At 72.3% G+C, this 56,450-nt stretch carries 50 protein-coding genes, 1 pseudogene and 1 riboswitch (1 of these 52 only partly in view); of the genes and pseudogenes, 12 read left to right on the top strand and 39 right to left on the bottom strand.

The window, feature by feature from the left end:
• The 11 genes from ACZ6D7_RS08815 to ACZ6D7_RS08765 form a co-directional block, all read right to left on the bottom strand.
• Positions 1 to 451 carry the 5' portion of a GNAT family N-acetyltransferase gene (locus ACZ6D7_RS08815; protein WP_469485660.1) on the bottom strand. It extends 80 nt beyond the left edge of the window, so 451 of the gene's 531 nt are visible here — the first part of the coding sequence; it begins with the start codon at positions 449 to 451; its stop codon lies beyond the left edge, outside the window.
• A complete protein-coding gene (locus tag ACZ6D7_RS08810) occupies positions 448 to 1,044 on the bottom strand; it encodes a helix-turn-helix domain-containing protein (protein ID WP_469485657.1) in 597 nt (198 codons plus the stop codon). The genes ACZ6D7_RS08815 and ACZ6D7_RS08810 overlap by 4 nt, the downstream gene beginning before the upstream one ends.
• A gap of 46 nt (positions 1,045 to 1,090) precedes the next feature.
• Positions 1,091 to 1,993 carry a LysR family transcriptional regulator gene (locus tag ACZ6D7_RS08805; protein WP_469485654.1) on the bottom strand — a complete coding sequence of 301 codons (903 nt, stop codon included), beginning with the start codon at positions 1,991 to 1,993 and terminating at the stop codon, positions 1,091 to 1,093.
• An 85-nt stretch (positions 1,994 to 2,078) separates the two neighbouring features.
• Positions 2,079 to 3,272 carry a glycine C-acetyltransferase gene (locus tag ACZ6D7_RS08800; RefSeq protein ID WP_469485652.1) on the bottom strand — a complete coding sequence of 398 codons (1,194 nt, stop codon included), beginning with the start codon at positions 3,270 to 3,272 and terminating at the stop codon, positions 2,079 to 2,081.
• Positions 3,273 to 3,328: 56 nt separating this feature from the next.
• A complete protein-coding gene (gene tdh / locus ACZ6D7_RS08795; RefSeq protein ID WP_469485649.1) occupies positions 3,329 to 4,357 on the bottom strand; it encodes an L-threonine 3-dehydrogenase in 1,029 nt (342 codons plus the stop codon).
• Between the two features lie 202 nt (positions 4,358 to 4,559).
• Positions 4,560 to 5,117 (bottom strand): GAF domain-containing protein, encoded by a 558-nt coding sequence (locus ACZ6D7_RS08790; RefSeq protein WP_469485646.1) that lies wholly within the window; start codon positions 5,115 to 5,117, stop codon positions 4,560 to 4,562.
• Positions 5,118 to 5,178: 61 nt separating this feature from the next.
• Positions 5,179 to 5,817 carry a GTP-binding protein gene (locus ACZ6D7_RS08785; RefSeq protein WP_469485643.1) on the bottom strand — a complete coding sequence of 213 codons (639 nt, stop codon included), beginning with the start codon at positions 5,815 to 5,817 and terminating at the stop codon, positions 5,179 to 5,181.
• Positions 5,795 to 6,166 carry a DUF742 domain-containing protein gene (locus tag ACZ6D7_RS08780; RefSeq protein WP_469485640.1) on the bottom strand — a complete coding sequence of 124 codons (372 nt, stop codon included), beginning with the start codon at positions 6,164 to 6,166 and terminating at the stop codon, positions 5,795 to 5,797. The genes ACZ6D7_RS08785 and ACZ6D7_RS08780 overlap by 23 nt, the downstream gene beginning before the upstream one ends.
• Positions 6,167 to 6,168: 2 nt before the next feature.
• Positions 6,169 to 6,603: a roadblock/LC7 domain-containing protein gene (locus ACZ6D7_RS08775; protein ID WP_189717307.1), complete on the bottom strand. Its 435-nt coding sequence runs from the start codon at positions 6,601 to 6,603 to the stop codon at positions 6,169 to 6,171.
• 71 nt (positions 6,604 to 6,674) lie between these two features.
• Complete coding sequence (locus ACZ6D7_RS08770) at positions 6,675 to 9,260, bottom strand: sensor histidine kinase (protein ID WP_469485637.1); 2,586 nt, start codon at positions 9,258 to 9,260, stop codon at positions 6,675 to 6,677.
• Positions 9,261 to 9,614: 354 nt separating this feature from the next.
• Positions 9,615 to 10,847 carry an MBL fold metallo-hydrolase gene (locus ACZ6D7_RS08765; RefSeq protein WP_469485634.1) on the bottom strand — a complete coding sequence of 411 codons (1,233 nt, stop codon included), beginning with the start codon at positions 10,845 to 10,847 and terminating at the stop codon, positions 9,615 to 9,617.
• A gap of 165 nt (positions 10,848 to 11,012) precedes the next feature.
• Between ACZ6D7_RS08765 and ACZ6D7_RS08760 the strand changes: the two genes are divergently transcribed.
• Complete coding sequence (locus tag ACZ6D7_RS08760) at positions 11,013 to 12,212, top strand: Glu/Leu/Phe/Val dehydrogenase dimerization domain-containing protein (RefSeq protein ID WP_469485632.1); 1,200 nt, start codon at positions 11,013 to 11,015, stop codon at positions 12,210 to 12,212.
• A 61-nt stretch (positions 12,213 to 12,273) separates the two neighbouring features.
• On the top strand, positions 12,274 to 12,894 hold the full coding sequence (locus ACZ6D7_RS08755) for a TetR/AcrR family transcriptional regulator (protein WP_469485628.1): 621 nt from the start codon (positions 12,274 to 12,276) through the stop codon (positions 12,892 to 12,894).
• 111 nt (positions 12,895 to 13,005) lie between these two features.
• Here the strand turns inward: ACZ6D7_RS08755 and ACZ6D7_RS08750 are convergent, their stop codons facing one another.
• The 5 genes from ACZ6D7_RS08750 to ACZ6D7_RS08730 form a co-directional block, all read right to left on the bottom strand.
• Positions 13,006 to 13,755, bottom strand: coding sequence for an SIMPL domain-containing protein (locus ACZ6D7_RS08750; RefSeq protein ID WP_469485625.1), 750 nt, complete (start codon positions 13,753 to 13,755; stop codon positions 13,006 to 13,008).
• A 174-nt stretch (positions 13,756 to 13,929) separates the two neighbouring features.
• Positions 13,930 to 14,715 carry an SGNH/GDSL hydrolase family protein gene (locus tag ACZ6D7_RS08745; RefSeq protein WP_469486047.1) on the bottom strand — a complete coding sequence of 262 codons (786 nt, stop codon included), beginning with the start codon at positions 14,713 to 14,715 and terminating at the stop codon, positions 13,930 to 13,932.
• A gap of 126 nt (positions 14,716 to 14,841) precedes the next feature.
• Positions 14,842 to 15,549: a DUF6250 domain-containing protein gene (locus tag ACZ6D7_RS08740; protein WP_469485623.1), complete on the bottom strand. Its 708-nt coding sequence runs from the start codon at positions 15,547 to 15,549 to the stop codon at positions 14,842 to 14,844.
• A gap of 246 nt (positions 15,550 to 15,795) precedes the next feature.
• Positions 15,796 to 16,851: a M23 family metallopeptidase gene (locus tag ACZ6D7_RS08735; RefSeq protein WP_469485620.1), complete on the bottom strand. Its 1,056-nt coding sequence runs from the start codon at positions 16,849 to 16,851 to the stop codon at positions 15,796 to 15,798.
• A 4-nt stretch (positions 16,852 to 16,855) separates the two neighbouring features.
• Positions 16,856 to 17,014: riboswitch (cyclic di-AMP (ydaO/yuaA leader) on the bottom strand.
• A gap of 303 nt (positions 17,015 to 17,317) precedes the next feature.
• Positions 17,318 to 19,390, bottom strand: coding sequence for an alpha-galactosidase (locus tag ACZ6D7_RS08730; RefSeq protein ID WP_469486042.1), 2,073 nt, complete (start codon positions 19,388 to 19,390; stop codon positions 17,318 to 17,320).
• A 236-nt stretch (positions 19,391 to 19,626) separates the two neighbouring features.
• On the opposite strand from ACZ6D7_RS08730, the gene ACZ6D7_RS08725 reads away from it, so the two are divergent.
• Entirely contained in the window at positions 19,627 to 20,424 is a 798-nt protein-coding gene (locus ACZ6D7_RS08725; protein ID WP_469485617.1) for a tyrosine-protein phosphatase, read from the top strand.
• 80 nt (positions 20,425 to 20,504) lie between these two features.
• On the opposite strand, the gene ACZ6D7_RS08720 is transcribed toward ACZ6D7_RS08725, so the two are convergent.
• The 20 genes and pseudogenes from ACZ6D7_RS08720 to ACZ6D7_RS08625 form a co-directional block, all read right to left on the bottom strand.
• Positions 20,505 to 20,627 carry a DUF6126 family protein gene (locus ACZ6D7_RS08720; RefSeq protein ID WP_469485614.1) on the bottom strand — a complete coding sequence of 41 codons (123 nt, stop codon included), beginning with the start codon at positions 20,625 to 20,627 and terminating at the stop codon, positions 20,505 to 20,507.
• Positions 20,624 to 21,178, bottom strand: a pseudogene (locus tag ACZ6D7_RS08715) (helix-turn-helix domain-containing protein); the annotation flags it as partial. The gene ACZ6D7_RS08720 and the pseudogene ACZ6D7_RS08715, both read right to left, overlap by 4 nt.
• Positions 21,179 to 21,471: 293 nt before the next feature.
• Complete coding sequence (locus tag ACZ6D7_RS08710; protein ID WP_469485612.1) at positions 21,472 to 22,857, bottom strand: aspartate aminotransferase family protein; 1,386 nt, start codon at positions 22,855 to 22,857, stop codon at positions 21,472 to 21,474.
• A complete protein-coding gene (dxs, locus tag ACZ6D7_RS08705) occupies positions 22,854 to 24,755 on the bottom strand; it encodes a 1-deoxy-D-xylulose-5-phosphate synthase (RefSeq protein ID WP_469485609.1) in 1,902 nt (633 codons plus the stop codon). Before dxs ends, ACZ6D7_RS08710 begins: the two co-directional genes overlap by 4 nt.
• A 27-nt stretch (positions 24,756 to 24,782) precedes the next feature.
• A complete protein-coding gene (gene ispG / locus ACZ6D7_RS08700) occupies positions 24,783 to 25,940 on the bottom strand; it encodes a flavodoxin-dependent (E)-4-hydroxy-3-methylbut-2-enyl-diphosphate synthase (RefSeq protein ID WP_469485606.1) in 1,158 nt (385 codons plus the stop codon).
• A gap of 4 nt (positions 25,941 to 25,944) precedes the next feature.
• On the bottom strand, positions 25,945 to 26,967 hold the full coding sequence (gene hpnH / locus ACZ6D7_RS08695; protein WP_469485603.1) for an adenosyl-hopene transferase HpnH: 1,023 nt from the start codon (positions 26,965 to 26,967) through the stop codon (positions 25,945 to 25,947).
• 5 nt (positions 26,968 to 26,972) lie between these two features.
• Positions 26,973 to 27,614: a phosphorylase family protein gene (locus ACZ6D7_RS08690; protein ID WP_469485601.1), complete on the bottom strand. Its 642-nt coding sequence runs from the start codon at positions 27,612 to 27,614 to the stop codon at positions 26,973 to 26,975.
• Positions 27,614 to 29,662 (bottom strand): squalene--hopene cyclase, encoded by a 2,049-nt coding sequence (shc, locus tag ACZ6D7_RS08685; RefSeq protein ID WP_469485598.1) that lies wholly within the window; start codon positions 29,660 to 29,662, stop codon positions 27,614 to 27,616. The genes ACZ6D7_RS08690 and shc overlap by 1 nt, the downstream gene beginning before the upstream one ends.
• 119 nt (positions 29,663 to 29,781) lie before the next feature.
• Positions 29,782 to 30,846 (bottom strand): polyprenyl synthetase family protein, encoded by a 1,065-nt coding sequence (locus ACZ6D7_RS08680; protein WP_469486040.1) that lies wholly within the window; start codon positions 30,844 to 30,846, stop codon positions 29,782 to 29,784.
• A 74-nt stretch (positions 30,847 to 30,920) separates the two neighbouring features.
• Positions 30,921 to 32,351, bottom strand: a complete 1,431-nt coding sequence (hpnE, locus tag ACZ6D7_RS08675; RefSeq protein WP_469485596.1) for a hydroxysqualene dehydroxylase HpnE — start codon at positions 32,349 to 32,351, stop codon at positions 30,921 to 30,923.
• On the bottom strand, positions 32,348 to 32,509 hold the full coding sequence (locus tag ACZ6D7_RS08670; protein ID WP_469485593.1) for a DUF6380 family protein: 162 nt from the start codon (positions 32,507 to 32,509) through the stop codon (positions 32,348 to 32,350). The genes hpnE and ACZ6D7_RS08670 overlap by 4 nt, the downstream gene beginning before the upstream one ends.
• Complete coding sequence (hpnD, locus tag ACZ6D7_RS08665) at positions 32,509 to 33,459, bottom strand: presqualene diphosphate synthase HpnD (RefSeq protein WP_469485590.1); 951 nt, start codon at positions 33,457 to 33,459, stop codon at positions 32,509 to 32,511. The genes ACZ6D7_RS08670 and hpnD overlap by 1 nt, the downstream gene beginning before the upstream one ends.
• A complete protein-coding gene (gene hpnC / locus ACZ6D7_RS08660) occupies positions 33,456 to 34,358 on the bottom strand; it encodes a squalene synthase HpnC (protein WP_469485587.1) in 903 nt (300 codons plus the stop codon). Before hpnC ends, hpnD begins: the two co-directional genes overlap by 4 nt.
• A gap of 349 nt (positions 34,359 to 34,707) precedes the next feature.
• Positions 34,708 to 35,487, bottom strand: a complete 780-nt coding sequence (locus tag ACZ6D7_RS08655; protein WP_469485584.1) for an ABC transporter ATP-binding protein — start codon at positions 35,485 to 35,487, stop codon at positions 34,708 to 34,710.
• Positions 35,480 to 36,409, bottom strand: coding sequence for an ABC transporter permease (locus ACZ6D7_RS08650; protein ID WP_469485579.1), 930 nt, complete (start codon positions 36,407 to 36,409; stop codon positions 35,480 to 35,482). The genes ACZ6D7_RS08655 and ACZ6D7_RS08650 overlap by 8 nt, the downstream gene beginning before the upstream one ends.
• A gap of 100 nt (positions 36,410 to 36,509) precedes the next feature.
• On the bottom strand, positions 36,510 to 37,382 hold the full coding sequence (locus ACZ6D7_RS08645) for a glycosyltransferase family 2 protein (protein WP_469486036.1): 873 nt from the start codon (positions 37,380 to 37,382) through the stop codon (positions 36,510 to 36,512).
• Positions 37,383 to 37,390: 8 nt separating this feature from the next.
• A complete protein-coding gene (locus ACZ6D7_RS08640; protein ID WP_469485576.1) occupies positions 37,391 to 38,170 on the bottom strand; it encodes a CDP-alcohol phosphatidyltransferase family protein in 780 nt (259 codons plus the stop codon).
• Positions 38,148 to 39,209, bottom strand: a complete 1,062-nt coding sequence (locus tag ACZ6D7_RS08635; RefSeq protein WP_469485574.1) for an iron-containing alcohol dehydrogenase family protein — start codon at positions 39,207 to 39,209, stop codon at positions 38,148 to 38,150. The genes ACZ6D7_RS08640 and ACZ6D7_RS08635 overlap by 23 nt, the downstream gene beginning before the upstream one ends.
• Positions 39,197 to 39,949 (bottom strand): phosphocholine cytidylyltransferase family protein, encoded by a 753-nt coding sequence (locus ACZ6D7_RS08630; protein WP_469485571.1) that lies wholly within the window; start codon positions 39,947 to 39,949, stop codon positions 39,197 to 39,199. The genes ACZ6D7_RS08635 and ACZ6D7_RS08630 overlap by 13 nt, the downstream gene beginning before the upstream one ends.
• Positions 39,946 to 41,775 carry a DUF5941 domain-containing protein gene (locus tag ACZ6D7_RS08625; RefSeq protein WP_469485568.1) on the bottom strand — a complete coding sequence of 610 codons (1,830 nt, stop codon included), beginning with the start codon at positions 41,773 to 41,775 and terminating at the stop codon, positions 39,946 to 39,948. The genes ACZ6D7_RS08630 and ACZ6D7_RS08625 overlap by 4 nt, the downstream gene beginning before the upstream one ends.
• A 334-nt stretch (positions 41,776 to 42,109) precedes the next feature.
• Here ACZ6D7_RS08625 and galE point away from each other — a divergent pair, with 334 nt between their 5' ends.
• The 3 genes from galE to idi all read left to right on the top strand — a co-directional run bounded on the left by galE (position 42,110) and on the right by idi (position 44,974).
• Positions 42,110 to 43,099: a UDP-glucose 4-epimerase GalE gene (gene galE / locus ACZ6D7_RS08620; RefSeq protein WP_469485566.1), complete on the top strand. Its 990-nt coding sequence runs from the start codon at positions 42,110 to 42,112 to the stop codon at positions 43,097 to 43,099.
• Between the two features lie 128 nt (positions 43,100 to 43,227).
• Positions 43,228 to 44,169: a cation diffusion facilitator family transporter gene (locus tag ACZ6D7_RS08615; RefSeq protein WP_469485563.1), complete on the top strand. Its 942-nt coding sequence runs from the start codon at positions 43,228 to 43,230 to the stop codon at positions 44,167 to 44,169.
• 211 nt (positions 44,170 to 44,380) lie between these two features.
• Entirely contained in the window at positions 44,381 to 44,974 is a 594-nt protein-coding gene (gene idi / locus ACZ6D7_RS08610) for an isopentenyl-diphosphate Delta-isomerase (RefSeq protein ID WP_469485560.1), read from the top strand.
• A gap of 27 nt (positions 44,975 to 45,001) precedes the next feature.
• On the opposite strand, the gene ACZ6D7_RS08605 is transcribed toward idi, so the two are convergent.
• The gene (locus tag ACZ6D7_RS08605) at positions 45,002 to 45,514 is read right to left on the bottom strand and encodes an ATP-binding protein (protein WP_469486033.1); all 513 of its coding nucleotides are present in this window, start codon (positions 45,512 to 45,514) and stop codon (positions 45,002 to 45,004) included.
• Positions 45,515 to 45,782: 268 nt separating this feature from the next.
• On the opposite strand from ACZ6D7_RS08605, the gene ACZ6D7_RS08600 reads away from it, so the two are divergent.
• From ACZ6D7_RS08600 to ACZ6D7_RS08585, 4 genes are all read left to right on the top strand, one after another.
• Positions 45,783 to 46,532 carry an enoyl-CoA hydratase/isomerase family protein gene (locus tag ACZ6D7_RS08600; RefSeq protein ID WP_469485557.1) on the top strand — a complete coding sequence of 250 codons (750 nt, stop codon included), beginning with the start codon at positions 45,783 to 45,785 and terminating at the stop codon, positions 46,530 to 46,532.
• Positions 46,533 to 46,697: 165 nt separating this feature from the next.
• Positions 46,698 to 46,829 carry an LPFR motif small protein gene (locus ACZ6D7_RS08595; RefSeq protein ID WP_469485554.1) on the top strand — a complete coding sequence of 44 codons (132 nt, stop codon included), beginning with the start codon at positions 46,698 to 46,700 and terminating at the stop codon, positions 46,827 to 46,829.
• 82 nt (positions 46,830 to 46,911) lie between these two features.
• Positions 46,912 to 49,320, top strand: coding sequence for a Tex family protein (locus tag ACZ6D7_RS08590; RefSeq protein ID WP_469485551.1), 2,409 nt, complete (start codon positions 46,912 to 46,914; stop codon positions 49,318 to 49,320).
• Between the two features lie 147 nt (positions 49,321 to 49,467).
• Complete coding sequence (locus ACZ6D7_RS08585) at positions 49,468 to 50,049, top strand: DinB family protein (RefSeq protein ID WP_469485547.1); 582 nt, start codon at positions 49,468 to 49,470, stop codon at positions 50,047 to 50,049.
• On the opposite strand, the gene ACZ6D7_RS08580 is transcribed toward ACZ6D7_RS08585, so the two are convergent.
• Entirely contained in the window at positions 50,046 to 51,686 is a 1,641-nt protein-coding gene (locus tag ACZ6D7_RS08580) for an ABC-F family ATP-binding cassette domain-containing protein (protein ID WP_469485544.1), read from the bottom strand. The two genes, ACZ6D7_RS08585 and ACZ6D7_RS08580, sit on opposite strands and share 4 nt — an antisense overlap.
• Positions 51,687 to 51,763: 77 nt before the next feature.
• On the opposite strand from ACZ6D7_RS08580, the gene ACZ6D7_RS08575 reads away from it, so the two are divergent.
• Positions 51,764 to 52,720, top strand: a complete 957-nt coding sequence (locus ACZ6D7_RS08575; RefSeq protein ID WP_469485542.1) for an FAD-dependent oxidoreductase — start codon at positions 51,764 to 51,766, stop codon at positions 52,718 to 52,720.
• A gap of 28 nt (positions 52,721 to 52,748) precedes the next feature.
• On the opposite strand, the gene ACZ6D7_RS08570 is transcribed toward ACZ6D7_RS08575, so the two are convergent.
• On the bottom strand, positions 52,749 to 54,695 hold the full coding sequence (locus ACZ6D7_RS08570) for a Xaa-Pro dipeptidyl-peptidase (RefSeq protein ID WP_469485539.1): 1,947 nt from the start codon (positions 54,693 to 54,695) through the stop codon (positions 52,749 to 52,751).
• Positions 54,696 to 54,895: 200 nt separating this feature from the next.
• Between ACZ6D7_RS08570 and ACZ6D7_RS08565 the strand changes: the two genes are divergently transcribed.
• Positions 54,896 to 56,389, top strand: coding sequence for a M1 family metallopeptidase (locus ACZ6D7_RS08565; protein ID WP_469485537.1), 1,494 nt, complete (start codon positions 54,896 to 54,898; stop codon positions 56,387 to 56,389).
• The last annotated feature ends 61 nt before the right edge of the window (positions 56,390 to 56,450 follow it).

Here is a 56,450-nt window from a genome sequence, read left to right as displayed (position 1 = left end):
CGGGGATCACCCCGGCCCGGGTCCAGCCGGCGGCGCGGTAGAGGCGCTCGGCGGGGCTGTCGGTCTCGGTGTCCAGGTGGAGCAGGGTGATGCCGGCGGCGACGGCGGCCCGCTCGGCGGTGTCCAGGAGGCGGCGGCCGAGGCCGTTGCCGCGCAGGTCGCGGTGGACCATCAGCTTCACCAGTTCGGCGCGGTGGCGGCTGTTCGGCTTGTCGGGGAAGACGAGACTGACGGTCCCGACGACCCGGCCGCCGTCGTGGGCCGCCCAGACGGCGAGGTGTCCGGCGGCCACCCCGTCGGCCCGCTCCCGCCACCAGGCGACGGCGTCGGCCCGGGCGAGGGGCGCGAGGAAGCCGATCGAGGCGCCGCCGTCCACCGTGTCGACCAGCAGATCGGCCAGCTCCCCCGCACGGTCGAGCACCTGGGCGGCGTCGAGGCGGACGGCCGTCAAGGCAGCACCACCGCCAGCACGTACCGCGCCTCCGTGTCGCCCACGCACCGGAACCGGGTCGGCCCCCACACCCGCAGCCGCAGGCAGTCGCCGGCGTCGAGACGGTGGCCGACGTCCTCGGCGGTCACGTCGAGGGCACCCGCCAGGACCCAGATGTGCTGTTCGAGGCCGGGGACGGGCGGCCGGTCGTAGGCGATGTCGGCGCCCACGGCGAGCCGTCCCTCGACCAGTTCGCCGCGGAGTGCGGGGTGCGGCGGGGACACCGAGCGCCGGACGAACCCGGAGGCCCTGTCCTCCCAGACGGGCTGCTCGGCGGCGCGCAGCAGCGGCGCGGGCTCGCCCTCGACCTCGCTGAGCAGCCGGGACATGGTGCGCCCGTAGACCTGGCACAGGCGGTTGAGCAGTGCGGCGGTGGGGCTGATCTCCGCCCGCTCGGCCCGGGAGAGGGTGGAGCGGCTGATACCGCTGCGCTCGGCCAGCTCTCCGAGGGACCAGCCGTGTTCGGCGCGCAGCGCGGCGAGACGGGCGGCGAGACGGGCATCGACGGGGTCGGGAGCGGGAGCGGGCCCGGCGGACGTCACTTCCTGTTTCATATCCGGGACGCTATCCCGGATATGAAACAGCGGGGTTACGTGTGCCTCACGTCCGGGCCGCCTCGCCGAGAGCGTCAAGGACCGGCCGGATCAGCGGGTGCTCCTCCGCGCCCCGGCGTACGGCCGCGAAGACCCGGCGGGTGGGAGCCGCCCCGTCTATCGGGCGGACGACGACGCCGGTGAGGTCCATGCCGCGCAGCGCCGAGCGCGGGACGAGCGCCACGCCCGCGTCGGCGGAGGCGAGGGCGACAACCGCGCGGAAGTCGTCCGAGGAGTGTTCGAGCCGGGGCAGGAATCCGGCGTTCTCGCAGGCCAGGACCACCACGTCATGGCAGGGGTTGCCGGGGTAGGGGCCGATCCAGGCGTCCTTGGCCAGCTCCGCGAGCGGCACCTCGGGGGCGTCGGCGAGGCGGTGGCTGACCGGGACGACGGCGTCGAACGGCTCGGCGTACAGCGGGACGTGGGCGAGCCGGGGGTCGTCGGCGGCCGGAGCGCCGCGGTACTCGACGGCCACGGCGACGTCGACCTGCCGGTCGAGGACCATCGGCAGGCTGGCGTCGCCCTCGGCGTCCTGGACGCGGATCCTTATCCCCGGCGCGGTGCGGGCCAGCCGGGCCACCGCGGGCGCGACGACCAGCGCGATACCGGTCGCGAAGGCGGCGACGGTGACCGTGCCGGCCTCCCCGGAGCCGTACGCGGCCAGTTCCGCCTCCGCCCGCTCCAGCTGGGCGAGGACGACATGGGTGTGGGCGAGCAGGATCTCGCCGGCCGGGGTGAGCCGTACGCCCTTGGCGCTGCGTTCGACCAGGCGGTGGCCGGTCTCCTGCTCCAGGGCGGAGAGCTGCTGGGAGACGGCGGAGGGGGTGAGGTACAGCGCGGCGGCCGCCGCCGTCACGGTGCGGTGGTCGGCCACCGCACGGAGGATGTGGAGCCGCCGCGCTTCGATCATGGGATCGATTATCGCAATATGTCGGGGCCGTTCAGCCCACTCGGTCCTCGCGGTTCTCGTGGTTCTCGCGATTCCCGCAGACCGCTCAGCCCTCCAGCTCCGCGCGGGCCGCCACGAAGGCGTCCACCGCGCGGTTGACGTCCTCGGTGGAGTGGGCGGCGGACAGCTGGACGCGGATCCGGGCCTGGCCCTGCGGGACGACCGGGTAGGAGAAGCCGATCACGTACACCCCGCGCTCCAGCAGCAGCTCGGCCAGGCGGCCCGCCTTCGACGCGTCGCCGATCATCACAGGCGCGATGGCGTGGTCGCCGGGGAGGATCTCGAAGCCCTCCTCGGTCATCCGGCGCCGGAAGAGCGCGGTGTTCTCGGCGAGCTGGACCCGCAGGTCGTCCGCCGACTCCAGCAGGTCGAGGACCTTCAGCGAGGCGGCCGCGATCACCGGGGCCAGCGTGTTGGAGAAGAGGTACGGGCGGGAGCGCTGGCGCAGCAGGGCGACGATCTCGGCGCGGGCGGCGACATAACCGCCGGAGGCGCCGCCGAGCGCCTTGCCCAGGGTGCCGGTGATGATGTCGACGCGGTCCATCACACCGTGCAGCTCGGGGGTGCCGCGGCCGCCGGGGCCGACGAAGCCGACGGCGTGCGAGTCGTCGACCATGACCATCGCGTCGTAGCGGTCGGCGAGGTCGCAGATCTCGGCCAGCGGCGCCACATAGCCGTCCATGGAGAAGACGCCGTCGGTGACGATCAGTCGGCGCCGCGCGTCGGACGCGTCCTTCAGCTGGCGCTCCAGGTCCTCCAGGTCACGGTTGGCGTACCGGAAGCGGCGGGCCTTGGACAGCCGGATGCCGTCGATGATCGAGGCGTGGTTGAGGGCGTCGGAGATCACCGCGTCCTCGGGGCCGAGCAGGGTCTCGAAGACACCGCCGTTGGCGTCGAAGCAGGAGGAGTAGAGGATCGTGTCCTCCTGGCCGAGGAACGCGGACAGCCGCGCCTCCAGCTCCTTGTGCACCTCCTGCGTGCCGCAGATGAAGCGCACGGACGCCATGCCGTAGCCCCAGCGGTCCAGGGCCTGGTGGGCGGCCGCGATCACCTCGGGGTGGTCGGCGAGGCCCAGGTAGTTGTTGGCGCAGAAGTTGAGGACCTCACCGGGACGGCCGCCCGCGGTGACGGCGACGGTCGCGGACTGCGGGGTGCCGATGACGCGCTCGGGCTTGTGCAGTCCGGCGGCGCGGATCTCGTCGAGGGTGGCGCGCAGGTCGTCGCGCACGGAGTCGAACATGGGAGAAGCTCCTAAAGTGCCTTCGCCGAAAGGGAGTTACGCGAGGTGAAGCGGTGTCACGCGGTCCAGTCGAGGATGACCTTGCCGCCGCGGCCGCTCGCCGCGTCGGCGAACGCCGCCTCGAAGTCGCGGTAGCCGTACCGGCCGGTGATCACGGGGGCGAGGTCCAGGCCGCCCTCCAGGAGGACCGACATCGCGTACCAGGTCTCGAACATCTCGCGGCCGTAGATGCCCTTGATGGTGATCATCGAGGTGACGATCCGGGCCCAGTCGACCGGGAACTCCTCGGCGGGCAGGCCGAGCATGGCGATCCGGCCGCCGTGCGTCATGTTGGCGATCATGTCCCGCATGGCCTCGGGCCGGCCGGACATCTCCAGGCCGATGTCGAAGCCCTCGCGCAGGCCCAGCTCCCGCTGCCCGTCGGCGATGGACGAGGCGGCGACGTTCAGCGCGAGGCTCGCACCGATCTTGCGGGCCAGCTCCAGCCGCTCCTCGCTCACGTCGGTGATCATCACGTGGCGGGCGCCCGCGTGCCGGGCGACGGCGGCGGCCATGAGGCCGATCGGCCCGGCGCCGGTGATCAGGACGTCCTCGCCGACCAGCGGGAAGGACAGGGCGGTGTGCACGGCGTTGCCGAACGGGTCGAAGATCGCCGCGATGTCGAGGTCGACCGGCACCCGGTGCACCCACACGTTGGACGCGGGCAGCGCGACGTACTCGGCGAACGCCCCGTCCCGCCCGACCCCGAGCCCGACCGTGGCCCGGCAGAGGTGGCGGCGCCCGGCGAGACAGTTGCGGCACTTGCCGCAGACGAGATGCCCCTCGCCGCTCACCCGGTCGCCGACCTGCACGTCGGCGACGTCCCGCCCGGTCCCGACGACCTCACCGACGAACTCGTGCCCGACCACCAGTGGCGTGCGGATCGCCTGCTGCGCCCAGCCGTCCCAGGCCCGGATGTGCAGGTCGGTGCCGCAGATGCCGGTCCGCAGGACCTTGATCAGTACGTCCCCGGGCCCGACGGCGGGCTCCGGAACGTCCGTGAGCCACAGCCCGGGCTCCGCCTTCTCCTTGACCAGCGCCTTCAAGCTGCGGCTCCTGTGGTGAGGTCCCGGGCGCGGGCAGGCCGAAGCGCCCCGCGTCCGGGGAGGGGTGTGGATTCGGACAGCAATCTGCCGCATTCCGCCCACCCGGTCCATCGAGCTTTTCTTAAGCGCCGCGTCAGCTTTCCTTAAGCACCCGCCCCTACGCCTCGAGCATCCGCTCCCCACCACCTCGCACACCTGTCCCCTACGGCAGCGTCCGCCCCTCCAGCAGGACGACGAGGTCGGCGGCCGTCGCCTTGATGGTCTCCAGCCCGGCCTTCCCCCAGGGCCGAGGCGCGAGGTCGGCGACGCACACCGTGCCGAGCGCCATGCCGGTCGAGTCGATCAGCGGGGCACCGAGGTAGGAGCGGATGCCGTACTCGTCGACCAGCGGATTGCAGGCGAACCGCGGGTAGTCGCCGACGTCCTCCAGGGCCAGCGCCCTGCGCCGGACGACGACGTGCGGGCAGTAGCCGTACTCCCGGGTCAGCCGGCGGCCCACCGCGGGCTTGCCGCCGCGGGCGGCACGGCCCCCTGGCGGGGTGTGCAGTCCGGCGAAGAACTGCCGCTCCTCCTCCAGGAAGTTGACCATGGCGTACGGCGTGCCGGCCAGCTCGGCGAGCCGGTCCGCGAAGGCGTCCAGGGCGGGCTCCGGCTGTTCCCCGAGGCCGAGTCGGCGCAGCCTGAGGGTGCGGGCGGGAGCCTCCCGGTCGTCCGGGGTGAGCAGCAGACGACCGCCCGTGCGCGGCGGGTCGTAGCTCATGGCCGGTCTCCGTCGCTGTGGACGTGTGGCATGTGCGGCTCCGGTGGGTCGGGGACAGGGGTCACATGTGGGCGCCGCGGCTCGGCTGGGGCGCCGCGGGCGCGTGGGCGATGAGGTGGCGGACGAGGGTGAGCAGGGTCTGGACGCCCGAGGCGGAGATCCGGGCGTCGCAGCGCACGACGGGGATGTCCGGGTCCAGGTCGAGGGCGGCCCGCACCTCGTCCGGGGCGTAGCGGTGGGCGCCGTCGAACTCGTTGATGGCCACGATGAAGCCGAGGCCGCGTTCCTCGAAGAAGTCGACGGCCGCGAAGCATTCCTCCAGACGGCGGGTGTCGGCGAGGATGACCGCGCCGAGGGCGCCCTCGGACAGTTCGTCCCACATGAACCAGAACCGCTCCTGTCCCGGCGTGCCGAACAGGTACAGGACGTGCCGCGGGTCCAGGCTGATCCGGCCGAAGTCCATGGCGACGGTCGTCTCGACCTTGTTCTCGATGCCGTCGAGGTTGTCGGTCGCGGCGCCGACCGTGGTGAGCAGCTCCTCGGTACTGAGCGGCGCGATCTCGCTCACGGCGCCGACGAACGTCGTCTTGCCGACTCCGAAACCTCCCGCGACCAGGATCTTCAGCGCGGTGGGGAAGGGGTCGGGGCCGGCGTCGTACGCGTCGTGGCCGTCGCTCTCAGAGCTGTCGTCGTAGTCCATCGAGCACTGCCTCCAGTAGGGCCCGGTCGGTGGGGTTGTGGTGGAACTCGGGGGGCTTGGTGGTCAGCGCCCCGCAGTCCACGAGGTCCGACAGCAGCACCTTGGTGACCACCGCCGGCAGCTTCAGATGGGCGGCGACCTCGGCGACCGGGACGGGAGCGCGGCACAGGTCGAGGGCCTGCGCGTGCTCGGGGCCGAGGTAGCCGAAGGGGGTCACTCCGGTGGCCATCACCTGGGACATCAGGTCCAGGGCGACGCTCGGCTCGGTCCGGCCGTTGCTGACCGTGAACGGGCGCACCAGTCGTCCGGCCGCGTCGTCGAGCCAGGGCCCGTCACCGGCTGCCGCCACGCTCAAGGTCCCGTCACCGAGGGTTCGACGGCGTGCTGCCGGGGCGCGGTCATCAGATACGGCCGCACGCTCTTGACGAGCATGGACATCTCGTAGCCGAGCACGGCGGCGTCGGCCTCGCGGCCGGCCAGCACGGCGAGACACGTCCCGGAGCCGGCGGTGGTGACGAACAGCAGCGTCGAGTCCAGCTCGACGACGACCTGCCGGACGTCCCCGCCGTCCCCGAAGCGGACGCCGGCGCTGCGGCCGAGGGAGTAGAGGCCGGAGGCCAGGGCGGCCATGTGGTCGGCGCTGTCGGGGTCGAGGCCGTGGACCGACTTCACGAGTCCGTCGCACGAGAGCAGCACGGCGCTCGTGGTGTGCGGTACGCGCTGCACGAGACCGCTCATCAGCCAGTCGAGATCGGATACCTGGCCGGTCGGCGCATCGCTCGCCATGGTGGATCGACTCCTTGGGGTACGAAGGTCCGCGGAAGCGCTGGGGGTGGGGGTGGGGGTGATCGCGCTGGTCATCCGGAGGATGCGCTCCCGTCGTGCCGGGGGGTGGGGTGGTCGGTGCCGGCACCGTTTCCCGGTGCGGCCAGCCCGTCGCGCACGCCGTGGGCCCGGGGGGACACGGGCGCGTGCGGGGGCGTCGCCTCGGATATGGGGGACGTGGGGGTGGTCGGTACGTCCCTGGAGTACGGCGGGGTGAGGGGGGACGGGGCCGAGGCGGCGTCCCGGACGGGCCACCGGGAAGCGGGGAGGTCGTCCGGCACCGGGTGTCCGGTCGGGCCCGTGGGCCTCGCGGTGGAGGGCGGTGCGGGCGCGGTCGGCGGGTTCGAGGCCGTCCGCAGGGCCGCTTCCAGGGCCCCGGACACCGGGTACGAACTTCGCTCCAGGGTCTCCCAGGCCGGGAACGGCGCCGACTCCATGACCTCCGCCTCCAGGCTCTGCTGGGCCTCGGCGAGACCGATGCCCCGCTGGAAGGCGGCCATCAGCCCCGGGTCGTGGCCGACGGGCTGCTCGGTGTCCTGGCGCGGCGCCGGTCCGCCGCGCAGCTGGGGCGCGATGTGCTCCTGGGCGCGGCGGCGGGGCAGCTGCGGCTTGCCCATGGTGCCGCGCACGGCGCTGCTGCGCGGGACGGGCACGATGCCCGCGTTGCCCTCGACGAGGGCCCGCTCACCGGGCCGGATACCGGGCACGGCCTCGGCGGGATTGGCCCGCTCCTCGTGCGCGCCCCGCACGGGCAGCGGGGCCGCGCCGCGGTCGTTCGACGACGCCTGGTCGTGCCGCGGCGGCCGGGACGCGGTGCCGGACGGCTCCGGGGAACCGTTGCCCCGCGGCCGCTCGGATCCGGACCGGGCGTCCCGGCCCGGGGCTCCGGCGCCGTCTCCCGGGGTGACGCCGCCTCGGCCGAGGTCGGCGGCGTCGGCCCGCGGCGCGGGCCCGCTCCCGCCGTGGACGGCCGGTCCGCCGGTACGCGGAGCGCCGTTCCGGCCGGACGGGGTCGCCGCGGTCCCGGCGGTACCCGGTACGGGTGGCACGGGCCGCCCCCTGCGGGGCAGCCGGGCGGTGGTGGAGTCGGACGCCACCGGCTGAGCGCCGGAAGGCTCGGAACGGTGGGGCGGCTGGTGCCCGGAAGGAGCGGGGTGCCGCTCGGTCGGGCGTGGCGCCCCCGGAGCGATGCCCGGCCGTGCCCCGGGGCCGCCGGTCCCGTTCGCGCTCTCCCCGCGCGGGGGCGCGACGGCGTGCCGCGCACCGCTGCCGCCGTCGCCATTGCCATTGCCATTGCCATTGCCGGACGACGCCGGATCCACTCCCGGTACACCGTGGGCCGGAGTCTCGGCCGACGCCGCGGGCGGCGGACCGCTGCCGGCGTTCCGCTGCCCCTGCGGGACGAGCCCCGGCGCGGAGCCCAGGAGAACCTGCGGTACGACGAGCACGGCCTGGACCCCGCCGTAGATGTTGTTCTGCAACCGGACCCGGATGCCGTGGCGGCGGGCCAGCTGGGAGACGACGAACAGGCCGATGCGGCCGTCGGCCAGCAGGCGGCCGACGTTGACCTGGTCGGGGTCGGCGAGCAGGGCGTTCATCCGGCTCTGCTCGTCGACGGGCATACCGAGCCCGCGGTCCTCGACCTCGACGGCGAGCCCCGAGGTGACGAGGTTGGCGCGCAGCAGCACCTGGGTGTGCGGGGCGGAGAACACCGTGGCGTTCTCGACGAGTTCGGCGAGCAGGTGGATGACGTCGGCGACGGCGTGTCCGCGCAGTTCGCCGTCGATCGGCGGGACCAGCCGGACCCGCGAGTACTGCTCGACCTCGGCGATGGCGGAGCGCAGCACCTCGGTCATGGAGACGGGGTTGCTCCACTGGCGCCGGGACACCGCCCCGCCGAGCACGGCGAGGTTCTCGGCGTGGCGGCGGATGCGGGTGGCGAGGTGGTCGACGTGGAACAGGCCCTTGAGCAGGGCCGGGTCCTCGATCTCGTTCTCCAGCTCGTCGAGGATGGAGATCTCGCGGTGCACGAGCGACTGAAGCCGTCGCGCGAGGTTGACGAAGACCTCGAGTTTCTGTTCGCTGCCTGCCTGGCTGGACAGCTGGGAGGCCTGCACGACGGCGCCGACGGCCCCGTCGTGCGCGCGGGCGAGGTCGGCGGCGAGCAGCTCGAACTCGTCGGCGTCGCCGGGCGGCCCGCCGCGCGTCTTGCGCTGGGGCGGGGCCTCGCCGCGGCGCAGCGCCTCGATGAGCGCGCGCAGGTCGGCCTCGCCGCGCGCGCTGTGCCGGCGCAGGGCCGCGATGCGGTCGCTGACGGAGCGGGCTGCGCGGTCGGCGGCCACGGCGGCGACCACGATGCCCACGCCGGTCACCGCGACCGCGCAGGTCAGGACCGCCCACAGGGTGGCGCTCGGTCGGGCGCCGGTGGAGCGCACGGCGAACAGCACGGCCGCGGAGGCGCTCAGGGCGACCGCGGTGGGCGGGAGCACGGCGAGCCGCAGCAGCTGGGGCCGTATGTGTGTCTCGGCCGTCGCGGGTGCGGTGCGGACTGCCGGCCGTCCGTGCCGCCCGCCCTCACGGCGGTCTGCGCGTGCGGCCGGTGCGCGGAGGTGAGACATCGGTGTCCTCGTACTGGGTCCGTCGGGCCTGGTGGCTCGCGCAGGATGCGCGGCCCGGGCATGCGCCATCGCGGTGTCGGTCGCGGGGGCCGAAGAATTCGGCCCCACGTCGCCCGACGGACACTCACAGTAGTCGCCAAGGCATCATGTGCGGTGGGCAGTTGACAAAGTCCCCCGCAGAGGGTCCCGCTCTGGTATGAGCCTTCGCACGGCAGAGCGATAGTGCGGCGATCTCCCGCATCAAGCTCGAAAAGAATCCGATCAGACCTGGTCAGAGATGCTCTCATGCAGACGGCGAGGGCCGGGGAGTCCTCGACTCCCCGGCCCTCGCCGTCATGTACCGCCGGACCCCGGTCAGCCCGCCGGAACCACCTCCGAGGCATCGCCGTCCTCGGGCGCGCCCTTCTCGATATCACGCTCTGTATCTGCTTTGGCCTTCGCTGCCGCCTCGGTCGGCGGCGGCCAGCCACCCGCCGGGGCATGGGCCACACCCCGCCACCACGGCTGCGCCGGGACGGCGTCCCCGCCGGGCTCGAAGGGCTCGCCCGGTCGCGGCAGGGCGACGGGCGCCCCCACGGCCCGCGCGTGGGCCAGCGTGCCCTCGCCCGGCTCCGCCCACGCGTGCGTGGCGAGGTTGAAGGTGGCCCAGTGGATCGGCAGCAGGACCCCGGCCGGCTCGCCGCCCTGAAGGTCGAGATGGGCGCGCACGCCCTCCTCGGGTGTCATGTGGATGTCGGGCCAGAAGTCCGAGTACGCGCCGATCTGGATCATCGTGGCGTCGAACGGGCCGTGGTCGGCGCCGATGTCCGTGAAGCCGTCGAAGTAGCCGGTGTCGCCACTGTGGTAGATCCGGTGCCGCTCGCCCTCGACGACCCAGGAGGCCCAGAGGGTGTGCTGGGTGTTGCGCAGGCCGCGGCCGCAGAAGTGGCGGGCCGGGGTCGCGGTGAGGGTGAGTCCGCCGACCTTGGTCACCTCGTGCCAGTCCAGCTCCCGCAGCCGGTCGGCGGACACACCCCAGTGCTCCAGGTGGGCGCCCACGCCGAGCGGCACGGCGAACAGGGTGTCGGTGCCCGCCAGCGCCTTGATCGTGGGCATGTCCAGGTGGTCGTAGTGGTCGTGGGAGATGACGACGACGTCGACCGGGCCGAGCGCGGCGAGCGGCAGCGGGACCGGGTGCAGCCGCTTGGGGCCCGCGAAGGCGAACGGAGAGCAGCGGTCGCCCCAGACCGGGTCGAAGAGCACGCGCTGCCCGTCGATCTCCGCGAGCACGCTGGAGTGCCCCATCCAGGTCAGCCTCAGCCCCGTGGCGGGCGGCCGGGCCAGGTCGGCGAGGGTGGTGGCGTGCACCGGCACCGTGCCCGCGGGGGAACGGCGCGGCCGTTCGTCCCGGTCGAAGAAGACCTTGGCGAATTCGAGCGCCGAACCCGAGGGGCGGGTGCGGGCGAGGCCGCCGGGGTTCTGGAAGACGCCGTCCTTGAAGTGGGGCGATCTGCGGATGCGCGCCATGCGCTCACCGCTCGGGTCCGCGCCGAAGGCCTCGGGCTGCAACGCGCGGAGCCCGGAGCTCATGGAACGGAAACCGGACACGGTACCTCCAGGTGGAGTCGCTGAGGCATTCCATTATGGTCGCCCCCTCCGACAACACGACGGTGCCCCGGTCACGGCCGCCGTCCGCTCCGCGTTGACAGGCCCCCGCCCGGCTCCCGATACTGACTCGCTGTTCAGTAAAATGTCCCCGGTCGAGGAGTCCCCATGGCCACCCCGGTCCGCCAGACCGCCGCCCCGTTCGTCTCCCTCACCTGGACCGACGACGTCACCGGCCGCCAGGGCTTCCTGGTCGTCGACCGGCTGGTGCGCGGGGTGTGCAGCGGCGGTCTGCGGATGCGCGAGGGCTGCACCCTCGACGAGGTCACCGGGCTCGCCCACGGCATGAGCCTCAAGGAGGCGCTGCACTACGACCCGCGGGCCCGCTACGTCCCCCTGGGCGGGGCCAAGGGCGGCATCGACTGCGACCCCCGGGACCCGGAGGCGTACGGGCTGCTGGTGCGCTACCTGCGCGCGGTGCGGCCGTACGTGGAGAGCTGCTGGACCACCGGCGAGGACCTGGGGCTGACCCAGGACCTGGTGGACCGGGCGGCCGCCGAGGCGGGGCTCGTGTCCTCCGTGCAGGCCGTCTACCCGCTGCTCGACGACGAGACGGCGGCCCGCGCGCGGCTGGCGGACGCCTTCGCCGTCGAGGTGGACGGCATCGGGCTGGACGAGCTGGTCGGCGGCTGCGGGGTCGCCGAGTCGGTGCTGACCGCCCTGGACCGGGCCGGGGTGCCGTACGCCGGGACGCGGGTCGCGCTCCAGGGCCTGGGGACCATGGGCGGGGCCACCGCACGCTTCCTCGCGCGCGCGGGCCTGACGGTGGTGGCGGTCGCCGATGTCAAGGGCACGATCGTCAACCCGGCCGGCCTCGACGTGGAGGCGCTGCTCGCCGCGCGGGACGGCCACGGCGCCGTGGACCGCGCCGTGCTGCGCCCCGGGGACCGTGAGCTGCCGGGCGACGCCTGGCTGTCGGTGGCGGCGGAGGTGCTGGTGCCCGCGGCCGTGTCGTACACCATCGGCGTCGAGGAGCAGGGGCGGATCGGGGCCCGGTGGATCGCCGAGGCGGCCAACATGCCCGTCCTGCCGGAGGCCGAGGCGCTGCTGCACGCGCGCGGGGTGAGCGTGCTGCCGGACGTCGTCGTGAACTCCGGGACGAACGCCTGGTGGTGGTGGACGCTGTTCGGCGACATCGGCGCGGACGCCGACGAGGCCTTCGCGTACACGCGCCGCGCGATGCGGGCCCTGGTGGAGCTGGTGCTGACGCGCGCGGAGGCGGACGGCAGCACGCCCCGGGCCGCCGCGCACGCCGTCGCCGAGCAGCGGCTGGCGGTGGTCGCGGAGCGGTTCGGCCGCCACCGGTAGGGCATCGGCGCAGGTCGTGGCCCCTGTGTAGGGTGACGGCGTGGCGAGGGTGCGGTTGAGCGTGGCCGAGCGGCGTGAGGAGCTGCTGCGGGCCGCCATCGAGCAGATCGAGGCGCGGGGCGTGGCGGCGGTCAGGATCGCCGACGTGGCCGCGTCCCTCGGGGTGAGCAACGCGCTGGTGCTGTACCACTTCTCGACCAAGGAGAAGCTGGTCGCCGCCGCCTTCGCGCACGCCGCCGAGGACGACCTGGCCCGGCTGCGCGGCCTGCTCGGCCGCCGGACGACCGCGCTGCGCCGACTGCGGTCGGCGGTCCGCTGGTACGCGCCCACGGGGCAGGCCAAGGGGTGGCGGCTGTGGATCGAGGGCTGGGCGGTGGCACTGCGCGAGCCCGCGCTGCGGGAGGTCGCCCGGGACCTCGACCGGGAGTGGAAGGCCGCGCTCGCCGAGGTGATCGCGGAGGGCGTCGCCGCGGGCGAGTTCCGCTGCCCGGACCCGGCGGGTACGGCCCTGCGGCTGACCGCTCTTCTCGACGGCCTCGCCGTGCAGCTGACGTCCTACGGGGGCGCGGTGTCCCGGGCCCGCGCCCAGGCGTGGGTCGACGAGGCCGTGGCCCGGGAACTCGGGCTGGCCCCCGGGACGTTGAGCGCCAAGGAGCGCCGGGAGCCGCCGGCGGGCTCCTAGGCCGACCGGCGGTCCCCCTCGACGACCGGTTCCGGCCCGCGGCCGACGCGCGTCCCCGCGCCGCCCGGTCCGTCGCTCAAATCACTTCTCGAACCACTTCGTGAATGGCCGTCAGACCACTTCGTAGACGGCCGTCACCGTCACCGTCGCGCGGATCTCGCCGGGTGCGACCGGCACCGTGCCGGAGCCGGCGGCAGCGTCCGAGGCCTGGGCCATGGGGCGCGGGTAGCCGACGGAGTCCTCGCTGAGCGAGACCAGCCGGCCCAGCTCGTGGCCGCTGAGCCGGGCGAACTGCTCGGCCTTGGCACGGGCGTCGTCGTGCGCGGCCTCCCGGGCGCGGGCCTGGAGCGGCACCGGGTCGGAGACCTCGAAGGCAACGGAGTTGATCCGGCCCGCGGCACCGGTGGCGTCGGTGATCGCCTGGAGCACCGCCCCGGTCCGTTCCACCTCACGGACCTTCACGGAGAAGAACTGCGCGGCCTGGTACCCCTTCAGCCGGGAGCTGCCGCTCGCGTTGTCGTAGACGGGGTGGAGGGAGATGTTGTCCGTGCGGACGTCCCGTTCGGCGACGCCCTTGGCGCGGACGGCGGCCAGCAGCGCGCGGGCCGCCTTGCTCTGCTTGTCGAGCGCCGCCTGCGAGGAGGGGCCCGATGCCTCCACGGCCGCGGCGACGACCGCGAGATCGGGCTGGGCGGTGGCGCTGCCCTCACCGGTCACGGTGAGGGTGGCGGGGGTGGGGGCGACCCGCGCGGCGGCGGGGTGGCCGGGCAGCGCGGCCGCGGTGGGCGCGGCGACGGCCGGCAGTCCGAGGGCGAGGAGGGAGACGAGGGCCGCGGCGACGGGCGTACGGGTGAGGCGCATGCGGAACCGGTCCTTCGGAGGGGCGGACGGGAGGGTGTGCGGTCATCCCAGCACCCGGATCCGCGCGCGCCCGCGCGCCACTCCCGTCCGATCACCTCACTGGTGGAGCGGCCGACTCACCGTCACCGGTGAGGCGGCCGACCGCGCGACACCTGCGGCCGGCCGCCCGTTCGCTCACGCCACCGAGGCGATCCGCATCCGGATCTCCTCCGGGGCCAGCCTGCCCTTGGCGGTCACATGGTCGCCCGAGGACTCCCCGCGCAGCCGGCGTCCGATCCACGGCACCAGATACTCGCGTGCCCAGTGGACGTCGTCCCGCCGGACCTCGAGGGTGCCGCGCGGCGGGAGCTGCGGCCAGGCCTGCTCCGGGTCGGCGGGCACTTCGAGCCCCAGGACCTGCCCGGCCCGGAGCGCCACGCGCGTGTGCCCCTCCGGGGAGAGGTGGAGACGGTCGCCGTCCCAGGCCCGGCGGTCCTGCACGGACCGCAGGGACCACAGGTCGAGCACCGGACAGCCGTAGCGGTCGGCGACGGCACGGACGTGCCCGTTGTACGTGGCGATCTTGCCGCGCAGATGCTTGAGCACGGGAACGCCACGGGTGTCGAAGCCGGTGGTCACCATGACCGTGCCGGACACGGCGGTCAGCGCGGCGATCGCGCTTTCGAAGCGTTCGGCGACCTCGTCCGGGTCGGTGCCGGGGCGGATGATGTCGTTGCCGCCCGCACAGAAGGAGACGAGGTCGGGCGCCAGTTCGACCGCCTGCGGAAGCTGGTCCTCCATGATCTGGTCGAGCAGCTTGCCGCGCACGGCCAGGTTCGCGTATCGGAAGTCGCCCTCGGGCCGGCGGTCCGCGAGAAGTACCGCGAACCGGTCGGCCCAGCCGACGAACGCCCCGTCGGGGCCAGGGTCGCCGACGCCCTCGGTGAAGCTGTCCCCCACCGCCACGTACGACCCGATCACTGATCTGTTGTCATTCTTCGAATCGTCTGCCACGGCAGATCATGATTCCCCTTCCAATGTGACCTACGCGACCGTAGGAAGGGGTTGACGGGCGGTGAGATAAGCCACTCTTAAAGAATTTGCCAATCAGGGAATAAGCGACCACACCCGGAAGCTGCTGAACCGGAAGTGGCTCCAGGTGGTGCGGAACGCGAAGTGCCCGCCGGTGTACGGCTCCTGGTCGGTGTGGTCGAAGACGAGCCGCCCGTTGTTCCACCACCGCACCGTGGAGCCGTCGGAGACGATCCGGACCCGGTTCGGCTCATTGGCGATCAGCAGCGGCTCCGTGTAGTCGTGGATCAGCGGACGCACCCCCGCCAGGCCGACGTAACGGCGCATCCGGGTCGTGGTGTTGGTGTTGGCGCCGTAGCCGACGTAGTACGCCTTCAGGTGGTCGTACTCGGCGAGCGCGCCGCCGCGCGGGGTGACGAAGAGGTCGTCCGGGGAGCGGACGTCCACGGCGTTCCAGAAGTTGTTGAGGTCGGAGACCCGGTCGTTGACCCCGCCCGCGGAGACGGGGGTGGCGGTGTACTCGATGGCGTACGGCCCCTCGAGTCGCCTCCGGAACCAGATCGTCGCCCCGGCGGGCACGTCGACCTCCAGCATCCCGCGCGAGGCGGTGACGGTCCCGCCCCGCTCCAGCTCCACGGCCCACTGCCCGAGCCCGCGGCGGAAGTCGTCGCGGGCGATCGGCCGGCGGTGGCGGGGCATCGCGCTCGCGGCACCGGCGGGGGCGAGGGCGGCCAGGGCGCCGCCGGCGGCGAGGGCTCCGAATGCTCTGCGCGTGGTCGTCACGTCGGTCTGCTCCTTCGGGGAGAGTGATCGAGGTCGGGGGCGCAGGGAGAAGTCAGGCAGAAGGCTGACAGAGGCTGATCGAAGCCGGTAGAAAGCGCTTGCCCTCCGACGGGGGTCACTCTGCCCCCATCCCGCCCAGTCTGTCGATGGGGCGAAAAGGGATGCCGTGCGGACACACCGAAGGCCGGACCCGGGGATCGGGGTCCGGCCTTCGGTGGCGTGTCAGGCAGGGGTGGAGCGGGAGGGTCAGCCGACCGAGACGCCGTGCGAGCGGAGGTAGGCGACCGGGTCCACGTCCGAGCCGTAGTTCGGCGTGGTGCGGATCTCGAAGTGCAGGTGCGGGCCGGTCACGTTGCCGGTGGCACCGGAGAGGCCGACCTGCTGGCCCGCCGACACGGTCTGGCCGGCCGAGACGGAGAGCGAGGACAGGTGGGCGTACTGCGCGTAGTAGCCGTCGTTGAGCTTGATGACGACCTGGTTGCCGTACGCGCCGCCCCAGCCCGCGGAGACGACGGTGCCCGCCGCCACGGCCTTGAGGGAGGTGCCGGTCGGGACGACGAAGTCGACGCCGGTGTGGTAACCGCTGGACCACATGCTGCCCGACATGCGGTACGGCGTACCGACGGTGGCACCGGCTACGGGCAGGCTGAAACCGGCGGAGGCGCCGGCCGAGGTGCCGGTGGAGTTGCCGGCGGCCTGGGTGGTCGCCTTCGAGTCCGAGGACCCGGCGGACGAGGAGGACTTCGACGACCGCGAAGACTCCGACGACTGCGAGGACTTGGACGACGACGTCGACGACTTGGACGACTTCGAGGACGAGGAGGAGGAACCGGCCGAACCGGTCGAACCGGACGACGAGGAGCCGGTCGTGGCCTTCTTGCCGATCGACAGCTTCAGGCCCGGGTGGATCAGCGACGGGTTCTCGCCGACGGCCTCACGGTTGTCCTGGTACAGCCGCTGCCAGCCGCCGCTGACGTTCTGCTCGTCGGCGATCCTCGAGAGGTAGTCGCCGGACCGGACGGTGTACGTCGCGGCGCCCTTGGCGGCCGACTTCTGCGCGACCGGAACCGATTCCGCGGCCTTTTCCGAAACCGACGCGGAAACCGAGGCGGAAACCGATGCCGGGACGGAAGTCGACACCGTGGTCGCGGTGGACGCCGAAACAGACTGAGTGGTGGCCGCATGGGCGCCGGTGGCCCCCATGAGGGGGAGGGCGAGCGCGGCTCCGCCGGTTCCTGCGACGGCGATGGACCGGGTGAAGCGCTGGGACTTCGGGCGGCGGTGCTTACCCTTCGCGGGCATGGCGAATTCCTCTCCGGCGCCTGCGAGGTGAGCTGTCGGGTGCGGACTGGAGATGTCCGGCCGCGCCGAGGCGCGGCTTTACCCCAAAGCCTGTTCCGGGACCGGAACAGGCGGTTCTACCTGTGGGTCCCCCGCTCCTGCCGTGGACGGGTGAGTGTGCGGACCCCGGACGGCGGCAGGATTAGGCGTCCGTCCGGATTGGTCTGGAACGTAAGCGACCACGACGCACAGGGACAAGCAGAGGTTGTGCCGATAACCCATTTCTCTTGATCCGCTGTGAATTTTCCCGGTGACGCTCCGTGTTTCGAAAGCGTTATTTTCCGCCCAACCCCCTGGAAAAGCATGTGAATTACGTGGACATGACGGGCGACGCACGGTCACGAGTATGACGCTGCTCACTGGCAGCTCTCCAGGATCCTTTATTCCAGAGCGAGTTGGAATGAAGGATCCAATTCGGACAGAACTCTCAGATGCGACGGAGGCGGATAACCGCCGCATCAAGGTCACCGCGCAGTCCGGTCCGCAGCCCGTGGTGCAGCAGCACCGCACCCCGGTGCACTTCGCCCGTTTCGCGGCATTCGTACGATGCTGTCGGGTCCAGGCCGCGCAGCCGCAGCGCCGGAACGGGCTCGCCGAACCGCTGTGCCTGGAGCCAGGCGAGGACGACGGTCTCCGCGCCGCGCACGTACTGCACGGCACTCGGTCCGCCCGCCGGGGGCCGCAGCCGGTAGAGGTCGCCGTGCTGCACGAGCGGCCGGATCTCCTTGTAGAGATCCACCCAGCGCCGGGCTTCGGCCAGCTCCTCCGTGCTCCACTCGGAGAGGTCCCCGCCGACGCCGAGCACCCCGGCCATGGCACTGACGAACCGGAAGCGCAGCGAGCTGACCCGGTCGTTGAGCTGGGTGTTGGGGCTGTCGGTGACCCAGGCGGCCATCACCCGGGCGGGGTGGATCTGACTGAAGCCGTGCTGGATGTCGAGCCGGTCGAGCGGATCGGTGTTGTCGGAGGTCCACACCTGGTCGGTGCGGCTCAGGATCCCGAGGTCGATGCGGCCGCCGCCGCCCGAGCAGGATTCGAAGGCGACACCGGGGTGGGCGGCCCGCAGCCGGTCCAGGAGGGCGTACAGGGCCCGGACGTGGTCGACCCACAGGCGCTGCGGGTAGGGGTCGTCCGGCCAGCCCGCGTCGGTGAAGCAGCGGTTGAAGTCCCACTTGACGTAGTCGATGGGGGCGCTGGAGAGGAGCCCGTCGAGCTGCTCCCAGAGGTACTCCTGGACGTCCTCGCGCGCGAGGTTCAACATGAGCTGATTGCGGAATTCCGTCCGCTTTCGTCCCGGCTGGAACTGCACCCAGTCGGGGTGGGCCCGGTACAGGTCGCTGTCCGGGTTGACCATCTCGGGCTCGACCCAGATGCCGAACTGCATGCCGAGGGCGTGCACCTGGTCGGCGAGCGGCTTCAGGCCGTGCGGGAAGCGGTCGGGGTTGGGGTGCCAGTCGCCGAGTCCGGCACGGTCGCTGGTGCGGGCCCCGAACCAGCCGTCGTCCACGACGAACAGCTCGACGCCGATCTCCGCGGCGCGCCGGGCCAAGGTGGCCTGCTGCTCCTCGGAGATGTCGAAGAACGTGGCCTCCCAGGAGTTGAACAGCACCGGCCGGTCCTGCTCGGCGTCCGGGATCACCTGCTCGCGCTGGTAGGCGTGCCAGGTGCGGCTGGCGCCGCCGAAGCCGCCGTCGCTCCACAGACCGGCGAAGAGGGGCGTGGTGAAGGACTCCCCCGTCGCGAGCATCAGCAGGCCGGAGTCGTCGTAGCCGGCGCCGCCGGTGATCTGCACGCGCGCGTCCGGGAGTTGGGCGACGGCGATGCGCCAGGAGCCGGACCAGCCGAGAGCACAGCCGTAGACCTCGCCGCGCTCCTCGGTGGCGTCGGTGTCGAGGGCGACCCAGGGCAGGTGCTGGTGCCCGGTGTGGCCGCGGCGGCTGCCAATGACCTTCTCACCGTAGGTGAGGGGGGCCTGGACCAGCCGGGACTCTGCGGCCCAGCGGCCGTGCAGCTGGGACAGGCGCCAGCCGTCACGCTCGGGCAGGGTCCAGGAGGCGGAGTCGGCGCGCAGCAGCTCCAGGGGCTCGTCGCCGTCGTTGCGCAGGGTCGCCCGGCGCTCCACGACGTCGCCGCGCATCCGGTAGTGCAGGGTGACCGTCAGACCGGCGTCCCGGAAGCGCAGCCGCAGCTCGTCGCCCTCGGTCTCGTACGTCTCGAAGGTCCACTCGGTGCCGCGCCGCCCGGCGGTGCGCACGGACAGGGCGGGCCTGACGAAGCGGGGGCCGCCCTCGGCCGGGTACTCCTCGTGACCGTCGAGGTGGGACTCGAACGACGCGCGGCCCTGGAGCGGGACCGCGGCGAGGGCCTCGGCGTCGGCGAGGGCGATCCGCGGCCCCCAGTGCAGGTGGATCAGCTCGTCGGCCTCGGTGAGATGGAGGGCGTAACTGCTCGTGGGCCCCGAAAGGAGCCAGGTACGGCCACCCGCGGCGATCTCGGGCATCACGGTCTCGGGCATCAAACCCCCACTGATTCGAACAGGTGCGATCAAGCATCAACATAATCGAGTGCGGAAGCGTATCCGGGCAACGCCTGTGGACAACTCTTCACCTGCGAAGACGGCGGATGCGCCGCCCTGTGGACAACCCGTTGCCCGGGGAATCCATGTCGTATGGTCGACGAGGTGTCCCCCGGCCCACACGAGCCGCGCCGGCGGAACCCGACTGGGAGGGAGCCCCCGTGACGCAGCAGATCCCGTCGACCGAGCCCGAACTGGCCGGTGTGCGCAATTTCCGGGACGTGGGCGGTCTGCCGACGGTGGACGGGCGGCGGGTGCGGCACGGCGTGCTGTTCCGCAGCGGCCATCTCGCGCACGCGACCGACGAGGACGCCGCGTTCCTCGGCTCCCTGGGGCTGCACACGATCTTCGACTTCCGCAACGCGGCGGACCAGCGGCTGGAGGGTCCGGACGTCGATCTTCCGGGCGTGCGCAATGTGAACCTGCCGCTGTCGGACCCGGCGGACGGCGCGGAGTTCTGGAAGATGGTCCGCGACGGCGACCTCGACCAGCTGCGCGGGATACTCGGCGACGGCAAGGCGGCGAACCGCATGATCGCTTCTTACCGCAGGATCGTCGCCGAGCGCACGGCCGAGCACTCCCAGGTGCTGCACGCGCTCGCCGAGGACAGCGTCCCGGCCCTGATGCACTGCGCGGCCGGCAAGGACCGCGCGGGTCTGTCCGTGGCGGTGACGCTGCTCGCCCTGGGCGTGGAGCGCGAGGCGATCCTCGGCGACTATCTGGAGTCCAACGCCAAGCACCGCCGCTACAAGGTGCGGCGCGGCGGCTCCTCGGACTCGGCGTACACCCCCGAGGTCATGGAGCTGCTCAGCCCGCTCTTCGACGCCCGCGCGGAGTACCTGGCGGCGGCGTTCGAGACCATCGAGGAGACCTGGGGCGGCGTGGACGCCTATCTGGAACAGGGCCTCGGGCTCACCTCCGCGACCCGCGAGCGGCTGCGGGAACGGCTGCTCGACTGACCGGGGCGGCGGCCCCCCGGCCCACCCCGACCGGTTGGCCCCGCTACCGGCCGGCCACGCCCTACCGGTTGGCCACCCCCCTACTGGTTGGCCCCCGCCTCGAACAGCAGCCAGATGAACGCCGCGAGGACGTGCCCCACCGCGATGTAGATGATCAGCCGGATCCAGATGCCGCGCGGCAGCCGTTCCTCGGTGTTCCTCATGGCGTCTCTCCAGGGGTGGGGCCCAGGCACAAGGTGGCCGTGGGGCTCTGCAGCAGGGTGTGGACGAAGAGCAGCTCGACGCCGTCGGGGTCCTCGGCGGCGAGGCGGTGCGGGGTCAGCGAGTCGAAGTGCGCGCTGTCACCGGGCCCGAGCAGGTGCACGGTGTCCCCGAGCCGCAGCCGCAGCCGCCCCCGCAGGACGTGCAGCCACTCCTCCCCGGGGTGCACCCGCACGATGTCGCCCTGCGAGCCGTGCGGCACGAGCACGCGCAGGGCCTGCATCCCCCGTCCGGGCGCGCCGGCCGGCCAGTAGGTCCAGCCGCCGGCCCGGGTCGGTTCCATGTCCGCGGCGCGGACGACGGCGTCCCGGTCGCCGGCCCGTTCACCGAGCAGCTCCGAGACCGTCGTACCGTAGACACGGGCGAGCGCGAGCAGCATCGGCAGCGAGGGCTGACGCTGTCCCGTCTCCAGACGGGACAGATGGGCCGGTGACAGTCCGGCGTCCCGGGCGGCGGCCTCCAGGGTGAGACCGGCCCGGCGGCGCAGGGGGGGGGGGGGGGGGGGGGGGGAAGGAGAGGGGGGGGGGGGGGGGGGGGGGGGGTGCCCCCCCCCCCCCCCCCGCCCCCCCCCCCCCCCCCCCCCCCCCCCCCCCCCCCCCCCCCCACGACAGGCAGGGCGTCGGACGCGGAGTCGGGCGAACTCATACGTCCATTCAGCACGAGCTTTGCCTTTGGGGCAAGTTTGTTGCCTTAGAGGCAAAAGCCTGGGGAAAGCCCCGCGGAAGGCAGTGAGAAGGCCCTGGGGAAGGCTTGGCGAAAGCCCTGGAGAAGGCTCTCGGCGAGGGCCTACCGGTTGGCCACCGCCTGCTTGATCAGCGTCTTGCCGAAGTCCCACACCAGTCCGTTGCCGCCGTGGGCGTCGTCCATCACCTCGGTGAAGGCGTCCATGAACCGGTCCACGTCCCGTTCGTCAATGACCAGCGGCGGGATCAGCTTGATCACCTCCAGGTGGTCGCCGGAGACCTGGGTGAGGATCCGGTGCCGCTGGAGCAGCGGGACGACCACCATCTGGGCGAACAGCCCCTTGCGGGCGGTCTGGAGCATGGCCCACCGGCTGCGCAGCTTGAGCGACTTCGGCCTGCCGAACTCGATGCCGATCATCAGCCCCCGGCCCCGCACGTCGGCGAGCAGCTCGTAGGTGCCGGTCAGGGCCGCCAGCCGCGACTTCAGAAGGTCGCCCATGGCCCGGGCGTTCGCCACGATCTGCTCGTTCTCCATCACGGACAGGACCGCGAGCCCCGCCGCCATGGCCTGGGCGTTGGAGCCGAAGCTCGCCGAGTGGACCAGCACCCGGTCGATCGACGAGAACACCTTCTTGAAGATCCAGTCCTTGCCGAGGGTGGCGCCCACCGGCACATAGCCGCCGGAGAGCGCCTTGGCCACACAGACCAGGTCCGGTTCGACGCCGTCCTCGTGCTGGTAGGCGTAGAAGTCGCCGGTCCGGCCGAGACCGGTCTGCACCTCGTCGGCGATGAGCAGCGCCTTGTGCCGGTGCAGCAGTTCCTGCGCGGCGCGCAGATGGCCGGGCGGGGCCTCGTGCACGCCCTTGCCCTGGATCGGCTCGACGATCAGGGCGGCCACGTCGCCCTTCCTCAGCTCCCGCGCCAGCGCGTCGAGATCGCCGAGGGGGACGGCCGTGTCGGGCAGCAGCGGGGCGAAGCCGTCCCGGAAGCCGTCCTCGCCGTTGACGGACAGCGAGCCGGTGGTGAGACCGTGGAAGGCGTGGTCGCAGTACAGGATCCGCGGCTTCCCGGTGGCCCGCCGGGCGAACTTCAGCGCGGTCTCGACCGCCTCGGTGCCGCTATTGCCGAAGAACACCCGGTCCAGGTGGGGGCTGTGCGCCAGGAGCCGTTCGGCCAGCAGCCCGGGCAGCGGCTGGCAGTCGAAGCGGGTGAGGTCGGCGAGCGAGGCGTCGAGGACGTCGTGCAGCGCCCTGCGGACCACAGGATGGTGGCGGCCCAGGCCCATCACCCCGAACCCGGCGAGCATGTCCAGGTAGTCGTTGCCGTCCGCGTCCCAGAAGTGCGCGCCCTCGGCCCGCTCGTAGACCTTGTCGAAGCCGATGGTGTGCAGCATGCGCGGGAGCTGGTGGTTGAGGTATCTGGCGTGCAGCTCGTAGCGCTCGGCTCCGCGCTCGGCCAGGAGGGCGCCGAGATCGAACTCCTTGGTCATGCGTCCTTCTCCTTGACTGGGCCGTCGGCGTCCTTGACGGCCAGACTCGCGCTGATCCGCCCGGCGATCTCGACCGGTGTGAGGCCGATGTCGGCGAGCACCTCCCCGCGTTTGGCGTGCGCGAGGAACTGCTCCGGAATGCCGAACCGCCGTACGGGTACGTCGACTTCGGCGTCGCCCAGGGCCAGCGCCACCGCGGAACCGACCCCGGCGGCACGGCTGTTGTCCTCGACGACCGCCACCAGTCGGTGCCCGGCGGCGAGGCCGGGCAGCGCCGGGTCGACGGGTTTGACCCAACGGGGGTCCACGACCGTGCAGTCGATGCCGCGCGCCTCCAGCAGTTCGGCGGCCTGGAGGCACACCGGCGCCATCACGCCGACGGCCACCAGCAGGACGTCGGCCGCGTCGGCGCGGTGCAGGACGTCCATACCGCCCACCCGGCCGACCGCCGGGATCTCCGGTCCGACCGACTCCTTCGGGAAGCGCACCAGGGTCGGCGCGTCGTCCACGCCGACCGCCTCCCGCAGCTGGGCGCGCAGCTGGTCGGCGTCGCGCGGGGCGGCGATCCTGAGGCCCGGGACGACCTGGAGGACGGACATGTCCCACATGCCGTTGTGCGAGGCCCCGTCGACCCCGGTGACGCCGGCCCGGTCCAGCACGAACGTCACCCCGCACCGGTGCAGCGCCACGTCCATCAGCAGCTGGTCGAAGGCGCGGTTGAGGAAGGTGGCGTAGACGGCGACGACGGGGTGGAGCCCGCCGGTCGCGAGGCCCGCGGCGCTGACGGCCGCGTGCTGCTCGGCGATCCCGACGTCCCACACCCGGTCGGGGAACCGCTCGGCGAACGCGCCGAGCCCCACCGGGTGCAGCATGGCCGCCGTGATCGCCACGACGTCGTCGCGCTCCTCACCGATCCGTACGATCTCCTCGCCGAACACCGAGGTCCAGGACGGCCCGCCGGCGGGGCTGAGCGGCGCGCAGGTCAGCGGGTCCATCACCCCGACGGTGTGGAAGTGGTCCTCCTCGTGCGCGATCGCCGGCTCGTAGCCGCGCCCCTTCTCGGTCAGGCAGTGCACCAGCACCGGCCCGTGGAAGCGCTTGGCCCGCCTGAGCGCCGACTCCACGGCCTTGACGTCGTGTCCGTCGATCGGACCGACGTACTTCAGCCCGAGATCCTCGAACATGCCCTGCGGGGCGAACGCGTCCTTGAAGCCCTTCTTCGCGCCGTGCAGCGACTCGTAGAGCGTGTGACCCACCACCGGCGTGCTCAGGAGTACGTCCTTCCCCCAGGCCAGCACCTTCTCGTAGCTGTCGGTGGTGCGCAGGGTGGCCAGGTGGTTGGCGAGCCCGCCGATGGTCGGCGCGTAGGAGCGCTCGTTGTCGTTGACGACGATGATCAGAGGCCGGTCCCGGGCGGCCGCGATGTTGTTCAGCGCTTCCCAGGCCATCCCGCCGGTGAGCGCGCCGTCGCCGATGACCGCGACGACATGACCCTTCTCGCCCTGCACCTGCCGGGCCTTGGCCAGGCCGTCGGCCCAGCCGAGGACGGTGGAGGCGTGGCTGTTCTCGATGACGTCGTGCTCGGACTCCTCACGGGAGGGATAGCCAGACAGGCCGCCCTTGCCGCGCAGCTTGGAGAAGTCCTGACGCCCCGTCAGAAGCTTGTGGACGTAGCTCTGGTGACCGGTGTCCCACAGGATGCGGTCCACTGGTGACTCGAAGACCCGGTGCAGGGCGACAGTGAGTTCCACCACCCCCAGGTTGGGCCCGAGGTGTCCGCCGGTCCTGGCGACCGCGTGCACCAGGAACTCCCTGATCTCTTCGGACAGTTGACCGAGTTCCGGCTCGGACAGCGCCTTCAGGTCGCGCGGCTGCCGGATGTTCTCCAGGATCGTCACGGTCGGGCCCCCTTAGGTCCGTGCTGTTCAACTCACGGTGACGGCCGGCTCCCCCGCCGCGACGCCGTCCTGCTCCATCTGTTCGGCGATCTTCATCGCTTCCTCGATGAGGGTCTCCACGATCTTCGACTCGGGCACGGTCCTGACGACCTCGCCCTTCACGAAGATCTGCCCCTTGCCGTTGCCGGAGGCGACCCCCAGATCCGCTTCCCGCGCCTCACCGGGGCCGTTGACGACACACCCCATGACGGCGACGCGCAAGGGCACCTCCATGCCCTCCAGACCGGCCGTGACCTCGTCGGCCAGCTTGTAGACGTCCACCTGGGCCCGCCCGCAGGACGGACAGGAGACGATCTCCAGGCGGCGCTGCTTGAGGTTCAGGGACTCCAGGATCTGGATGCCGACCTTGACCTCCTCGGCGGGCGGCGCGCTCAGCGACACGCGGATCGTGTCGCCGATGCCCTGCGCCAGCAGCGCCCCGAAGGCCACCGCCGACTTGATCGTCCCCTGGAACGCCGGGCCGGCCTCCGTCACGCCCAGATGCAGCGGATAGTCGCATTGGGCCGCCAGTTGCCGGTACGCCTCGACCATCACGACCGGGTCGTTGTGCTTGACCGAGATCTTGATGTCCCGGAAGCCGTGCTCCTCGAAGAGGGAGGCCTCCCACAGGGCGCTCTCCACGAGCGCCTCCGGCGTGGCCCTGCCGTACTTCTGGAGCAGCCGGCGGTCCAGCGAGCCGGCGTTGACCCCGATCCTGATCGGCGTGCCGTGCTCCCCCGCGGCCCGCGCGATCTCCTTCACCTTGTCGTCGAACTGTTTGATGTTGCCAGGGTTGACGCGGACGGCCGCGCACCCGGCCTCGATCGCCGCGAACACGTACTTCGGCTGGAAGTGGATGTCCGCGATCACCGGGATCTGCGACTTGCGCGCGATGGTGGCCAGGGCGTCCGCGTCGTCCTGCGTGGGGCAGGCGACCCGCACGATCTGGCAGCCGGACGCCGTCAGCTCGGCGATCTGCTGGAGGGTGGCGCCGATGTCGGACGTACGGGTCGTCGTCATCGACTGCACCGACACCGGGGCCCCGCCGCCGACCGCCACCGGCCCGACGTGGATCCGCCGTGACACGCGCCGCTCGGCGATCGGCCGGGCCGGTACCCCGGGGACGCCCAGGGAGACTGCGGTCACGGCCTCACTCCCGGTTCCCGGAGACCGTCTCGCGCAGGGCGCGCAGCGACTCCTTCAGCGAGCCCATGGTGGCCAGGACGGCGGTGGGCTCGTAGCCGCAGTGCGCCATGCAGTTGGCGCAGCGCGGGTCCTTGCCGCGGCCGTACTTGTCCCAGTCGGTCTCCTCGATCAGCTCGCGGTACGTCGGCACGTACCCGTCGCTCATCAGGTAGCAGGGGCGCTGCCAGCCGAAGAGGGAGTAGTTCGGGATCGCCCAGGCGGTGCACGGGAAGTCGACCTTGCCCTCGAGGAAGTCGAGGAACAGCGGGGAGTGGTTGAGCCGCCACTTGCGCCGGTTGCCGCCCGCGAAGGCCTTCTTGAACAGCTCGCGGGTCTGCTCCACGCCGAGGAAGTGCTCCTGGTCGGGCGCCTTCTCGTAGGCGTAGGCGGGCGAGATCATCATCTCGTCGACGCGCAGGTCGTCGTTGAGGAAGTTGAGCACCTCGATGATGGTCTGCGGGGTGTCGGTGTTGAAGAAGGTCGAGTTGGTGGTCACCCGGAAGCCGCGCCGCTTGGCCTCCTTGATCGCCGCCACGGCCTCGTCGAAGACGCCCTCCTTGGCCACCGACTCGTCGTGCCGCTCGCGCAGCCCGTCGATGTGCACGGCGAAGGCGAAGTAGGGCGACGGCGTGAACTTGTCCATCTTCTTGCGCAGCAGCATGGCGTTGGTGCAGAGGAAGACGTACTTCTTCTTCGCCACCAACTGCCGGGCGATCTCGTCGATCTGAGGGTGCATCAGGGGCTCACCGCCCGCGATGGACACCATCGGCGCACCGGACTCCAGCACCGCGCCCACGGCCTGGGCGACCGGCATGCGCTGCTTGAGCACGCCCGCCGGGTGCTGGATCTTGCCGCAGCCCTCGCACTTGAGATTGCAGGCGAAGAGCGGTTCCAGCTCCACGATCAGCGGGAACTTGTCCCGCTTGCGGAGCTTCTGTTCAGCGAGGTATGTAGCGACCTTGATGGACTGGCGCAGCGGCATGGCCATTCGGCTCACCTCCGGGGGAGCAGCACATTACGGTGCCATTCGAAGAATGCAGGCAGGACGGAACGAAGGACGCGGAAAGCCGATATTCCACCGCGCACCGTGCCGATCCGGACGAGTTCATGTTCTGGAGCGTCCACGACCACCCGGACGGCCGCAACCGGGCGGCCGCCGGCACGGACGGCACTCAGGAGCGTGGCCGCCGACTCCATGTCGACCGCGATCGCGCCCTTCGCGAGCAGGTCCGCCCGCTCGTGGCCGCGCACGACATGGTCGGAGCCGGTGAGGGGGCCGGTGTGGACGGTGCGCCCGGGCAGCGTGCGCACGAGTTCCTTGACGAGCAGTTCGGTGCCGACGCACGGGACGGTGCCCCGTGGGTCGCGGGTCTCCTCGGCGACCACCAGGTCGCCGGGGTGCATACCGGGGGCGAGTCCGGCGCAGAAGCCCGTGGCCAGGACGGCCGCCCCGTCGAGCACCGGGTCGGCCAGGACCCGGGTGACGGAGCGTTCGGCCGCCTTCGGCCCCATGCCCGAGCGCAGGACGGTGACGGGCCCGCCGGCCCCACCGCGGTCGCCCATGCGCAGCGCGAGATGCTCGATGCCGAGCGCGCAGGCGATCAGCAGCGGGGGCAGGGCGGGCTTCGTGCTCATCAGCTCCCCTTGACCTCGACGGCCTCGACGGCCTCGACGACTTCGACGGGAGCCGCCCCGGCGGGAGACTTCCGGGAGAACGGTTCGCCGTGGACGTACCGGCCGAGCGCGGTCAGCGGGAAGACCTGGCGGTAGAGGTGGTAGTTGATCGAGAAGTCCCACGGGAAGCCGGTGCCGGTGAAGTACGGCTCGTCCCAGGAGCCGTCCTCCCGCTGGGTCTCCGCCAGCCATGCGACACCGCGTTCGACGGCCTTCGAGTCCCGCTCCCCCGCCGCCAGCAGCGCCATCAGCGCCCAGGCGGTCTGCGAGGCCGTCGAGGCGCCGCGGGCGCTCCAGCGGGCGGGGTCCTGGTAGGAGCGCAGGTCCTCGCCCCAGCCGCCGTCGTCGTTCTGCATCCGCTCCAGCCAGGCGACCGCGCGGCGGATCGCGGGGTGCTGCGTGGGCAGTCCGGCGGCGGCCAGCGCGGGCACCACCGACCCGGTGCCGTAGACGTAGTTGACGCCCCAGCGGCCGAACCACGAGCCGTCCGGCTCCTGTTCGGCCAGCAGCCAGGCGATGCCGCGCCGGGTGCGCGGGTCGTGGGAGAGGCCCTCGACGGCGAGCATCTCGACGACGTGCGCGGTGACGTCCGCCGACGGCGGGTCGATGACCTCGCCGAAGTCGCAGAACGGCAGCCGGTTGGGGAACCTGCTGGTGTTGTCGACGTCGAAGGCGCCCCACGCGCCGTTCCTCGACTGCATCCCGAGGTTCCAGCGCACCCCGCGGGCGATCGCCTTCTCCACTCGCTCCGGGTCGTGGTGCGCGACACGGCGCAGCGCCAGGACGACCTCGGCGGTGTCGTCGATGTCGGGGTAGTTGTCGTTGTGGAACTCGAACGCCCAGCCGCCCGGCGGGAGTTGGGGGCGTCGCACGGACCAGTCGCCCGGCCGCACGATCTGCTCGCCGAGCATCCAGTCGGCGGCCTTGACCAGCTGCGGGTGGTCGGCGGGCAGTCCGGCGTCGGCGAGCGCGATGGTCGCCAGGCAGGTGTCCCACACCGGCGACTGGCAGGCCTCGATCATCCGGGAGCCGTCCTCGCGCCACACGGCGTAACGATCCAGCGACTCGAGCCCCGCACGCATCACGGGGTGTTCGAGGTCGTAGCCGAGCAGGTGCAGGGCGATGATCGAGTACACGGCCGGCGGCTGGATGCCGCCCCAGGCGCCGTCGTTCTCCTGCCGCTCGACGATCCAGCGGGCGGCGGAGTTCAGGGCCGCCCCGCGCAGCCGGCGCACCGCGACCGTGCGGTAGCCGCGGACGACCTTGTCGAGCCGCTGGAAGAGCCCGTCCCAGGTGTTCACCGGGGCCAGCGGCCGGGGCGGGTTGGGCCGGGCGGGGTCCGTGTGCAGTTCGTCGAGCGGGAACGGCGCCGGGCGCACCGGGCGTTTCGCCGAGACGACGGTGAGCGGGACGATCGTCTGCCGGGCCCAGCAGCCGAAGTTGTAGATGCTGAGCGGGAACCACTTCGGGAAGTACAGGAGTTCCGGCGGGAGTTCGGGCAGGTCCTCCCACTTCCACCAGCCGAACAGGGCCAGCCAGATCCGGGTGAAGACCCGGGCGGAGGCGATGCCGCCCTGGTCACGGACCCAGGCGGAGGCCCGGGCCATGTGGGGCGCGTCGGGGGCGTCACCGGCCAGGCGCAGCGCGACGTACGCCTCGATGGTGGCGGAGAGTTCGGGAGGGCCGCCGTGGAAGGTGGCCCAGGTGCCGTCGTCCCGCTGTTTGCCGCGGACGAAGAGGGCGGCGGCCCGCGTGGTCGCCTCGTCGCGGATGCCCAGGAACTGACGGAGCAGCAGGTCCTCGGCGTCCATGCTGACGTTCGTCTCGAGGTCGCCCTTCCACCAGCCCTCGGCGTCCTGACGGGCGAGCAGGTTCTCGGTGGCACGCTGTACCGCGCGTACGGCGGCTTCTTGTCCCCCGGCCGCCACGGGGATGGTGATGTCGGTTTCGCTGGCCGCGGCAGCGCGGGGCGGCAGAGCCCCGGTGCTTCCGTCGGTCGTCGCTGTCATGGCTTCCCCTTCGTGCAGTGTGCATGTCGTTGCTCTGCTGTGGGTCCGCCGTCGGCCGGTGCGCCTCTCCCTCGCTGCACCGGCCGGCGACTACGCGAGGACTATTCGACCGATAGTGATCATCTCTTTCGTACGACGACGAAGTCGGCGAGCGCCGTGAACCGGGCCCGCACCTGTTCGGGCATGTCGACGGCGTTCAGGGCTTCGATGGCGATGGTGTGCTGACGACGCGCCTCCTCGGCGGTCCACTCACGGCCGCCGGCCTCCTCGATGAGCGCGGCGCGGGCCGCGAACTCCTCCTCGGAGAAGGTCGCGAACTCGCTGCTCTTGGCGTCGGCGGCGAGGATCTCGCCGAGCCGCTCGGAGGCGGAGCCGCCCGCCGCGAGCGCGGCCACGACCGGCAGGGACTTCTTGCGCTGACGCAGGTCGCTCCAGGTCTGCTTGCCGGTGGCCTCGGGGTCGCCCCAGATGCCGAGGAGGTCGTCGATGGCCTGGAAGGCCAGGCCGAGGTGGTAGCCGTACCTCTCCAGGGTGTCGGCCGTGCGCTCGTCGGCGCCGCCGAGGACGGCGCCGATGGAGCTGGCACAGGCCAGCAGGGCGCCGGTCTTGTTGCCCTCCATCTCCAGGCACTCCTCGACGCTGACGCGGTCGCGGTGCTCGTAGGAGATGTCCTGGGCCTGGCCGTCGATCAGGGCGCGGCTGGCGGTGGTGAGCCGGCGGGTGGCGCGGCCGGCCTCGACCGTGCCGAGTTCGAGGAGGACCTCGTTGGCGAGGGCGAACAGGGCGTCGCCGACCAGGATGGCCTGGGCGGGGCCGTGCACCTTCCAGACGGTGTCGCGGTGGCGGCGCTGTTCGTCGCCGTCCATCAGGTCGTCGTGCAGCAGGGAGAAGTTGTGGACCAGCTCGACGGCGACCGCGCCGGGCACGCCCGTCTCGGGGGACGCGCCGGTGACCTCGGCGGAGAGCACGGCGAGCGCGGGGCGCACGGCCTTGCCGCCGTCGCCGTCGGTCGGCTTGCCCTGGGCGTCGATCCAGCCGAAGTGGTAGGCGGCGACCGTGTCCATGGGCGGCGCGAGTCGGTCGACGGCCGCCCGGAGCACCGGAGTGGCCAGCGTGCGGCCGCGCTCCAGGAGCGCGGCCACATCCACCGCGGTCCTGCGAGCGGCCGGCGAGGCCGGGGGCACAGTGGGCACAGTTTCTCCTCTTGTAGCGGTACCGGAGGGGGTGCGGGGGTGTGCCGAGCCGTGCTGATCGAGCATCAGGCCGCCTCCTCGACAGCGAAGAGGCGGGTTGGTCGGGGCCGGCCGAGGGCGCTCAGGGCGGCGTCCGCCGCACTCACGCCGCTGCGGACCGCACTCTCCATGGTCGCGGGCCACCCTGTGGCGGTCCACGCACCGGCCAGGTACAGGCCGGGGGCTTTGGTGCGGGCGCCGGGCCGCAGGCGCCCGACGCCGGGGGCGGGGGCGAACGTGGCCGTGCGCTCCCGGGTCACGAAGAAGTCCCTCACCTCGGCGCCGCGCGTGCCCGGCAGCAGCCGCTGAAGTTCGGGCAGATAGCGCTCGCGCAGCTCGGCGACGGGCGTGTCGATCTCGTCCTGCGCGGCCGACTGCGACAGGGCGAGGTACTGGCCCGCGCGCAGTCCGGAGGCGTCGGTGCGGTCGAAGACCCACTGCACGGGTGTGCCGAGCGCGGCGAGGAAGGGCGCGTCCAGCACCTTGCGGTCGTAGACGACATGGACGTTGAGGATCGGCGTGGTGCCGATCTCCAGCAGCCGCTCGGGCGCGTCGAGGGCCCCGGCGGGCAGCAGGTCGTACGTCTCGCGCTGGGGTACGGCGAGGACGACGGCGTCCGCGGTGAGTGTCTCGCCGGGAACCTGAACGTTCCAGCAGCCGTTCTCGTCGGGGGAGACGGAGGTGACGCGTGTACGGACCTCGGTACGGACGCCCGCGGAGTCGAGCGCCTTGCGGGCCAGCCGGTCGTGCAGTTCGCCCAGGGGGACGTGCGCCCAGCCGATGTCGGCCGCGCCGGGGTCGGACAGCAGACCGGTCTTGAACACCATCGCGGCGAGCCCCAACGAGGAGTCGCCCGCGACCGCGTTGAGGGTGGCGACCCCGACCAGGTCCCACAGGGCCTCGACGGCGCGTGCCGACTGGCCGTGCGCGGCCAGCCAGCTGCCGAAGTCCTGGGCGTCCAGCGCCGGATCGGCGAGGTCGAGCCCCTGGAGCGCGAGCGCGGCCCGGCCCACCCTGGCGCGTTCGGCGAGCGAGAGGTGCGGGTACGTGGCGAGGCTGCGCCCCAGGTGCAGGGGGACGGGCAGCGCGTCGCGCCGCAGCCGGCCGAGCCGCCGCCCCGCGGGCCTGGCGACATCGACGACGGGCACGTCGAGACGATCCTGCAAGGGTGCCAGCGCACTGCCCTCGATGCGGTCGAGGAACCAGCGGTAGGCGGTGCAGCAGCGCAGGTAGACGTGCTGGCCGTTGTCGACGGTCAGCTCGCCGCGCCGGAAGGAGAAGGCGAGTCCGCCGAGGCGGGGCCGGCCTTCGAGCAGGGTGACGCGGACCCCCGCGTCGGCGAGCGCGAGCGCGGCGGTCACGCCGGCGAGCCCGCCGCCGACGACCACGGCGGTGCGCCCGGAGGACCCGGCCGGCCCGGACCCTTCCGGGGCGTCCGAGAGCCGCTCGTCGCTCATCGTGCACCCTCCCCTGCGTACCGGCCGTGATGTTTGAACTCTGCACGGCCGGTCGTCGCAGTCAGGGACGCCGCGCCGGAGCGGAGGGTTGCGTGCCGCTTTTCTTGGGTTCCTCCGGCCGCGTCGCCTTGGACCGCTTTGTCGCCCGTCGCGTCCATCAGGTGTGCCTCCTGACGGTCCGCCGCGACACATGCCGGGCGTCCAGCCCGGACAGTCCGCGCACGGCGACGTACGCCTTCTCCCGGCCGGGCAGCGAGACCCGGCCGCGCAGCACGGCCCCGGGGTCGCGCTCGATGCGGTCGAGGAGCCGGCGGTAGATGCCGGCCATGGCGGCGACACAGGCGCCGCTGCGCCGGTCGAGCATGGGCAGCAGCCGGTAGCCCTCGGCGAAGAGGGTGCGGGCCCGTCGCACCTCGAAGTGCACGAGGCCCGCGAAGTCGGAGCCCTCCGGCGGTGTCGGCCCGTCGAACCCGGCCGAGCAGCCGAACTTCGCGAGGTCGTCGGCGGGCAGATAGGTGCGCCCGCCCTCCGCGTCCTCACGGACGTCCCGGAGGATGTTGGTCAGCTGGAGCGCGAGCCCCAGCGTGTCGGCGTACTCGGGGGCGCGCTCGCCGCCGCGCGCGCCGCGTTCGGTGCCGAACACGCCGAGCGAGAGCCGTCCGATGGCGCCCGCCACACAGCGGCAGTACACCTTCAGGTCGTCCCAGGTCTCGTAGGTCTGGCCGCGTACGTCCATCAGCACGCCGTCGATCAGTTCGTCCAGGCCGCCGAGCGGCACCGGGAAGGCGCGGGCGGTGTGGGCGAGGGCGACCGCGACGGGGTCCGTGTCGTCCTCGTCGACCCGGCCCTCGCGGACCCGGGTGAGCAGCGCGCGGGTGTCCTCGAGCCGGGCGATCTTGACGTCGTCGGCCAGCGCGCCGTCGCCGATGTCGTCGACGCGGCGCGAGAACGCGTACAACGCCGACATCGCGCGGCGCTTGGGTGTGGGCAGCAGCCTGATGCCGTAGGCGAAGTTCCGGGCCTGCTGCCCGGTGACGGCCTCGCAGTAGCTGTAGGCGGCGAGTACCGGCGCGGACACGTGCGGTGACGACTCCACGGTCCGGATCACCCCTCTCCTCGCAGGGTCACGCCCACCTCACGCAGCAGCCGGAGCTTGCCGGGCTTGGGCGGGCCGGGAAGTACGTCGTATTCGGCGGCGGCGATCGCGTGGATCGCCGCCCGTCCCCCCGCCACGAACCCGGCCAGCAGCAGCCTCAGCCTGCCGTGGACGCTACCCACCAGAGGGGCGCCTTCATTCAGGAGGTCGCGGGCGCGTTGCGCCTCGTACGCGACCAGTGCGCGCACCGACGCGCCCGCGGTGCTCGCCGCGAGGTCCTCCTCCCGGACGTGAAAGCGCTTCATGTCGGTGGCGGGCAGATAGACGCGGTCGCGGCCGAGGTCCTCGGCCACGTCCTGGAGGTGTTCGACGATCTGGAGCGCCGTGCAGATCGCGTCGGAACGGCGGATCCGCTCGGGGGTCGAGGCGCCGGTGACGGCGAGGACGAGCCGGCCGACGGGGTTGGCGGACAGCTCGCAGTAGGCGACGAGGTCGTCGTACGTCTCGTAGCGGGTGACGAGCTGGTCCTGGCGGTTGGCGGCGATCAGGTCCAGGAACGGCTCGGCGGTGAGGGAGCGGCGGCGGACCGTGGAGCGCAGGCGGCGCAGCAGGGGGTGGCGGGGCTCGCCGTCGAAGACGCGGTGCAGGTCGGCCTCGAAGGCGTCCAGCAGGACCAAGCGGTCGTCGGCGTCGGTGGCCGAAACGCCGAGGAGGCGGGCGTCGGCACCGCCGGGGGCGAGGTCGCCGTCGCCGATGTCGTCGACGAGCCGGGCGAAGCCGTACACGGCCATGAGGTCGTCGCGCCAGGCGCGTGGGAGGAAGAAGGGGGCGACGGGGAAGTTCTCGTCGGCGGCCTTGTCGAGGGTGCCGCGCTCCGGGTCCCCGACGCGGGGAGAGGCGGGCGCCGTCACCGCGGACCGCCCGGGACGGTGACGGCACACACCGCGTTGAGCTGGGGAGTTTCCGTCACCATTGCCGTCACATCTCCCGTTCTACACCGCTGACCCAAGACACACTATTTCGGACACGCCGCCCGGCCGTTCCGACGGAGGGTGTCGCGTATTATCGCCCTACTTGACGCGTTTCGGGACCCGTACAGCTTACGTTGTACAACGCAGCGTGGTTCGCGGGGGTGTCCTGCACATCACAACAACACACCGATTGGTGTCAAGATTCCGCAGCGCGGCCGGAGTTGACGTTTCCTTTGCAGACGCGGGGCCCTGCCGGACAGTTCCGGCAGGGCCCCGGCCGATTCGGGCGCTACTTGCCCGTGAACTTCTCGTACTCCTTGAGGACCTCTTCGGTGGGGCCGTCGAGGCGCAGTTCGCCGCGTTCCAGCCACAGCACGCGGTCGCAGGTGTCGCGGATCGACTTGTTGCTGTGGCTGACCAGAAACACCGTGCCCGCGTGCTTGCGCAGCTCCCTGATGCGTTCCTCGGAGCGCTTCTGGAACTTGCGGTCGCCGGTGGCCAGGGCCTCGTCGATCATCAGGACGTCGTGGTCCTTGGCCGCGGCGATGGAGAACCGCAGCCGGGCCGCCATGCCGGAGGAGTAGGTGCGCATCGGCAGGGTGATGAAGTCGCCCTTCTCGTTGATGCCGGAGAAGTCGACGATCTCCTGATAGCGCTCCTTGACCTGCTCGCGGGACATGCCCATGGCGAGTCCGCCGAGGATGACGTTGCGCTCACCGGTCAGGTCGTTCATCAGGGCCGCGTTGACGCCGAGCAGCGAGGGCTGGCCGTCGGTGTAGACCTTGCCGCTCTCCGGCGGCAGCAGGCCGGCGATGGCGCGCAGCAGGGTGGACTTGCCGGAGCCGTTGGAGCCGATCAGCCCGATGGCCTCGCCCCGGTAGGCGACGAAGGAGACGCCGCGCACCGCGTGCACCTTGCGCACGCCCCGTTCCTCGCCGCGTTTGATGATGCGGCTGAGGGCGGCGGTGGCGCTGCCCTTGCCGGTCTTGGCGCCGTTGACGCGGTACACGATGTGCACGTCGTCGGCGATGACGGTGGGGATGCGCTGCCCCGGTACCTGGTCAGCCACGGCCGTACCTCTCCTCCGCCTTCCAGAAGTACAGGAAGCCGCCGACCGCGAACAGCAGGGCCCAGCCGACCGCGACCGCCCAGACGTGGTCGGGGAGGTTCTGGGAGCCGTACTCGTCGATGAGCGCGAAGCGCATCAGGTCCATGTAGATGGCCGCCGGGTTCCACTGGAGGATGTTCGCCACCCACTGCGGCTTGTCCGCGAGGAAGACCGGGATGGAGAACATCACGCCGGACGCGTACATCCAGGTACGCATCACGAACGGCATCAGCTGCGCGAGGTCCGGGGTCTTCGAGCCGGCCCGGGCGAACACCAGCGCCAGACCGGTGTTGAAGCAGAACTGCAGGACGAGCGCCGGGACGATCAGCAGCCAGGAGGCGTCCGGGTAGCTGCCGAAGCCGATCACCACGGCGAACAGCACGAGCATCGAGTACATCAGCTGCTGGAGCTGCTGGAGGGCGAAGGAGATCGGCAGCGAGGCGCGCGGGAAGTGCAGGGCGCGGACCAGGCCGAGGTTGCCGGAGATCGCCCGGACGCCGCTCATCACCGAACTCTGGGTGAAGGTGAACACGAAGACGCCCGTGACCAGGAAGGGGATGTACACCTCCTTGGACATCCCGCGGCTGGCGTTGAGCAGCACGCCGAAGATCATGAAGTACACGAACGCGTTGAGCAGCGGCGTGGCCACCTGCCACAGCTGGCCGAGCTTGGCCTGGCTGTACTGCGCGGTCAGCTTCGCCCGGGAGAACGCCAGGATGAAGTGGCGGCGTCCCCAGAGCTGGCGGACGTACTCCCGCACCGGGGGCCGGGCGCCGCTCACGGCCAGCCCGTACTTGGCGGCCAGCTGGGCGCCTGTCAGGCCCTCGTCGGGCGACGGGGGCGCGCTCACCGCGACTCCGCCGTCATGCGTTGTCTCACTCACAAGTAGGAAACTTTCGTCTTCGCGATGCACAGCCTTGACGGGGCTGGCATGAGCCGGGGGGCCCGCCGAACGGCCCGGGGAGCCCTCAGGGACGAGCTTGTCAGATCACCGGGGGCCGGCCCAGTCGGGTCAGCCGCCACACCGTACGCCACTTCATGGGCCTGCGCGGACCGCACGGTGTGGTCCAGCCTTCCCGGAAGCCGCCGAACCACGCCCTGAGCGCGGACCGCGAGGGGCGCCGCACCAGGGTGAGCAGCAGCCAGACCCCGAGGTAGACGGGGACCAGCGGGGCGGGCAGGTTGCGGCGGGCCAGCCAGACGCGGTTGCGGGCGACCATCCGGTGGTAGACCGCGTGCCGGGAGGGCGCGGTCGTGGGGTGGTACAGCACCATGTCGGACCGGTAGTCGATCATCCAGCCCGCGTCGAGGGCCCGCCAGGCGAGGTCGGTCTCCTCGTGGGCGTAGAAGAACTCGTCCGGCAGTCCACCCACATCTGCGAAGACCTTCGTACGGACGGCATTGGCGCCGCCGAGGAAGGTGGTGACCCGGGAGGAGCGCATCGGGTCGGCGGCGCGCAGCCGGGGGACGTGGCGGCGCTGGGTGACGCCGGTGTCCGGGTCGGCGATGCGGAAGCTGATGATGCCGAGCCGGGGGTCGGCCGCGAAGGCCTGCCGGCACAGCTCGGCGGTGTCGTGGTGGGCCAGCAGGCCGTCGTCGTCGAGGAAGAGCACGATGTCCACGTCGCGGCCGCCGGGCCCGAAGGCCTCGATGCCGACGTTGCGGCCGCCGGGGATGCCGAGGTTCTCGGGCAGCTCGACCGTGCGGACGCCCTCGGGGACGTCCGGGACGGGCGAACCGTTGCCGACCACCACGACCTCGACCGGGGCGCCGTCCTGCTTGGCGACCGAGTCGAGCAGGGCTCTCAGCTCGTCGGGGCGGTTGCCCATCGTGATGACGACCGCGCCGACCTTCATGGCGCCGCTCACTTCAGCCTGCTGGAGGCGAGGATGGACACCAGGTGCAGCAGGGTCTGCAGGAGCGCGATGCCGGCCAGGACGGCGACGCCGATCCGGGTGAAGAAGAGGTCGCCGCGCGCCTGGTCCGCGATCGCCAGGACCAGGATCAGCAGGGACGCCTCGATGCCGAGGATCAGCCGGTGGAACTTGAGCGCGGCGGCGGCCCTGCGGGCCAGTGCCATGCCGGAGGAGCGCGGCTCGGACGCCGCCTCCTTCACCGGGGGCAGCCCGCCCTGGTGCCGGGCGACGCCGACCAGGTCCGTCTCGGCCTTGATCAGGATCGCGCCGAGCGCGGCGAGCGTGCCGAGGAAGGCCCACAGCCAGTCGATCCGGCCCTCGCCCCACAGGTCGGCGGCGCGCAGGCCGAAGCCGACGAGCACGGCGGCGTCGGTCAGATAGGCGCCGACCCGGTCGAGGTAGACGCCGTTCAGCGAGTACTGCTTCTTCCAGCGGGCGATCTCGCCGTCGACGCAGTCCAGCAGCAGATACATCTGGACGCAGAACACGCCGAGCACGGCGCCCGCGATCCCCGGCACCAGCAGAGCCGGGGCGGCGAGCACGCCGAAGACGGTCATCAGGTACGTGAGCTGGTTGGGCGTGACCCTGGTGTTGACCAGGTAGCGGTCGACCCGCAGGGACACCTCACGCATGTAGAGGCGTCCCATCCAGTGCTCACCGCTGCGCCGGTCCTTCACCCCCGGGGGGTGGACGACCGGACGGAGTTCAGCTACCGATGGCCTTGACATAGTCGGTGTAGATGTCCTTGATCTGTTCGGTCGTGAGGTCGAGGTGTTCGAGGATCGTGTAGCGGCCGGGCCGGGTCTCTGGGGCGAACTCCACGACGCGGACGAACTCGTCCACCGTGAAGCCGATCTCCTCCGGCAGCACCGGCAGCCCGTGCCTGCGCAGCACCTCGGCCATGTAGGCGGACTCCTCGTGGGCTCCGCGCAGGTACATCGCGAAGGCCGCGCCGAGGCCGCACTGCTCGCCGTGGGCGGCGGCACGCTTGGGGAAGAGCAGGTCGAAGGCGTGGTTGATCTCGTGGCACGCGCCGGAGGACGGGCGGGAGTCGCCCGACACCGACATGGCGATGCCGCTGAGCACCAGCGCCTCGGCCAGCACCTGGAGGAAGTCGGTGTCCCCGATGCCTCCCGGGTGGCGCAGTACGGCCTCGCCGGCCTGGCGGGCGATCGCGGCGGCGAGGCCGTCGATCTTCTCGCCCTTGACCCGGTTGGCCAGTTCCCAGTCCGCGATGGCCGAGATGTTCGACACCGCGTCGCCGATGCCGGCCCGCACGAAGCGCACCGGGGCCTCGCGGATGATGTCGAGGTCGATCACGACCGCGATGGGGTTGGGCACCCCGTAGGAGCCGCGCCCCGCGTCGTTGTCGAGGGTGGCGACCGGCGAGCACAGGCCGTCGTGCGCGAGGTTCGTCGGTACGGCGACCAGCGGGAGGCCGACCCGTGCCGCGGCGAACTTCGCGCAGTCGATGATCTTGCCGCCGCCCAGGCCCACGACCGCGTCGTAGTGGCCGGCCTTTATGGCGCCGGCCAGCCGGACCGCGTCGTCGAGGGTGCCCCCGCCGACCTCGTACCAGGTGGCGCCGGGCAGGGAGGGGCCGAGCCGCTCGCGCAGCCGGGCGCCGGAGCCGCCGCTGACGGCGACGGCGAGCTTGCCGGAGTGCGAGATGCGCTCGTCGGCGAGGACGCATCCCAGGTCGTCGAGGGCACCCGGGCGGATGTCCACGACGAGCGGTGAGGGGATGAGCCGGGTCAGTACTGGCACGCGATCTCCCGTCCGCGGGCGAGATCGTCGTGGTTGTCGATCTCGACCCACTGGACGTCGCCGATCGGCGCCACGTCGATCCGGAAGCCGCGGTTGACCAGCTCCTGGTAGCCGTGCTCGTAGAACTGCTGCGGGTCGGTCTCCCAGACGGCCCGGAGCGCGTCGGCCAGCTCGGGGGCGGCGTCGCCCTCGATGAGGGTGACGCCGATGTACTCGCCGGTGGCCTCGGCGGGGTCCATCAGCTTGGTGATCTTCGTCATGCCCCGCTCGGGGTCGACGACGACCTTCATCTCCTCGTCGGCCAGCGACTTCACGGTGTCCAGCGCGAGGATGATCCGCTTGCCCTCGCCGCGGGCGGCGAGCAGAGTCTTCTCGACGGAGACCGGGTGCACGGTGTCGCCGTTGGCGAGGATCACGCCGTCCTTGAGGGCGTCACGGCCGCACCACAGGGAGTAGGCGTTGTTCCACTCCTCGGCCTTGTCGTTGTCGATGAGCGTGAGCCTGAGGCCGTACTTCTCCTCCAGGGCCGCCTTGCGCGCGTACACGGCCTCCTTGCGGTAGCCGACGATGACCGCGACCTCGGTCAGGCCGATCTCGGCGAAGTTGCCGAGCGTCAGGTCCAGGACCGTGGGCTCGCCCTCTATGCCCGCGGGCCCCACCGGCACCAGCGCCTTGGGCAGGCTGTCGGTGTAGGGGCGCAGACGCCGTCCGGCGCCGGCCGCCAGCACGAGGCCGATCATGCGGGTTCTCCTTCATCGTGTACGGCTGGGGCCCCTGCGGAGACCCAGAAGCGGATGCTCTCGACGAGCACCACGAGGGCGACGGCCACGGCCAGGGCCGTGAGCGCGACCGTGAACTGCGCCGCGGTGAGCAGCGCTGCCAGCACGGCGACGAGCAGCGTCCGCCCGTCCTGCCCCCCGATGGCGCGCACCAGCCAGGCCGGCGGCGCTCCGGCGTCACCGCGGATGCGGTACACCGTGTCGTAGTGATGGTAGGCGACGGCGGCCACCAGTCCGAAAGCTGCCGGAAGCGCTCCGTTCACATCCGATTCGGCCGCCAGGACCAGGACGGTCAGATACTCACCGGCGCGCAGGATCGGGGGGACCAGCCAGTCGAGGGCGCCCTTGAGGGGGCGGGAGACGGCTTCGGCCGAGGTCAGGACGTACAGGCCAGCCAGCAGCACGACCCACCAGCTCGGGCCCCAGGCCCAGGCCGCGGTCACCATCGCGGCGGCGCCGACGGCGGCGCTGAGCGGCGCCAGGTGGGGGCCGCGGCCCTTGAGGAGCGGGGCGAGCGCGCCGACGAGCGGCCCGTTGTCGGCGAGGTCCGCCAGCGCCCGCGCCGCCCGGTCGGTGCGCTTCGCCCTGCGGGTCACCGAGCGCAGCACGCGGCCGGCCGTGGTGTAGGTCGCGGCGAAGGCGCAGCCGATCAGCAGGGCGTAGAAGGTGATGCGAGGAGTGGTGACGGCCGTCAGGACGGCGATCATGGCCCATCGTTCGCCGATGGGCAGGACTATCATCCGCCGCACCCAGACCGTCCAGCCGACGCTGTCGAGCTTGCCGGAGAGGGCGGCGGTGGGGCTGGTGTTGGCGGTGGCGTCGTGGTTGGCCTCGTTGAAGGAGAAGTCCACGACGTGCCGGCAGGTCTGGAGGATCATCGCGCCCAGGGCCAGGGCCCAGACGTCGTCGCCGCCCCGGGCCGCGCCGAGCGCGAGTCCGGCGTAGTAGGCGTACTCCTTGGCCCGGTCGAAGGTGGCGTCCAGCCAGGCGCCGAGCGTGGAGTACTGCAGGGAGTAGCGGGCGAGCTGGCCGTCGGTGCAGTCCAGGACGAAGGACGCGATCAGCAGCAGGCCCGCGGCGACGAAGCCGGCCCGGGTGCCGGTGGCCGCGCACCCGGCCGCGACGAGCGCGGTGATCAGGGAGGCGGTGGTGACCTGGTTCGGGGTGAGGCCGCGGCGGGCGCACCAGCGGGCGATGTAGCGGGAGTACGGGCTGATGAAGAAGGTGGTGAAGAACCCGTCGCGGGCCTTCACGGCCGACTTCAGGCGTACGGCCTCGTCGTCGACGGCGGCCACGGCCTGCCGTGCCTCGTTGCGGGCCTGGGGGTCGGTGGGGACCTCGGCGACCAGGCTGCCCAGCTCGGGGCGGTGGACGTCGGCCCCGTCGGCGACCAGGACGCCGACGACCCGGTCGGCGAGGCAGTCGACATCCCCCACGCTCGACGTCGTGCGCGCGGGGGCACCCCCATGGGCGGTGCCGCCGCTCACGGCGTTCTCGTGGGCCAGCGCGCGGGTGAGGGCCGTGCGCTCGGCGGGCTGCGCGGTGAGCGCGCCCGGGACCGCGGCGAGCGGGAAGCGGGGGTCGGTGAGGCCGAGGCGCAGCGCGTGCGGGTGGCCCACGAAGCGGGCGTCGACGACGGCGACCCGTTCCTGGGCCGGCACCGCGGCGAGCAGGCTCTCGGCGTCCGCGGCGTCGGCGGCGAGCCGGACGTCGAAGCCGAGGGACCGCAGGTCGCCTTCGAGCGACGATCCGGGAACCGGCTGACCGGTGAGGATGGCGGTCGACAACCGAACTCACTCCCTGGGGCCCGACGCGTCCGCGCCGGTCGTGTGCAGCATGGGGGCGCCCGTGGGGTGCTCCGGGCGAGGCCGGGCGGGCGGCATTGTCGGCAGAGGCTATCGGATGCCGGGAAGGCCGTGTTCACCGGCCGTTCAGCTCCCATCAAGACGGTCCGACCACGCGGCTCGGCACCGTCGGACCCACGGTTCGCAGCTCGCTCGAACCGGCCTTTGCCGAGATCATCATCGGTGATCGGCGGCCCGGCCCACAAACCGCGCCCCCCAGAGCGGACATCGGGGACATTGCAGGCGGTGCCGGGGCGTCGGCATAGGGTGGTCGGCCATGACGTGGCTGATCACCGGCGGAGCCGGATACATAGGGGCACATGTGGCGCGCGCCATGACCGGCGCCGGGGAGCGCGTCGTCGTCCTGGACGACCTCTCGGCCGGGGTGGCGGCCCGGCTGCCGGCGGACGTGCCGTTCGTCGAGGGCTCGTCGCTCGACGCCGCCCTGGTGGAGCACGTCCTCGGCGAGCACGGCGTGACGGGCGTGGTGCACCTGGCCGCGCACAAGCAGGTGGCCGAGTCGGTGGCGCGGCCCACTCTCTACTACCGGGAGAACGTCGGCGGCCTCGCCACGCTCCTGGAGACGGTCGCCGGGGCCGGTGTGCGCCGGTTCGTGTTCTCCTCCTCCGCGGCCGTCTATGGCAACCCGGACGTGGACCTCATCACGGAGGACACCCCGTGCGCCCCGGTGAACCCGTACGGCGAGACCAAGCTCGCCGGGGAGTGGCTGGTGCGGGCGGCGGGGCGGGCGCACGGCATGACGACGGCCTGTCTGCGCTACTTCAACGTGGCCGGGGCGGCGGAGCCGGTGCTGGCGGACACCGGGGTCTTCAACATCGTCCCGATGGTCTTCGACCGGCTCACCCGGGACGAGGCCCCGCGGATCTTCGGCGACGACTACCCGACGCCGGACGGCACCTGCGTGCGGGACTACATCCATGTCGCGGACCTGGCCGAGGCGCATCTCGCGGCGGCCCGGCGGCTGTCCGCGCCGGACGCGGCCGGGGATCTGACGGTGAACATCGGCCGGGGCGAGGGCGTCTCGGTGCGTGAGCTGGTCACGCTGATCGGCGAGGTGACCGGGGACACCCGGCCGGCGCTCGTCGAGGGGCGCCGCCCGGGGGACGCGCCGCGCGCGGTCGCCTCGGCCGGACTGGCCGCGAGCGAGCTGGGATGGACCGCCCGGCGCGGGGTACGCGAGATGGTCGAGTCCGCGTGGCGGGGCTGGCGGCTGCACCACGGCACGGGGCTGGCTCCGACCAGGTGAGGGCGCCCTGACCTGCACTTCGTTTCCGCAGGTCAGGGCACATGACAACGGTGTTCAGTGCCGCGTTGCCGGATACCCCCCACCCGTAGTTCACTGTGATCCCGGGCGAACACAGGAGGGCTGCTTCCATGGGGGCTGGGCACGACCACGGCCATGCGCACGCGCATGCGCCGACCACCGGTACGGCCGCCGCGGCGTACCGCGGCAGACTTTGCGTCGCGCTGGGGATCACCCTCGCCGTGATGGTGGTCGAGATCGTCGGCGGGGTGCTCGCGGACTCCCTCGCGCTGATCGCGGACGCCGCGCACATGGCGACCGACGCGGTGGGCCTCGGTATGGCGCTGATCGCCATCCACTTCGCCAACCGGCCCGCGAGCGCGCACCGCACCTTCGGGTACGCCCGCGCCGAGATCCTCGCCGCGCTCGCCAACTGTCTGCTGCTGCTCGGGGTGGGCGGCTACGTCCTGTACGAGGCGGTGCAGCGGTTCTTCACGCCGGCCCCGACCGAGGGCGGGCTGATGATCTGGTTCGGCGCCTTCGGCCTGGTCGCGAACATGATCTCGCTCACGCTGCTGATGCGCGGCCAGTCGGAGAGCCTCAACGTGCGCGGGGCGTTTCTGGAGGTGGCGGCGGACGCGCTGGGCTCGGTCGCGGTGCTGGTCTCGGCGGTGGTGATCCTGACCACCGGCTGGCAGGCGGCCGACCCGATCGCCTCGCTGCTCATCGGCCTGATGATCGTGCCGCGTACGCTGAAGCTGCTGCGCGAGACGCTCGACGTGCTGCTGGAGTCGGCCCCCAAGGACGTCGACATGGCGGAGGTACGGGCCCACATCGTCGCCCTGGACGGGGTGCGGGACGTCCACGATCTGCACGCCTGGACGATCACCTCGGGGATGCCGGTGCTGTCGGCGCACGTGGTGGTGCGCTCGGACGTGCTGAACGCGATCGGCCACGAGAAGATGCTGCACGAGCTGCAGGGGTGCCTGGGCGACCACTTCGACGTGGAGCACTGCACCTTCCAGCTGGAGCCGGTCGGCCACGCGGAGCACGAGGCACGGCTCTGCCACTAGGGGTGTCCGGCTGACCCGGGTGTCCCACGGGCCGGACCCGGTCGCGGATGGGCACACGCGTTCTGGAAGGTTCTCCGCCCACGACGCCGGGCAAGATCACGTACGGGGCCCGGTCGCCGTGCGCGGGACATGCGCGCATTGGCGCGAAGTGCCGGGAGCGCCGGACGCGTACGGCAGACTGGGGACGCGAGGACCGATGCTAAGGATGGGTATGCCGATCACACCTGCCACCGCGAAGCACAGCTCGTCGGACGGCACCGCGGAAGCGATCTTGCTGGAGCTGGTCGACGAGAACGGCGTGACCACCGGCACCGCGGAGAAGCTCGCCGCCCACCAGCCGCCGGGGCGACTGCACCGAGCCTTCTCGGTGTTCCTCTTCGACGAGCAGGGCCGGCTGCTGCTCCAGCAGCGGGCGCTCGGCAAGTACCACTCCCCCGGTGTGTGGTCCAACACGTGCTGCGGTCACCCCTACCCCGGTGAGGCACCGTTCGCGGCGGCCGCGCGGCGTACGTTCGAGGAGCTGGGCGTGTCCCCGACGCTGCTCGCCGAGGCGGGCACGGTCCGCTACAACCACCCGGACCCGGCGTCGGGCCTGGTGGAGCAGGAGTACAACCACCTGTTCGTCGGCATGGTGCAGTCGACGCTGCGGCCGGACCCGGAGGAGGTCGGCGACACGGCCTTCGTGACCCCGGCCGAGCTGGCGGAGCGGCACGCGAAGGACACGTTCTCGGCCTGGTTCATGACCGTGCTGGACGCGGCCCGTCCGGCCGTGCGGGAGCTGACGGGGCCGTCGGCCGGCTGGTGATCCTCGGAGCGGCCGCGGGGGCTCGGGTCAGGGCACCCGCAGGGGCTTGAGCGGCAGGGCGGCCCAGATCACCTTGCCGCCGCTCGCCGTGTGCTCGACGTCGCACACCCCGCCCGCCTCCCTGGCGATCTCCCGCACCAGGAGCAGTCCCCGGCCGCCCGTACGGCCGTGGTCGGCCTCCAGGGCGGTCGGGCGGTAGGGGTGGTTGTCCTCCACGGACACCCGCACCCACTCGGCCCCGACGGCGACCTCCACCGTGAGCACCGGCGACAGCACCGCCGCGTGCCGTACGGCGTTGGTCACCAGCTCGGAGACGATCAGCAGAAGCCCCTGGACGAGATCGTCCGAAGCGGGCACCCCCTGGCGGTGGAGCAGGTCCCGCACCGCGTGCCGGGCCTGCGGGACCGAGGCGTCCACGGCGGCGGCGGTGAACCGCCAGACACCCTCGTAGGGCAGCGGTCTCGGCACGTTCCGGAGTTCGGGAGGTGTGTCCGCGCCGCCAGCTGGGCGTGGGTCGGGCCCGCGCCCGTGGTTGTCCATCGTCCGGTCGCCACCCTCGCGCTCGATTGTCACCACACGTCGAGTGTTGGTATCGAGACACTCTCCTCCGGATGACTGAACAGAAGTCAGCGATTATCGCTCGTTTCCGACCGTTCAGGCAGGAAACCGCCCTGTGCGCGACCGCTCCTGTCCCGGCCATGCCGCCTTCGCGCACTCTTCGGGTTGTACGGGTGCGGCGGCCCCCTCGTCCGTTTCGTCCCCGGGGCGCCGTGCTCGTGGGCGCGGCGCGGGAGCTAGCATCCGGGCCATGGAGCCCGAACTGCTGCACGGCGTCACCGACGGGGTCGCCACCGTCGTCCTGCACCACCCGGCGAAGCGCAACGCCATGACCGCCGCGATGTGGGCGGCGCTGCCGCCGCTGCTGGACACCCTGGCCGCCGATCCGCAGGTGCGGGTGCTGGTGCTGACGGGCGCGGGCGGAACGTTCTGCGCGGGGGCCGACATCTCCACGCTCCAGAGCTCGCCGGACGAGGCGCAGGGACTGGCGGTACGGGCCGAGGAGGCCCTCGCCGCGTTCCCCAAGCCGACGCTGGCCGCCGTGAAGGGGCACTGTGTGGGCGGGGGCGCGCAGCTCGCGGCGGCGTGCGACCTGCGGTTCGCCGAGGAGGGCGCGCTGTTCGGGGTGACCCCGGCCAAGCTCGGCATCGTCTATCCGGCGTCCGCCACCCGGCGGCTGGTGTCCCTGGTCGGTCCCGGCGCCGCCAAGTACCTGCTGTTCTCGGGCGAGTTGATCGACACGGAACGGGCGCTGCGCACCGGCCTGGTCGACGAGGTGCTGCCCGCCGACGAACTCGACAAGCGGGTCGCGGAGTTCACCCAGGTACTGGTGTCGCGCTCGCAGCTGACGCAGGCCGCCGCGAAGGAGTTCGCCGACGGCCGCACGGACCGCGACGCCCACTGGGCGGCACAGGCCCGCGCCAGCGGCGACACCGCGGAGGGCGTCACCGCGTTCCTGGAGCGCCGCGAGCCGCGCTTCACCTGGACCGTCCCGGGATGACGGCAGGTCCCGCGCCGGGGTGAGGCGGCCGGCCCGAGCCGCTCCGCGGCGGACCCGGTCCCCGCCCTTTCCGCCCCGGCGCACCGCATGACCTGACCTTTTCGAGGTACCCGGACCTCCCGGGCCGCGGCGACCGCCGCGACCGGCAGAGGAAAGGGGAAACCTGTGCTCCGTGCGATCGCAGACGTACTGCGCCAGATCGGTGGCGCGATCGCCACCGTGGTGACGCTGCCCTTCCGGGCGCTGGCCCGGCTCTTCGGCGGGGCCTCGGGATCCACGAGGAGCCGCCGGGCCTGATGCACGCGCCCTGATCCCCGAGTGTCGCTGCCACCTGCCACAATTGCCGCGCAACCTCCAGTCAAGAAGGCGGTACGGGATCGTGACGACACCCCTCGTAGGGTCCATCGAAGGCAGGATCGCCGAGGAGCTCGGCGTACGGGAGCGGCAGGTGAGAGCCGCCGTGGAGCTGTTGGACGGCGGCTCCACGGTGCCGTTCATCGCTCGCTATCGCAAGGAAGCGACCGAGATGCTCGACGACGCGCAGCTGCGCACGGTCGAGGAGCGGCTGCGCTACCTGCGGGAGCTGGAGGACCGGCGGACGGCGATCCTGGAGTCGGTGCGCGAGCAGGGCAAGCTCACCGAGGCGCTGGAGGCGCAGATCCGCGGCGCCGAGACCAAGGCCCGGCTCGAGGACATCTACCTGCCGTACAAGCCCAAGCGGCGGACGAAGGCGCAGATCGCGCGTGAGGCGGGCCTGGAGCCCCTCGCGGAGGGGCTGCTCGGCGACCCGGGCGTGGAGCCGCTGGCCGCGGCGGCCGCGTTCGTCGACGCCGACAAGGGTGTCGCCGATCCGCAGGCCGCGCTGGACGGCGCGCGGGCGATCCTCACCGAGCGGTTCTCGGAGGACGCCGACCTGATCGGCGAGCTGCGCGAGCGCATGTGGGTGCGCGGCCGGCTGGCCGCCAAGGTGCGGGACGGCAAGGAGGAGGCGGGCGCCAAGTTCGCCGACTACTTCGACTTCGCCGAGCCGTTCACCGAGCTGCCCTCGCACCGGATCCTGGCCATGCTGCGGGGCGAGAAGGAGGAGGTCCTCGACCTCGTCCTGGAGCCGGAGGAGCCCTCCGAGCAGCCCGGCCCGTCGTCGTACGAGCCGATCGTCGCGTCGAGGTTCGGGATCGCCGAGCGCGGCCGGCCCGGCGACAAGTGGCTGACGGACACGGTCCGCTGGGCCTGGCGCACCCGGATCCTGGTCCACCTCGGCATCGACCTGCGGCTGCGGCTGCGCACGGCCGCCGAGGACGAGGCGGTCAACGTGTTCGCCGCGAACCTCCGTGACCTGCTGCTCGCGGCCCCGGCCGGCACGCGCGCGACGCTGGGCCTGGACCCCGGCTTCCGTACGGGTGTGAAGGTGGCCGTGGTCGACGCGACCGGCAAGGTCGTCGCGACGGACGTCATCTACCCGCACGTTCCGGCCAACAAGTGGGACGAGGCGATCTCCAAGCTGGCCCGGCTGGCCAGGGAGCACGCGGTCGAGCTGGTCGCGATCGGCAACGGCACGGCGTCCCGCGAGACCGACAAGCTCGCCGGTGAGCTGATCACGAAGCACCCCGAGCTGAAGCTCACCAAGGTGATGGTGTCCGAGGCGGGCGCCTCCGTGTACTCGGCCTCCGCGTTCGCCTCGCAGGAGCTGCCCGACATGGACGTGTCGCTGCGCGGCGCGGTGTCCATCGCGCGCCGGCTCCAGGACCCGCTCGCCGAGCTGGTGAAGATCGACCCGAAGTCGATCGGCGTCGGGCAGTACCAGCACGACCTGTCCGAGGTGAAGCTGTCGCGTTCGCTGGACGCGGTGGTGGAGGACTGTGTGAACGGCGTGGGCGTGGACGTGAACACGGCCTCGGCGCCCCTGCTCGCGCGCGTGTCCGGCATCACCTCCGGGCTCGCCGAGAACATCGTGGCGCACCGCGACGCCAACGGCCCCTTCAGGGCGCGTACGCAGCTGAAGAACGTGGCGCGGCTCGGCCCCAAGGCGTACGAACAGTGCGCGGGCTTCCTGCGGATCCGGGGCGGTGACGACCCGCTGGACGCGTCCAGCGTGCACCCGGAGGCGTACCCGGTGGTGCGGCGGATGGTGAAGACCTCCGGCCAGGAGGTGGCCGCGCTCGTCGGCAATACGGGCGTCCTGCGCTCGCTGCGGCCGGGCGACTTCGTGGACGAGACGTTCGGTCTGCCGACCGTCACCGACATCCTCAAGGAGCTGGAGAAGCCCGGGCGCGACCCGCGGCCCGCCTTCAAGACGGCCACCTTCAAGGAGGGCGTGGAGAAGATCTCCGACCTGGCGTCCGGGATGGTCCTGGAGGGGGTCGTGACGAACGTGGCGGCCTTCGGGGCGTTCATCGACGTCGGCGTCCACCAGGACGGCCTGGCGCATGTCTCCGCGCTGTCGAAGACGTTCGTCAAGGACCCGCGGGACGTGGTGAAGCCGGGTGACATCGTCAAGGTGAAGGTCCTCGACGTCGACATCCCGCGCAAGCGGATCTCGCTGACGCTCCGGCTCGACGACGAGGCGGCCCCGCAGGGCCAGGACCGGTCCTCCGGCGGCGGCCGGCCGCAGCGGGGCGGCGGGCGTCCGCCGCAGCAGCGGCAGCAGGGCGGGCAGCGCGGCGGGAACGGCGGTCAGCGCGGGGGCGGTGGCGGCGGCTCGCGCCAGGCGCCGCCGCCGGCCAACAGCGCGATGGCCGACGCGCTGCGCAAGGCGGGCCTGCTCGACCCGAAGAAGGGCCGGGGCTGAGCGAACGGGCCGGGTCCCGGTGGTGCGCCACCGGGACCCGGCCCGCGTGCGCGGCTCTGCCGCTGTGCCACCCGGCCGTTCCGCCGCCAGAAATACGGCTGCCGGAAATCCGGTTGCCGGGGATCGTGTGATCACCAGACTGATCGCATGACGACCGGACATGATCCCAAGGCGGACCTTCAGTCGTATCTCCAGGACGCCCGCGACGCGCTGCTGTGGAAGCTCGACGGGCTGCCGGAGTACGACGTGCGCCGGCCCATGACACCCACGGGCACGAATCTGCTGGGCCTGGTCAAGCACCTGGCCGGCGCCGAGGCGCTGTACTTCGGGGCGACCTACGGGCGGCCCTTCGCGGGGACACCGCTGTGGATCACCGGGGACGCCGAACCGAACGCGGACCTGTGGGCGCGGCCCGACGAGACGCGCGAGGAGATCGTCGGCCTCTACCGGCGGGCCTGCGCGCACGCCGACGAGACGATCGCGGCGCTGCCGCTGGACGCGGTCGGCACGATCCCCGGGGGCACGGTCGAACTCACGCTCCACCACAGCCTCACCCACATGACCGCCGAGACCCAGCGGCACGCGGGGCACGCCGACATCGTGCGGGAGCTGCTCGACGGGGCGGTCGGACAGCGGGCCCGGGGTGTCAACACGCCCGAGAAGGACACGGCTTGGTGGGCCGACCACCGCGAGCGGGTGGAGCGCGCCGCCCGCGAGGCCGCCGGCTAGCGCTCCGTCACCTTGCCGTCCGCGACCTCCAGTCGGCGGGTGACGTGGACCGCGTCCAGCATGCGCCGGTCGTGGGTGACCAGGAGCAGCGTGCCCTCGTAGGCGTCGAGGGCCGACTCCAGCTGCTCGATGGCCGGGAGGTCGAGGTGGTTGGTCGGCTCGTCGAGGACGAGGAGGTTGACGCCCCGGCCCTGGAGGAGGGCGAGGGCGGCACGGGTGCGTTCGCCGGGTGACAGGGTGACCGCCGAGCGCATGACATGGTCCGACTTCAGGCCGAACTTGGCCAGCAGGGTTCGGACTTCGACCGGTTCGGTGTCGGGTACGGCTGCGGAGAACGCGTCCAGCAGGGACTCCGAGCCATGGAACAGCTTGCGTGCCTGGTCGACCTCCCCGACCAGGACGCCCGAGCCGACGGCCGCGTGCCCGGCGTCCAGCGGGATCCGGCCGAGCAGCGCGCCGAGCAGGGTGGACTTGCCCGCGCCGTTCGCGCCGGTCACCGCGACCCGGTCGGCCCAGTCGATCTGGAGGGTCACCGGGCCGAAGGTGAAGTCACCGCGCCGTACCTCGGCGTCCCGCAGGGTGGCCACGACCGCGCCGGAGCGCGGCGCGGCGGCGATCTCCATGCGCAGCTCCCACTCCTTGCGGGGTTCCTCGACGACCTCCAGGCGCTCGATCATGCGCTGGGTCTGCCGGGCCTTCGCGGCCTGCTTCTCGCTGGCCTCGCTGCGGAACTTGCGGCCGATCTTGTCGTTGTCGTTGGCCGCCTTGCGGCGCGCGTTCTTCACCCCCTTGTCCATCCAGGAGCGCTGCGTCTGCGCGCGCTCCTGAAGGGCCCCCTTCTTGTCGGCGTACTCCTCGTAGTCCTCGCGCGCGTGCCGGCGGGCGACGTCCCGTTCCTCCAGGTAGGCGTCGTAGCCGCCGCCGTAGAGGTTGATCCGCTGCTGGGCGAGGTCGAGTTCGAGGACCTTGGTGACGGTGCGGGTGAGGAACTCGCGGTCATGGCTGACGACGACGGTGCCGGCGCGCAGGCCGGTCACGAAGCGCTCGAGGCGCTCCAGGCCGTCCAGGTCGAGGTCGTTGGTGGGCTCGTCGAGGAGGAAGACGTCGTAGCGGGAGAGCAGGAGGGAGGCGAGGCCCGCGCGGGCGGCCTGGCCGCCGGAGAGGGACGTCATCGGCTGGTCGAGGCCGACGCCCAGACCGAGGGAGTCGGCGACCTCCTCGGCCCGTTCGTCGAGGTCGGCGCCGCCGAGGTCGAGCCAGCGCTCCAGGCTCGTCGCGTACGCGTCGTCCGCGCCCGGCGCCCCGTCGACCAGCGCCTGGGTCGCCTCGTCCATGGCCCGCTGCGCCTCGGCGACGCCGGTGCGGCGGGCGAGGAAGTCCCGGACGCTCTCGCCGGGGCGGCGCTCCGGTTCCTGCGGCAGATGGCCGACGGTCGCGGTCGGCGGGGAGAGCCGCAGGTCGCCCTGCTCGGGCGCGGTGAGCCCGGCGAGCAGCCGCAGCAGGGTGGACTTGCCCGCGCCGTTGGCACCGACCAGCCCGATCACGTCACCGGGGGCGACCACGAGGTCGAGCCCGGAGAAGAGGGAGCGGTCGCCGTGCCCGGCGGCGAGATTCTTGGCGACAAGGGTGGCAGTCATCAGATCGTAGATCCTAGCGGCCCGCGTTCCTCCGTCGCGGCCTCGCCGATCACCGTCCGTTCGGCTACCGTCCCGGCGTGGACACTCGGTCGAACGGCGAAGTGATCGTGGTCGGCGGCGGGGTCGTCGGACTGGCGACGGCGGTGGTCCTCGCCGAGCGCGGCCGGCGGGTGCGGGTCTGGACCCGCGACCCGGTGGAACGGACCACCTCGGCGGTGGCCGGGGCCCTGTGGTGGCCGTACCACATAGAGCCGGTCGCGGCGGCTCAGGCGTGGGCGCTGCGCTCGCTGGAGGTGTACACGAGGCTGGCCGAGCGGCCCGCGGAGACCGGGGTGCGCCTGGTCGACGGGGCCATGGGCGACACGGACCTGGCGGACGTGGAGAGCTGGGCGGCCGGGCGGCTGCCGGTGCTGCGCCGGGCCACGGCCCTGGAGTACGGCGCCGGGAGCGCCGTATGGGCGCGGCTGCCGCTGATCGACATGGCGGTGCATCTGCCGTGGCTGCGGGAGCGGCTGCTGCGGGCGGGCGGCTCGGTCGAGGAGCGCGCGGTGACCGATCTGGCGGAGGCCGACGCGCCGGTCGTCGTCAACTGCACGGGCCTGGGCGCCCGGGAGCTGGTGGGGGACGCGTCGGTGCGGCCCGTGCGCGGGCAGCTGGTCGTCGTGGAGAACCCGGGGGTCGACACCTGGCTGGTCGCCACCGCTCCCGACGGCGGGATGGCGTACCTGTTCCCGCAGCCGGGCCGGCTGCTGCTGGGCGGCACGGCCGAGGACGACGTGTGGTCGCTCGACCCGGACCCGGCCGTGGCCGAGGCGATCGTAGGGCGGTGTGCGGCGCTGCGGCCGGAGGTGGCAGGGGCGCGGATCCTGGAGCACCGGGTGGGGCTGCGGCCGGTGCGCGACGCGGTGCGCCTGGAGCGGACGGCCCTGCCGGACGGACGGCCGCTGGTCCACCACTACGGGCACGGCGGGGCGGGGGTGACGGTGGCCTGGGGATGCGCGGAGGAGGCGGCCGCGCTGGCCACCTCCTCCTGAGCCATTTCTTCCTGGGCCTGTCGGAGCGCTACGGGATCCGGTACGGCTCGGGTGGTGTGCGTACGCCGTCCAGGCGTCCGGTGTCGGGTGTGCGGGCCGCCGTCGCCCCGGCCGTGGCGGCGGCGAAGGCCCGGGCGCCGCCGACGAACGGGACCCGGGCCGAGGTGCGGGACAGGTCGACGGTGAGGGTCGGGGTGTCGGCGGGCGGGTCGATGAGGTCCTTGTCGGTGCCCGCGACGATCAGCGCGAGGCGGTGGCCGGCCGGGACGACGTGGTCGGTGGCCGCCAGGTCGAGGGTGATCGTGTACGCCCGGCCCGGAGTGAGCGGGACGCCCTTGCCGGGGTCGGCCCAGGTGCCGAGATCGGCCCAGCCGCGGCTGAGGACCGTGAAGCCGACGTCGGCCGTCGTCGCCCGCGTCTCCTTGAAGCAGGCGCTGTCGCCGGTCGTGCTCGCGCCCCAGCAGGTGCGGTCGGTGAGCGTGGTGATGCCCTCGCCGCTCGCCGCGTAGTCGCGGATGGTGTCCGGGCCGACGTCGACGAGGACGGCGCTCAGATGGGCCGTCGGGGTGGTGGGGGTGGCGGTGACGGTGACCCGGGAGGAGCCGGACAGCCGCAGGTCGCGGGTGAGCGGACCGGTGACGAATCCGGCCTTGTCGGGGGTCGGGGTGTCGATCCGCGCGGCCCAGTCGGTCTCGCCGAGGCGCGGGTCGTCGGTGAGGGTCTCGGTGTCGGTGCCCTTGCGCAGGCCGAGGGTGCCGACGCCCGGCTGGGTCCCGGTGGCCGGGCGCAGGGTCGTGGCCCGGGTGCCGCGCGGCGGCCAGACCTTCGAGGTGACCCACTGGTCGGGGTGGCGTTCGATGTCGGCCGTCGGCTCGCGGTCGATGCCGTTGTCGTAGCCGAGGAGTTCATGGTCGAACCAGCGGTGCAGGGTCTCGACCCAGTCGGCGCGGCGGAAGTCGAAGGGGTCGACGTGGCCGGTCTGGGAGAGCCAGATCTTGCGGTCGACGCCGTTCTTGGCGAGCGCGTCCCACCACTGGCCGAAGTGCTTGGCGCGGACGTTGAGGTCCTGGAGGCCGTGCACGACGAACACGCTCGCCTTCACCTTGCGGGCGTCGGCGACGTAGTCGCGCTCGGCCCACAGGGAGGTCAGGTCGCCGGTGCGCGGGGCCTCGTCGACGAGCCGCTTCTGGACGGCGGCGCACCTGGCGCGGGCGTCGGGGCTGTTCACGTAGTTCGAGAGCCGGTCGGGGCCGGAGTCATAGAGCGGGGCGCCCTGCTGGAAGTAGTAGTCGTACCAGGAGGAGATGGCGGCGATCGGGACGATCGTCCGCAGGCCCTTCACTCCGGTGGCGGCGACGCCGTTGGCGATGGTGCCGTCCCAGCTCTTGCCGATCATGCCGGTTCTGCCGTTGGTCCAGTCCGCCTCGGCGGTCGTGGTGCCGGTGCGGGTGGTGTACGCCTCGGCGCGGCCGTTCAGCCAGTCGACGACGGCCTTCGCGGAGAGGATGTCGGAGCGGCCGCCGACGTCGTCGCAGCCGTCGGAGCGGTTGGTGCCGGCCAGGTCGACGCCGACGACGGCGTAGCCGCGCGGCACGAAGTAGTTGTCGTAGAACAGCGGCATCTGGACGACGGCGCCGTTCGCGTCGTACGTCTTGCGCTGGCTCTCGTTGCCGCGGCCGCAGCAGGAGTAGTAGGGGCTGGCGTCCATGATGACGGGCACCTTGCGGCCCTGTGCGGCCGGTTCGCGGGGGCGGACGATGTCGACGGCGACGCGGTCCGTCCTTCCGTCGCCGTCGCCGTCGAGCCCGGTGTCGACCCAGACGGCCTCGCGGATCGCGTTCTCGTACGAGTGGACGGGGCGGCTCTCGCGCGGGGTGCCGTGGGCCACCGCCGGCGTGAGGAAGGCGGCCACCAGGAGGGTGACGGCGGCTGCCGTGAACGGTCTCCAGATCGTGAAGCGCATGCGTGTCGGCATGCGCGGGACGCTACCGGGGTCAACTCCCGCGCAGAAGAGGGCCGCTGTGCGCCGCCTGTGGCCGGATGACGTCCATGGGAGTGGTTCGGTCATGACGGCCGAATGGCGATCGTGTGACAGCGGGGCCGTCGGCGGATGCTGGGGCACAGGGAGTTCCTAGGCTCCCAACAGACTGCGTGTCCCTACGACTTGGAGTTCTCGTGCACCCCAGACTCATCGCGCCGGGCGCACTCGCCGCCGCGTCCGTCCTGCTGGCGATCCCGGCGTCGGCCGCGAGCGTCTCCCCCGGCGCCCCGGGCATCGGCGACCCCTACTACCCGGCCTACGGCAACGGCGGCTACGACGTCTCCCACTACGACCTGCGGCTGAAGTACCAGCCGGCCACGGACGAACTGGAGGGGACGGCGACGATCCTGGCACGGACCACCCAGGATCTGTCGCGGTTCGACCTGGACTTCCTGCTGGACGTCGATGAGGTGCGGGTCAACGGCGTCAAGGCGGCCTTCGCGGCCTCGGGCGAGCACGAGCTGGAGATCACACCGAGGACACCGCTGGCGAAGGGCACGGCCGCCACGGTCGTGGTGCGCTACCGCGGGATTCCTTCGTCCAAGCAGGCGTACGGCTTCACCAGCTGGCACCGCACTCCGGACGGCGGGGTCGGCGCCAACGAGCCCGAGGCGGCCTGGTGGTGGTTCCCCAGCAACGACCACCCGCTCGACAAGGCCACCTACGACGTGTCCGTGCAGGTGCCCGACGGCACCCAGGCGATCTCCAACGGCACGCTCCGGTCGGCGGTCTCCCGGCTCGGCTGGACCCGGTACTCCTGGCGCTCCGACAAGCCGCAGGCCACCTATCTGGCCACGCTGGCGGTGGGGAGGTTCGATCTCACCACCGGCACCACCGAGAGCGGCATCCCGGTCGTCAACGCGTACAGCAAGGACCTGGGGGCCGACGCCGGCGCGGCGCGGGCGAGCATCGAGCGGACCGGGGAGATCGCCGACTGGCTGAGCGGGTACTTCGGGCCGTACCCCTTCAACGCGCTCGGCGGATACGTACCGAACACGACCACCGGGTACGCGCTGGAGACGCAGACCCGGCCCTACTACAGCCCGCGGCAGTTCGCGAACGGCTCGAACACCTCGGTGGTCGTGCACGAGCTGGCCCACCAGTGGTACGGCGACCTGGTGTCCGTCGCCGGGTGGAAGGACATCTGGATCAACGAGGGCTTCGCGCGGTACGCGCAGTGGCTGTGGTCCGAGCACGAGGGCGAGGGCACGGCCCAGGAACTCGCCGACCACGTGTACGCCTCCCGTCCCGCCGACGATCCGTTCTGGCAGGTCAGGCCCGGGGATCCGGGTCCGGAGAACCAGTTCCACATCGCCGTCTACGACCGGGGCGCGCTGGCCCTCCAGGCGCTGCGCAACGAGATCGGTGACGATGCCTTCTTCACCGTCCTGAAGGGCTGGCCGCAGCGGTACGCCCACGGCAACGCGACCGTCGCGGACTTCCGGCGCTATGCCGAGGAGGTGTCCGGGAGGGCACTGGGCGCGCTGTTCGACACATGGCTGTTCCAGCCGTCGAAGCCGTCGGCGTCCGCCGCGCGCACCGCGTCCCTCGCGGCGGCCTCGGCCGCTCCGGTGGAGCCGAGGTCGTGGAAGAAGATCGCGGCGACGAACGGGGTGCACGCGCACTGACCGACCACGCCGAACGGCTCTTCGAATTCCGAACTTCCGTCTGACTCAAGGCCGTTGTGGG

This window comes from Streptomyces sp. NPDC041784 (assembly GCF_055591025.1).
Note: the sequence above shows the minus strand (reverse complement) of the source record. Positions and strands in the feature narration are given on the sequence as shown.

Excerpts from the sequence above, each read along its gene's own strand:
- ACZ6D7_RS08670 (WP_469485593.1), bottom strand. The coding sequence starts at position 32,509 with ATGGACGCGACGGGCGACAAAGCGGTCCAAGGCGACGCGGCCGGAGGA.
- idi (WP_469485560.1), top strand. The coding sequence starts at position 44,381 with ATGCCGATCACACCTGCCACCGCGAAGCACAGCTCGTCGGACGGCACC.
- galE (WP_469485566.1), top strand. The coding sequence starts at position 42,110 with ATGACGTGGCTGATCACCGGCGGAGCCGGATACATAGGGGCACATGTG.
- ACZ6D7_RS08800 (WP_469485652.1), bottom strand. The coding sequence starts at position 3,272 with ATGTTCGACTCCGTGCGCGACGACCTGCGCGCCACCCTCGACGAGATC.
- hpnH (WP_469485603.1), bottom strand. The coding sequence starts at position 26,967 with ATGGCCATGCCGCTGCGCCAGTCCATCAAGGTCGCTACATACCTCGCT.
- ACZ6D7_RS08690 (WP_469485601.1), bottom strand. The coding sequence starts at position 27,614 with ATGAGCACGAAGCCCGCCCTGCCCCCGCTGCTGATCGCCTGCGCGCTC.
- hpnE (WP_469485596.1), bottom strand. The coding sequence starts at position 32,351 with ATGAGCGACGAGCGGCTCTCGGACGCCCCGGAAGGGTCCGGGCCGGCC.
- ACZ6D7_RS08630 (WP_469485571.1), bottom strand. The coding sequence starts at position 39,949 with ATGATCGGCCTCGTGCTGGCGGCCGGCGCCGGACGGCGTCTGCGCCCC.
- ACZ6D7_RS08720 (WP_469485614.1), bottom strand. The coding sequence starts at position 20,627 with ATGAGGAACACCGAGGAACGGCTGCCGCGCGGCATCTGGATCCGGCTG.
- ACZ6D7_RS08580 (WP_469485544.1), bottom strand. The coding sequence starts at position 51,686 with ATGACTGCCACCCTTGTCGCCAAGAATCTCGCCGCCGGGCACGGCGAC.
- ACZ6D7_RS08735 (WP_469485620.1), bottom strand. The coding sequence starts at position 16,851 with ATGCCCGCGAAGGGTAAGCACCGCCGCCCGAAGTCCCAGCGCTTCACC.
- ACZ6D7_RS08570 (WP_469485539.1), bottom strand. The coding sequence starts at position 54,695 with ATGCCGACACGCATGCGCTTCACGATCTGGAGACCGTTCACGGCAGCC.
- ACZ6D7_RS08805 (WP_469485654.1), bottom strand. The coding sequence starts at position 1,993 with ATGATCGAAGCGCGGCGGCTCCACATCCTCCGTGCGGTGGCCGACCAC.
- shc (WP_469485598.1), bottom strand. The coding sequence starts at position 29,662 with ATGACAGCGACGACCGACGGAAGCACCGGGGCTCTGCCGCCCCGCGCT.
- ACZ6D7_RS08730 (WP_469486042.1), bottom strand. The coding sequence starts at position 19,390 with ATGCCCGAGATCGCCGCGGGTGGCCGTACCTGGCTCCTTTCGGGGCCC.
- ACZ6D7_RS08640 (WP_469485576.1), bottom strand. The coding sequence starts at position 38,170 with ATGTCAAGGCCATCGGTAGCTGAACTCCGTCCGGTCGTCCACCCCCCG.
- ACZ6D7_RS08605 (WP_469486033.1), bottom strand. The coding sequence starts at position 45,514 with ATGGACAACCACGGGCGCGGGCCCGACCCACGCCCAGCTGGCGGCGCG.
- ACZ6D7_RS08810 (WP_469485657.1), bottom strand. The coding sequence starts at position 1,044 with ATGAAACAGGAAGTGACGTCCGCCGGGCCCGCTCCCGCTCCCGACCCC.
- ACZ6D7_RS08585 (WP_469485547.1), top strand. The coding sequence starts at position 49,468 with ATGACGACCGGACATGATCCCAAGGCGGACCTTCAGTCGTATCTCCAG.
- ACZ6D7_RS08615 (WP_469485563.1), top strand. The coding sequence starts at position 43,228 with ATGGGGGCTGGGCACGACCACGGCCATGCGCACGCGCATGCGCCGACC.
- ACZ6D7_RS08770 (WP_469485637.1), bottom strand. The coding sequence starts at position 9,260 with ATGTCTCACCTCCGCGCACCGGCCGCACGCGCAGACCGCCGTGAGGGC.
- ACZ6D7_RS08750 (WP_469485625.1), bottom strand. The coding sequence starts at position 13,755 with ATGCGCCTCACCCGTACGCCCGTCGCCGCGGCCCTCGTCTCCCTCCTC.
- ACZ6D7_RS08790 (WP_469485646.1), bottom strand. The coding sequence starts at position 5,117 with ATGAGCTACGACCCGCCGCGCACGGGCGGTCGTCTGCTGCTCACCCCG.
- ACZ6D7_RS08775 (WP_189717307.1), bottom strand. The coding sequence starts at position 6,603 with ATGGCGAGCGATGCGCCGACCGGCCAGGTATCCGATCTCGACTGGCTG.
- ACZ6D7_RS08760 (WP_469485632.1), top strand. The coding sequence starts at position 11,013 with ATGGCCACCCCGGTCCGCCAGACCGCCGCCCCGTTCGTCTCCCTCACC.
- ACZ6D7_RS08710 (WP_469485612.1), bottom strand. The coding sequence starts at position 22,857 with ATGACCAAGGAGTTCGATCTCGGCGCCCTCCTGGCCGAGCGCGGAGCC.
- ACZ6D7_RS08785 (WP_469485643.1), bottom strand. The coding sequence starts at position 5,817 with ATGGACTACGACGACAGCTCTGAGAGCGACGGCCACGACGCGTACGAC.
- ACZ6D7_RS08645 (WP_469486036.1), bottom strand. The coding sequence starts at position 37,382 with ATGAAGGTCGGCGCGGTCGTCATCACGATGGGCAACCGCCCCGACGAG.
- ACZ6D7_RS08600 (WP_469485557.1), top strand. The coding sequence starts at position 45,783 with ATGGAGCCCGAACTGCTGCACGGCGTCACCGACGGGGTCGCCACCGTC.